General features: G+C 73.2%; 30 protein-coding genes and 3 pseudogenes. 26 read left to right on the top strand and 7 right to left on the bottom strand.

Features of this window, described 5'->3' with window-relative positions:
* From infB to HOY81_RS17925, 8 genes are all read left to right on the top strand, one after another.
* Positions 1-2,055 (top strand): translation initiation factor IF-2 (gene infB, locus HOY81_RS17960; protein WP_237321458.1); only part of this gene is annotated, 2,055 nt, incomplete at its 5' end.
* A gap of 123 nt (positions 2,056-2,178) precedes the next feature.
* Positions 2,179-2,475 (top strand): DUF503 domain-containing protein, encoded by a 297-nt coding sequence (locus tag HOY81_RS17955; RefSeq protein WP_237321457.1) that lies wholly within the window; start codon positions 2,179-2,181, stop codon positions 2,473-2,475.
* A 15-nt stretch (positions 2,476-2,490) separates the two neighbouring features.
* Positions 2,491-2,997, top strand: coding sequence for a 30S ribosome-binding factor RbfA (rbfA, locus tag HOY81_RS17950; RefSeq protein ID WP_237321456.1), 507 nt, complete (start codon positions 2,491-2,493; stop codon positions 2,995-2,997).
* Entirely contained in the window at positions 2,994-3,914 is a 921-nt protein-coding gene (truB, locus tag HOY81_RS17945; RefSeq protein WP_237321455.1) for a tRNA pseudouridine(55) synthase TruB, read from the top strand. The genes rbfA and truB overlap by 4 nt, the downstream gene beginning before the upstream one ends.
* A 610-nt stretch (positions 3,915-4,524) precedes the next feature.
* Positions 4,525-8,343: a hypothetical protein gene (locus tag HOY81_RS17940; protein WP_237321454.1), complete on the top strand. Its 3,819-nt coding sequence runs from the start codon at positions 4,525-4,527 to the stop codon at positions 8,341-8,343.
* Positions 8,344-8,429: 86 nt separating this feature from the next.
* Positions 8,430-9,395 (top strand): bifunctional riboflavin kinase/FAD synthetase, encoded by a 966-nt coding sequence (locus HOY81_RS17935; RefSeq protein ID WP_237321453.1) that lies wholly within the window; start codon positions 8,430-8,432, stop codon positions 9,393-9,395.
* 389 nt (positions 9,396-9,784) lie between these two features.
* Positions 9,785-11,869, top strand: a complete 2,085-nt coding sequence (locus HOY81_RS17930) for an ATP-binding protein (protein ID WP_237321452.1) — start codon at positions 9,785-9,787, stop codon at positions 11,867-11,869.
* The gene (locus HOY81_RS17925) at positions 11,866-13,398 is read left to right on the top strand and encodes an ABC transporter substrate-binding protein (RefSeq protein WP_237321451.1); all 1,533 of its coding nucleotides are present in this window, start codon (positions 11,866-11,868) and stop codon (positions 13,396-13,398) included. Before HOY81_RS17930 ends, HOY81_RS17925 begins: the two co-directional genes overlap by 4 nt.
* 45 nt (positions 13,399-13,443) lie before the next feature.
* Here the strand turns inward: HOY81_RS17925 and HOY81_RS17920 are convergent, their stop codons facing one another.
* From HOY81_RS17920 to eccE, 3 genes are all read right to left on the bottom strand, one after another.
* Positions 13,444-16,254 carry an SCO5717 family growth-regulating ATPase gene (locus tag HOY81_RS17920; RefSeq protein WP_237321450.1) on the bottom strand — a complete coding sequence of 937 codons (2,811 nt, stop codon included), beginning with the start codon at positions 16,252-16,254 and terminating at the stop codon, positions 13,444-13,446.
* A 423-nt stretch (positions 16,255-16,677) separates the two neighbouring features.
* Positions 16,678-17,385, bottom strand: a complete 708-nt coding sequence (locus tag HOY81_RS17915; protein WP_237321449.1) for a hypothetical protein — start codon at positions 17,383-17,385, stop codon at positions 16,678-16,680.
* Positions 17,385-18,710: a type VII secretion protein EccE gene (eccE, locus tag HOY81_RS17910; protein WP_237321448.1), complete on the bottom strand. Its 1,326-nt coding sequence runs from the start codon at positions 18,708-18,710 to the stop codon at positions 17,385-17,387. The genes HOY81_RS17915 and eccE overlap by 1 nt, the downstream gene beginning before the upstream one ends.
* Positions 18,711-18,897: 187 nt before the next feature.
* On the opposite strand from eccE, the gene eccB reads away from it, so the two are divergent.
* The 7 genes from eccB to HOY81_RS17875 all read left to right on the top strand — a co-directional run bounded on the left by eccB (position 18,898) and on the right by HOY81_RS17875 (position 26,404).
* Positions 18,898-20,403, top strand: coding sequence for a type VII secretion protein EccB (eccB, locus tag HOY81_RS17905; RefSeq protein ID WP_237321447.1), 1,506 nt, complete (start codon positions 18,898-18,900; stop codon positions 20,401-20,403).
* A 19-nt stretch (positions 20,404-20,422) separates the two neighbouring features.
* On the top strand, positions 20,423-21,712 hold the full coding sequence (gene mycP, locus HOY81_RS17900) for a type VII secretion-associated serine protease mycosin (RefSeq protein WP_237321446.1): 1,290 nt from the start codon (positions 20,423-20,425) through the stop codon (positions 21,710-21,712).
* A 305-nt stretch (positions 21,713-22,017) separates the two neighbouring features.
* A complete protein-coding gene (locus HOY81_RS17895; protein ID WP_237321445.1) occupies positions 22,018-22,491 on the top strand; it encodes a hypothetical protein in 474 nt (157 codons plus the stop codon).
* A 37-nt stretch (positions 22,492-22,528) separates the two neighbouring features.
* Entirely contained in the window at positions 22,529-24,118 is a 1,590-nt protein-coding gene (locus tag HOY81_RS17890) for a WXG100 family type VII secretion target (RefSeq protein ID WP_237321444.1), read from the top strand.
* Between the two features lie 18 nt (positions 24,119-24,136).
* The gene (locus HOY81_RS17885) at positions 24,137-25,423 is read left to right on the top strand and encodes a S8 family serine peptidase (RefSeq protein WP_306423502.1); all 1,287 of its coding nucleotides are present in this window, start codon (positions 24,137-24,139) and stop codon (positions 25,421-25,423) included.
* Between the two features lie 141 nt (positions 25,424-25,564).
* On the top strand, positions 25,565-25,984 hold the full coding sequence (locus tag HOY81_RS17880) for a WXG100 family type VII secretion target (RefSeq protein ID WP_237321443.1): 420 nt from the start codon (positions 25,565-25,567) through the stop codon (positions 25,982-25,984).
* 111 nt (positions 25,985-26,095) lie between these two features.
* Entirely contained in the window at positions 26,096-26,404 is a 309-nt protein-coding gene (locus tag HOY81_RS17875) for a WXG100 family type VII secretion target (protein ID WP_237321442.1), read from the top strand.
* 99 nt (positions 26,405-26,503) lie between these two features.
* Here the strand turns inward: HOY81_RS17875 and HOY81_RS17870 are convergent, their stop codons facing one another.
* Positions 26,504-26,734 carry a DUF397 domain-containing protein gene (locus tag HOY81_RS17870; protein WP_237321441.1) on the bottom strand — a complete coding sequence of 77 codons (231 nt, stop codon included), beginning with the start codon at positions 26,732-26,734 and terminating at the stop codon, positions 26,504-26,506.
* 190 nt (positions 26,735-26,924) lie between these two features.
* Positions 26,925-30,899, bottom strand: coding sequence for a type VII secretion protein EccCa (gene eccCa / locus HOY81_RS17865; RefSeq protein WP_237321440.1), 3,975 nt, complete (start codon positions 30,897-30,899; stop codon positions 26,925-26,927).
* Positions 30,900-31,208: 309 nt separating this feature from the next.
* Here eccCa and eccD point away from each other — a divergent pair, with 309 nt between their 5' ends.
* The 6 genes from eccD (at position 31,209) to HOY81_RS17835 (ending at position 38,365) form a co-directional block, all read left to right on the top strand.
* Positions 31,209-32,684, top strand: a complete 1,476-nt coding sequence (eccD, locus tag HOY81_RS17860; protein ID WP_237321439.1) for a type VII secretion integral membrane protein EccD — start codon at positions 31,209-31,211, stop codon at positions 32,682-32,684.
* Between the two features lie 160 nt (positions 32,685-32,844).
* Positions 32,845-33,135: a 30S ribosomal protein S15 gene (gene rpsO, locus HOY81_RS17855; protein ID WP_237321438.1), complete on the top strand. Its 291-nt coding sequence runs from the start codon at positions 32,845-32,847 to the stop codon at positions 33,133-33,135.
* 315 nt (positions 33,136-33,450) lie between these two features.
* On the top strand, positions 33,451-35,679 hold the full coding sequence (locus HOY81_RS17850) for a polyribonucleotide nucleotidyltransferase (RefSeq protein WP_237321437.1): 2,229 nt from the start codon (positions 33,451-33,453) through the stop codon (positions 35,677-35,679).
* Positions 35,676-37,055 (top strand): pitrilysin family protein, encoded by a 1,380-nt coding sequence (locus HOY81_RS17845; protein ID WP_237321436.1) that lies wholly within the window; start codon positions 35,676-35,678, stop codon positions 37,053-37,055. Before HOY81_RS17850 ends, HOY81_RS17845 begins: the two co-directional genes overlap by 4 nt.
* A 93-nt stretch (positions 37,056-37,148) precedes the next feature.
* Positions 37,149-37,904, top strand: a complete 756-nt coding sequence (gene dapB / locus HOY81_RS17840) for a 4-hydroxy-tetrahydrodipicolinate reductase (protein WP_237321435.1) — start codon at positions 37,149-37,151, stop codon at positions 37,902-37,904.
* A gap of 2 nt (positions 37,905-37,906) precedes the next feature.
* Positions 37,907-38,365, top strand: a complete 459-nt coding sequence (locus HOY81_RS17835) for a hypothetical protein (protein WP_237321434.1) — start codon at positions 37,907-37,909, stop codon at positions 38,363-38,365.
* A 76-nt stretch (positions 38,366-38,441) separates the two neighbouring features.
* Here the strand turns inward: HOY81_RS17835 and HOY81_RS17830 are convergent, their stop codons facing one another.
* Both HOY81_RS17830 and HOY81_RS17825 read right to left on the bottom strand, forming a co-directional pair.
* Positions 38,442-39,011: a hypothetical protein gene (locus HOY81_RS17830; RefSeq protein WP_237321433.1), complete on the bottom strand. Its 570-nt coding sequence runs from the start codon at positions 39,009-39,011 to the stop codon at positions 38,442-38,444.
* A 92-nt stretch (positions 39,012-39,103) separates the two neighbouring features.
* Positions 39,104-39,340, bottom strand: a complete 237-nt coding sequence (locus tag HOY81_RS17825) for a hypothetical protein (RefSeq protein ID WP_237321432.1) — start codon at positions 39,338-39,340, stop codon at positions 39,104-39,106.
* Between the two features lie 248 nt (positions 39,341-39,588).
* On the opposite strand from HOY81_RS17825, the pseudogene HOY81_RS17820 reads away from it, so the two are divergent.
* From HOY81_RS17820 to HOY81_RS17805, 5 genes and pseudogenes are all read left to right on the top strand, one after another.
* Positions 39,589-39,831: pseudogene (locus tag HOY81_RS17820) on the top strand (FAD-dependent thymidylate synthase); the annotation flags it as partial.
* A gap of 159 nt (positions 39,832-39,990) precedes the next feature.
* Positions 39,991-40,737: pseudogene (locus HOY81_RS17815) on the top strand (HNH endonuclease); the annotation flags it as partial.
* Positions 40,738-40,740: 3 nt separating this feature from the next.
* Positions 40,741-41,190, top strand: a pseudogene (gene thyX, locus HOY81_RS27605) (FAD-dependent thymidylate synthase); the annotation flags it as partial.
* A 176-nt stretch (positions 41,191-41,366) separates the two neighbouring features.
* A complete protein-coding gene (dapA, locus tag HOY81_RS17810) occupies positions 41,367-42,266 on the top strand; it encodes a 4-hydroxy-tetrahydrodipicolinate synthase (protein ID WP_237321431.1) in 900 nt (299 codons plus the stop codon).
* 105 nt (positions 42,267-42,371) lie between these two features.
* A complete protein-coding gene (locus HOY81_RS17805; protein ID WP_237321430.1) occupies positions 42,372-44,057 on the top strand; it encodes a ribonuclease J in 1,686 nt (561 codons plus the stop codon).
* Positions 44,058-44,273 lie beyond the last annotated feature (216 nt).

Here is a 44,273-nt window from a genome sequence, read left to right as displayed (position 1 = left end):
GGCGGCGGTGGCGGCGGCTTCGGCGGTCGTCCCGGCGGCGGTGGCCGTCCCGGCTTCGGCGGTCGTCCGGGCGGCGGCGGTCGTCCCGGCTTCGGCGGCCGCCCCGGCGGTCCCGGTGGCCGCGGCGGCACCCAGGGCGCCTTCGGCCGTCCCGGCGGCCCGGCGCGTCGTGGCCGCAAGTCGAAGCGGCAGCGCCGTCAGGAGTACGAGCAGATGCAGGCGCCGTCCGTGGGCGGCGTGATGCTTCCGCGCGGCAAGGGCGAGACCGTCCGGCTGTCGCGTGGCGCCTCGCTCACGGACTTCGCGGAGAAGATCAACGCCAACCCGGCGTCGCTGGTCCAGGTGATGTTCAACCTGGGCGAGATGGTCACCGCGACCCAGTCCGTCTCCGACGAGACGCTGGCGCTCCTCGGCGAGGAGATGAACTACGTCGTCCAGATCGTCAGCCCCGAGGAGGAGGACCGCGAGCTTCTCGAGTCCTTCGACATCGAGTTCGGCGAGGACGAGGGCGGCGAGGAGGCCATGGTGGCCCGCCCGCCGGTGGTGACCGTCATGGGTCACGTCGACCACGGCAAGACCCGCCTGCTGGACGCGATCCGCAAGACCAACGTCATCGAGGGTGAGGCCGGTGGCATCACCCAGCACATCGGTGCCTACCAGGCACGGACCGAGGTCAACGACGAAGAGCGGAAGATCACCTTCATCGACACCCCGGGTCACGAGGCGTTCACCGCCATGCGTGCCCGTGGTGCGAAGTCGACCGACATCGCGATCCTCGTGGTGGCGGCGAACGACGGTGTGATGCCGCAGACGATCGAGGCGCTGAACCACGCCAAGGCGGCCGAGGTGCCGATCGTGGTCGCGGTCAACAAGATCGACGTCGAGGGCGCCGACCCGACCAAGGTGCGCGGCCAGCTCACCGAGTACGGCCTGATCGCCGAGGAGTACGGCGGCGACACGATGTTCGTCGACATCTCCGCCAAGCAGGGCGAGAACATCGACTCCCTGCTGGAGGCCGTGGTCCTCACCGCGGACGCGGCGCTGGACCTGCGGGCCAACCCCGAGCAGCAGGCCCAGGGCATCGCGATCGAGGCGCACCTCGACCGCGGCCGCGGTGCCGTGGCGACCGTGCTGGTCCAGCGCGGCACGCTGCGCGTCGGCGACACCATGGTCGTCGGCGACGCCCACGGCCGGGTGCGCGCGATGCTCGACGACAAGGGCGAGCACATCAAGGAGGCGGGTCCCGCGACCCCCGTCCTGGTGCTCGGCCTCACCAACGTCCCGGGCGCCGGCGACAACTTCCTGGTGGTCGAGGAGGACCGCACGGCCCGCCAGATCGCCGAGAAGCGCGCCGCCCGCGAGCGCAACGCCGCCTTCGCCAAGCGCACCCGCCGGGTCTCCCTGGAGGACCTGGACAAGGTGCTCAAGGCGGGTCAGGTGCAGAACCTCAACCTCATCATCAAGGGCGACGCCTCCGGTTCGGTCGAGGCGCTGGAGTCCTCGCTGCTCCAGCTCGACGTCGGCGAGGAGGTCGACCTGCGCATCCTGCACCGCGGCGTGGGTGCGGTCACCGAGACCGACATCGACCTGGCCACCGGCTCGGACGCCATCGTCATCGGCTTCAACGTGCGTGCCGAGGGCCGCGCCACGCAGCTCGCCGAGCGCGAGGGTGTGGACGTCCGCTACTACTCGGTGATCTACCAGGTCATCGAGGAGATCGAGGCGGCGCTCAAGGGCATGCTCAAGCCGGAGTACGAGGAGGTCGAGCTCGGCACCGCGGAGATCCGGGAGATCTTCCGCTCGTCCAAGCTGGGCAACATCGCGGGTGTCCTCATCCGCTCCGGCGAGGTCCGGCGGAACGCCAAGGCCCGGGTGGTCCGGGACGGCAAGGTCGTCGCGGAGAACCTCAACATCGACGGGCTGCGTCGCTTCAAGGACGACGTCACCGAGATCCGTGAGGGTTTCGAGGGTGGTATCAACCTCGGGAACTACAACGACATCAAGGTCGACGACGTCATCGCGACGTACGAGATGCGCGAGAAGCCGCGTGGCTGACGTGCCGGCACGGCGCGTCTGACGCGGACCGGCCCTCCGGGGCCGTGGACGGGACCGGGGCCGGTCGGCGGAGCGAGGAAACTCCGTCGATCGGCCCCGGCCTTTCCGCGTACGATCAAGGGCGTGTATGTGGGGACGCTCTCTTTCGACCTGCTGCTGGGCGACGTGCATTCGCTGAAGCAGAAGCGGTCCGTCGTCCGTCCGATCCTCGCCGAGCTGCAGCGCAAGCACGCGGTGAGTGTGGCGGAGGTCGGCGAGCAGGACCTCTACCGGCGGGCCAGGATCGGGCTGGCGGCGGTGTCGGGGGACATGAAGCACGTGACCGACGTGCTGGACCGGTGCGAGCGCATGGTCGCCGGCCGGCCCGAGGTGGAGCTGCTGTCCGTACGACGGCGCTACCACGGTGACGAAGACGAATAGCAAGGAGACGGACCAGTGGCCGACAATGCGCGGGCGAAGAGGCTTGCGGACCTCATCCGCGAGGTGGTCGCCCAGAAGCTGCAGCGCGGGGTCAAGGACCCCCGCCTCGGCTCGCACGTGACGATCACGGACACCCGGGTCACCGGCGACCTGCGGGAGGCGACCGTCTTCTACACGGTGTACGGGGACGAGGAGGAGCGGCAGCAGGCCGCCAAGGGGCTGGAGAGCGCCAAGGGCGTGCTCCGCTCCGCGGTGGGCGCGGCCGCCGGGGTGAAGTTCACCCCCACCCTGACCTTCGTCGCGGACGCCCTCCCGGAGAACGCCCGGACCATCGACGACCTGCTGGCCCGGGCCAAGGCCTCCGACGAGGAGGTGCGCCAGGCCTCCTCGGGGGCGCGCTATGCCGGCGAGCCCGACCCGTACCGCAAGCCGGCGGAGCGCGGCGAGCCCGGTGAGCACGCCGGACCCGGCGAGCAGGGCGAGCACGCCACCGACCGGGACGACAGGGGCACCGCCGAGTGACACGTGCCAAGACCACCGGGGCCGGCGGTCTCGTCGTCGTCGACAAGCCCGCGGGCTTCACCTCGCACGATGTCGTCGCCAAGATGCGCGGCATCGCCCGCACCCGTCGTGTCGGGCACGCGGGCACCCTCGACCCGATGGCCACCGGCGTGCTGGTGCTCGGGGTCGAGCGCGCCACCCGGCTGCTGGGGCATCTCGCGCTGACGGAGAAGGAGTACGTCGGCACCGTACGCCTCGGCCAGACGACGCTCACCGACGACGCCGAGGGCGAGGTCACCGCCTCCGCCGGGGCGCCCGGCGTCCGCCGGGAGGCCGTCGAGACGGCGGTGGCCGCGCTCACCGGGGACATCCAGCAGGTGCCGTCCAAGGTCAGCGCCGTCAAGATCGACGGGAAGCGCTCGTACAAGCGGGTCCGGGAGGGCGAGGACTTCGCCCTGCCGGCCCGGCCGGTGACGGTGTCCGCCTTCGCGGTCCACGACATGCGGCCCGAGAGGGCGGAGGACGGCACGGAGGTCGTCGACCTGCTGGTGTCGGTCGTCTGCTCCTCCGGCACCTACATCCGGGCACTCGCCCGGGACCTGGGGGACGCGTTGGGCGTCGGCGGCCATCTCACCGCCCTCCGGCGCACCCGGGTCGGGCCCTACCGGCTGGACGGCGCCCGCACCCTGGAACAGCTCCAGGCCGAGCGCGACGAGCAGGGCGAGATCGCCGTGCTGCCGCTCGGTGAGGCCGCGGCGGCGGCCTTCCCCCGCTGGGACGTCGACGACCGGCAGGCGAAGCTGCTGGCGAACGGCGCGCGGATCCGCACGCCGGAGCTGCCCCCGGGGCCGGTGGCGGTCTTCGGCCCCGAGGACCGCTTTCTGGCCCTGATCGAGCCGCACGAGGGCAAGGCGAGGAGCCTCGCGGTCTTCGCCTGACGTCTCCCTCGCTCGCCGCCGGGCCACCGGTGCGCGCTGCCGCACACATCGCCATGCGTGGTCCTGGGCCTCCGCCCTCGCGCCGCGCACGCCGTACGGCGCGGCCCGGCGGAGGGTGCGACAGGTCGGCCCGGGCGGGGTAGCCGTCGGCGGCTCCCGCGGTCGTTCGCGCCCGCGGCCGCCCCGCTGGGGTGCCGGGTGTGCCGCGGCCCGGTTCCCGCCCCGTCATGGGCGTGGCCGGGGCCCCACTCCCGCCGGGCGGGGCCGCGGAGCCGGCGTCCCCGGACGAGCGGGCATGGGCGTCGCGGGGCACTCTCCCCGCCGCCGCGGCGGGCCGGCAGGGTCCGGCGGAGTGGAGGGCCACGCCCCGGTCCCGGGCGGGGCCCGACGGCGGCCGTGAGCCCATCGTGGGGCGGGCCCGGCCCGCCCCACGATCCCCCTCCTCGGACATGTCTCTCTCTGTCCAGCCGGCACCCTTTCTTCACCCCATCAGGCAGGCGCGCGGGGTGACCGGAGGGCGCAGAAGGGGGCGCGTTCCCGCTGCGGGCTGTTGCCGCCGATCATGACCGTCCTACCGTCGAGGCAGCTCACGGACCGGTGGGAGGGACGGATGACAGCGGCAGACGCGGAGGAACCCCCGCTCGCACGGGTTCACGACCTGGCCGGCCGGCCGCGCGGCGTCGCGTTCGCCGCCGACGCGGACGGCACCCTGGTCACCACCCATGAGGCCGTCGACGGCCTGCGCCGGGTCGTCGTCGCCACGCCGGGAGGGTGCTCCCGGGTGGTCGAGGCCCCCGACATCACCGCCCTGCCGGGACGCGACCTCGCCCTGCTGCGCACCGGGGAACCCGGCCTGGCTCCGCTGCTCGTCGGGGCCGAGGGCGCGCACCCGGCGGGGACGCCCGTCCGCGTGTGGGCGGACGGCTGGCTGCACGGCCGTGTCGCCGGCGGCGGCGCCGCGACGTACACCTCCACCGAGCGCCGCCATCCCGTCGACGACGCGCTCGCCCTCACCCTGCCCGGCGCCGGGCGGTTCCGGCTCAGCGGGCGGCTCTCCGGCACACCCGTGCTGCACGCGGACACCGGCGCCGTGCTGGGCGTGATCGGCACTGCGCTGGACGCGCCGCCCGGTTCGGCGGACCCCGGCCCGCCGAGGACGCCCACACCCGGCCGCTTCGCCGGCCACGACGACTCCGGTCGCGCCGCCGGCCGCGGGGACTCCGGCACGGTGCTCGCCGTCCCGCTGCGCCCGGCCGTACCGCAGGACCCCGGCTGCCCCGTGGCCGCGCTGCTCCGGCGCAACGACGTGACCGTCCCCGGCTTCGGCCCCGACCTCAACCTGGCGGGGGTCCTGCGTCTGACCGCCCCCTTCGCCGCCGGGCCGCAGGGCCCGTACGTGCCCCGCCCGGACCTCGTCCAGGAGCTGTGCGCCTTCGATGCGGGCGACGCGCAGATCGCCGCCCTGGTCGGCCCACCCGGCACCGGGCGCTCCACCGAGCTCGCCGCGCACGCGGCCCGACGCGCCACGGGGCCCGCCCCGGCGCCCACCGTGCGCCTGCGCGGTGCCGATCTGCGGGAGGGCGACGGCGGCGTACGGGACGCGGTCGGCCGGGCCCTGGCCGGAGCGGCCGACCCCGACGTGATGGCCCGGCTGGCCCGCGCGGCGGGCCGTCCGCTGCTCGTCGTCCTCGACGGTCCCGAGGAGATGCCCACGGGCCTCGCCCGGGAACTGCGCCGCTGGACCGGGGGCACGGTGAGCTGGCTGCGCGCCGTCAGCGGCAGGCTGACGCTGGCCTGCCGCCCCGAGTTCTGGGAGCAGGCCGGGTCCTACGTTCCGCGTCACCTGCTCCACGCGCCCCGAGCCGTCCCGCACGGCCCCCGCTTGGCGGCCCAGGGACCGGCCGGGGCACTGCCGCCCTGCCTCCCGGCCGGACCGCTGCCGCCCGCGGCGGCCGCGCGGCTGCGAGAGACGCACGGCGTGCCCGAGGATGCTCTGGCGCCTGCCGACGCCGGTCATCCGCTCGCGGTACGCATGCTGGGTGAGGTACGGGCCGCGCTCGGCCGGGACGGCGACGGCACCCCGGCCGGCCTGCCTGCCGCACCGGCGGCAGCCGCGGGCCCCCTGGCCCGGGCGGACGTCTTCGCGGCCCACCTCGACCTGGTGAGTCTCCGTATCGCCGGGCGGCTGGCCCGCGAGCGTGAGCCGGCGCCGGGCCCTGCCGCCGTGCGGCGGCTCGCCGCCCGGGCCGCGGGACAGTTGCACGAGGCAGCCCGCCGCTGCCTCGGCACGGGTCACGGAACCCTGGACGGCGCCGCGTTCGACGAGCTGCTGCCGGAAGCCGGGGGCTGGGCCGCCGCCGTCCTCGCCGAGGGCGTGCTGGTCCCGGCGGGCCCGGGCCACCGCTTCGCCGACGAGGAGTTCGCGGACTGGTTGCAGGGCTGCCACCTGGGCCTGGACGCCGCACTCGATGCCCTGGTGCACCGGCCGGAGCCCGGCCTGCCCGGCGGGTCCGTACCCCGGCACCGGATCGGGCCGGTGGTCGAGGCGCTGCTGTGGTGCGCACGCCGGGAGGGCCACGGGGCCCTGGCACGCCGTCTGCACCCGCTGGTCGGCCCGGCCCTGGAGGCGTCACCGGGCGCCTCCGCCCGCCGCACGGACGACCGGCGCGGCCCCGGACGGCCACCGGAGCGGCAGCCGGTGGGCCCGGCACCGGCCGGCCCCGGGCCCGCAGACCCCCGGCAGGCAGACCCGCGACCCGCGGAGCCCGCCGCCGGCGCCGACGCCGGCTGGTGGGCGGCGCACCTGCTCGGCGAGACCCTTCTCCGGCTCCCGGCCCCCGGCCTGCAACGGGACCGCCCCTGCCACCGGGTGCTGGAGGACCTGGCCGACCGGATCGGTGAACGGGGGGACGCGGGCGACTTCGGTCCCTGGTTCTGGCGCCGTCTGCCCCTGGACACCGCCGACCGCTGCGCCCTGCTGCGACGGCTCCTCCCCGCCGACCGGCCGCCCGAGGACGTCCCCGGTCCTCCCGGCGCCCCCGGCACGCACGGGGCCCCTGGCACCCCCGGCACGGGCAGCCACCCGTCCTCCGCGCACGGCCGCCCGCCCACGGGCGGCCCCGGAGCCCTCGCGCACCACGGTCCGGCCGCGTGGCCCGGTCCCGCGGTCGCGCCGGCCGGCACGGCCGCACACCCGGGTCCCGGTGCCGCCGGCCGCCACGGCCACGCGGACGGCCAGGGGGCCGTGCCGGGCCCCGGCCCGGCCGGTCCGTGGCCCCGTGGCCGCGCCCGCCCGGCCGGCTCCACGGGCGGGCCCGACCCGGCGGACGGGCCGGCGCCCGGCTCCGGCGAAAGCCCCGCGGACGCCCCCGCCCCGGCCCGGTTCCTCGACGAGGCCGCGGCGTTCCTCACCGCCGAGCCGCGGACCGTACAGCCGTTGCTCTGCGCCTGGTTCGACGACGAGCGGCCGCTGGCCGGGAGCCCGGACACGGTCACCGTCGCCGGTGCCGCGCAGGCGCTGCTGCACACCCACCGCCGCCGGGACCCGGCCGGGCTCGCCGAGGCCCTCGCCGACGCGCTGCCGCACCCCCGTGCCCGGGAACTGCTCGCGGAGCTGGCCCGCGACGAGCCGGCCGCGCTCTGCCGGGCCGTCGACCGGTGGGCGCACGACCCCCGGCCGCGCCGGCACGCCGTCGCCCGCACCTTCGGCGTACGGGTCGCCCGGCACGTACGGACCGACGCGGAGCGCGCGCTGCTGCGGTGCGCCGCGCTCCGGCTGCTGGCCCTGGCCCCGGCGGGTGCGCCTGGCGACCCGGCCGCTCTCGCCCTGCTCGCCCGCGACCCGGCGACCCGCCACCGCCACCTCGACGCGGCCGTCGCCTGCTTCGTCGACACCGGTGACCCGGCGCTCGCCGGTGCCCTCGGCACGGCACTCGCCACCCGCCCCGGGAAGGTGCTGTCCGCGCTCCGCGCCCGTCTGGACACGCCGGGCGCCCGCCCGTCCGAGGCGTTGCGGATGCTCGCCGAGGCGCCCGGCGAGGAGACCGCGGCGGGCGTCGCGGCGCTGCTGTGCGCGGACACCGGCCGGCACCCGGAGCGTGCGGCGGCCGCCGGCGCCGCCGTGGCCGCGTTCGTCGGCCGCCGGCTCGGCCGCGCCCCGTCCGCCGCCGTCCTGCGGCCGCTGGTCACCGCGTTGCTGTGCGCCCCGGCGGGGCCGGTGCGCCTCCCGCTGGCCCGGGCGCTCGCCGCCGGAGTGGGCCCCCTGCGGGACCGGCTGCTGGCGGAACTGCGTGCCGCCGAGACCGACCCCGCGGTGCTCGCCGTGCTGCCGCCTGCCGGCACGTACGGCCCGCCGGGGACCCGCGCGGCCCCGCCGGCCGGGGGCGGGGTCCGCCGCACCGGCGGCGCCCCGGTGCCCGCACCCGTCTGAGCGACGGGTCACATGCGAGCACTGCACGTCGTCATGGCACCCTTGGACCCGGCACCGTCCATCGGTAACGGCGAGGAGCAGGCACTGTGCAGCGCTGGCGTGGCTTGGAGGACATCCCGGAGGGGTGGGGACGCAGCGTCGTCACCATCGGCTCGTACGACGGGGTGCACCGCGGGCACCAGCTCATCATCGGCAGGACGGTGGAGCGCGCCCGGGAGCTCGGCGTACCCGCCGTGGTGGTGACCTTCGACCCGCACCCGAGCGAGGTGGTGCGTCCCGGCAGCCACCCGCCGCTGCTGGCGCCGCACGACCGGCGCGCCGACCTGATGGCGGAGCTCGGTGTGGACGCCGTCCTGGTGCTGCCCTTCACCCGCGAGTTCTCCAAGCTCTCGCCCGCCGACTTCGTGGTGAAGGTGCTCGTCGACAAGTTGCACGCACGCTCGGTGGTGGAGGGCCCGAACTTCCGGTTCGGGCACCGTGCCGCCGGCACCGTCGAGTCGCTGGCCGAGCTCGGCGAGACGTACGACTACGACGTGCTCGTCGTCGACCTCTTCGAACGGGGTGAGGCGGGCGGCGGCCTGCCCTTCTCCTCGACCCTGGCCCGGCGGCTCGTCGGCGAGGGCGACGTGGCCGGTGCCGCCGAGGTGCTGGGCCGCCCGCACCGGGTCGAGGGCGTGGTCGTACGCGGTGCCCAGCGCGGCCGGGAGCTCGGCTTCCCGACCGCCAACGTGGAGACGGTGCCGCACACCGCCGTGCCCGCCGACGGCGTCTACGCCGGCTGGCTCACCGCGTCCGGCGAGGCGATGCCCGCGGCCGTCTCGGTGGGCATGAACCCCCAGTTCGACGGGGTCGACCGGACCGTCGAGGCGTACGCCATCGACCGCGTGGGCCTGGAGCTCTACGGCGAGCACGTCGCCGTGGACTTCCTGGCCTACATCCGGGGCCAGGAGAAGTTCGCCACCCTGGACGCCCTGCTCCGGCGGATGCGCGAGGACGTGGAGCGTTGCCGTGAGCTCGTCGCCGCGGCGGCCCCGGAGCACACCCCCCGCTGAACCCCGCGCCGCTCCGGTCGCGTCGCCCGCGCCGGACCGTGCGGTGCCCGGCCGGCCGGCCGGCCGCCCGCGCCCGTCCGCGCGAACCTCTCCCCGTGCGCCCGGAGTTCACGCCCCGCGCGCTTTCGGATACGCTGCGGCTTCCGCACGTGTCAGGCATCCGGGGGGAGGCGGGATGACCGGGGGACCGACACCGATACCGGCACCGACATCCGCACGGCACGGCCGGGTGCCGCCCCGTGCCGCCGTGCGCCCCCGCGGGCCCGGGCGGCCCCACCCGGCGGGGGGCCGGGGCTGAGGCGACGCGCCGAAGACGCGCACCCACCCGACACGACACACGGTGAAGCACCGTCCGTCGACGACGGCGAGCGAACGCTGCGGGGGACACTGTGGCCGGATATCCGGAGCTGGCAGGCACATCCGAACGCGACCAGGCGGTACGCGAGTTCGTGCGCGACCTGCTCGTGCGCACCCCCGGCACACGCGCCGCGCTGCCGACGGTGCTGCTCCTCGGGCCGCGGGGCAGCGGCAAGTCCACGCTGCTGGCCCACTTACGCCAGTGGGCGCGGCGCACCCCCACCGCCCACCTCGACCTGGCCGAACTCGGCCGGCTCGGCGCCAAGCCGATCGACGTGCTCGCCCGGCTGGTCTTCGACCTGAACGAGAAGAAACCCGACTACCCGCGTCTGACCTTCCCGACGTTCGGACTGCTGCTCATCGCCGTCTCCAGCCGCGTCGACCTCAGCAGCCGGGAGCTCGCCGTCCAGCAGATGCAGGCCGCACTCGCGGACAGCCGCCCCCGTGAGTCCCGCGGCGACCAGCTCCGCAGCGTGCTGGAGGGCCTCGCCGAGACGGCGGCCGCCGCCCTCGGCGCCCCCAACTGGGCCGTGGCCCCCGCCCTGCGTCTGCTGCCCGGCTGGGAGGGTGACTGGGCCCCGCTGCGCACCCGCAGACGCCTCGCCCGGCTCCGCCGCGAGGGCGAGCCCGGTCCCGCCGACGACTTCTTCGTCACCCTCAACCGCCTCTACAACGACCGCGAACGCGCCGAACGCCGGCGCGCGGAAGAGGTGCTCTTCGACGCCTTCCTCACCGACCTCGAACAGGCATACGGCACCCGGCGCGGCGACCACCACCGCACCACCCAGTGCCTCGTCCTGCTCGACAACACCGAGAGCCCGCTCGGCAACGACTTCCTCGAGGCGCTGCTGCGCGCCCGCGAGAAGTCCGGGCTGCGCGACCCGCTGCTCGTGCTGGCGACCGCCGCCGGGCGTCCCGAGGCCCTCGTACGCCGGGAGCCGGGCGGCGTGCCGCACCCCGGCACGTATCTCCGGTGCTGGGAGAAGGCCCGGCAGTTCCGGCCGGTGCCCGTCGACGACGTGCTGCACGCCGGGCAGCTCCGCGACCTCTACGCCCGCGAGGTGAACCGCATCGCCGACGCCGTGCTGCGCCGGACCCCGCCCGACGGCGCCATGCCGGTGGCGGAGGACGGCGTGGAATGGCTCGGCTGGGTCGTCCACCAGCTCACCCACGGCCAGCCCGCCGCGACCGCCATGGTCTTCGACGCCCTGCACGACCGGCCCCCGGACGAGCCCTGGGACGTACGCCTGCGCAGCCTGTTCGCCCCGGATCTCGTCGCCGCCATGCTCGACCGGCTGCTCCCCTTCGGCACCAGCACCGACCTGCGGGCGATGCTGCGCCGCGCGGCCGCCGCGGTCAACCTCGGCCAGGCCGGAGCGGCCCGCTGGCTCTGGCAGGACGCCGGCCACGCCCTCGGCGGCGACTTCGCCCGCTTCTCCGGGGACCCGCTGCGCACCATGCACGTCACCACCGGCGACGAGGCGGCGGACGGCGTGCACGAGACGCTGCACCCGCTGCTCCGCTTCCTGCTGCTGCGGGAACTGGCGACCGAACCGGACGGGCCCGGGGACGGCGACGCCTGGGGCGCGGCGCACACCGCACTCAGCGTCCGCGCCGCCTCCCGTATCCAGGAGGGCCACCCCGAGGAGGAGTGGATCATCGCCTATCACGACCTCGCCTCCGGGCACCTGGAGGCCGCCGCCTCCTACCTCGACTCCCGCTTCGGCCGCATCCCCGCCGGACACTGGTGCGCCGAACTCTGCCGCCTGCGCCGGGCACCGGTGCGCACCCCCGGCGGTGGGCTCCCGGGGTCGCCGCGCCCGGTCTTCGACGAGCTGGTCGCCTTCCTCGCCGACCCGGAGCGGCCGCGCAGCCGCCGGATGAAGGCCGTCACCCGGTTGCTCGCCGCGAGCTGGATCAGCCCCGAGCCGCGGGACGACCCGGCCACCGACCACGTCGGGGACCCGTACCGCAACCCGCTCGGCGACCCGTACGCCGAGCTCTACCCGGACATCCGGGAGGAGCTCCTGGCCCTGCGCGGCATGGTCGACGACGGCGCCGACCGGCACGTGTTCCTGCGTAAATCGGAGCAGTACATGAGGAGGCCCTGGTGGTGAACGGACCGAGCGGAGTGCCCGACCTGGTGCCCCCGCGGCCGCCGCGACGCTGGCGGCTGCGGATCGCCGTCTCCCTGGTGACCGTCGCCGCCCTCGTCTGGGGGTCGCTGGAGTTCTACGACTACGCCTTCGTGCGCTGCGCCGACGGCGTCCGGGAACGGGGGCCGCGGGAGGAGTGCGTCGGCGTCTCCGACGGCTCGTACCCCTTCGACGACAAGCGTCTGGGCTCCCTGATGGACCGCATCCGCCGGGAGAACGAACGGGTCGGGAAGAGCGGCGATCCCTGGGTCGCGCTCGCCTACTTCGAGCCCATGACGCTGGGCACCGGAGACAAGGGCTGGAAGAGCATCGAGGAGGAGCTCCAGGGCGCCCACCTGGCGCAACTGGAACTGAACGACCCGGCGTTCGGGCACGGCGACGCCCCGCAGATCAAGCTGCTGCCCGCCAACCCCGGGCACGGATCCCGGCAGTGGCGGCCGCTCGTGGAGCAGATCGCCGGCATGACCGACGGTGACCATCCCGTGGTCGCGGTGGCGGGTTTCGGGCAGAGCCTGGGCACCACCCGCGCCGCGGTGGAGTGGCTGCGGGCCCGCGACATCCCGATGGTCGGCTCCACGGTCACCGCCGACGAGCTCAGCGACCCGCGGGAGCGGGGCTTCTTCCGCGCCGTCCCGCCCAACGCCGACGAGACCTCGGCCGTGGTGAAACACCTGCGCGCACGGCAGCGCAAGGAGAAGGACTTCACGGTCCAGGTCGTCAAGGACCGCAACCAGGAGGACATCTACAGCGCCTCGCTGCTCGACGGCTTCACCCGGGCCGCACGACGGGCCGGACTGCGCCTGGACTCCGCCGACTTCGAGTTCATGTCCCGGATGGGCGGGGTGAGCAACGCGCTGGCCACCCTCGCCGACCGGATGTGCCGGCAGGCGGAGCTCCCGGACGCCGTCTACTTCGCCGGCCGCGGACGCGACCTGCGGGGCTTCATCGAATCCGCGGCGGCGGGCTGGCGGCGCTGCCCCGTCGACATCTACACCGGGGACGACGCCGTCGGCATGTTCTTCGACTTCCCCTGGGAGAACGAGCCGGAGGAGCTCCGGCGCTTCCGGGAGAACTGGCGCGCCAGCGAGATCACCGTCCGCTACACCGCGCTCGCCCACCCCGAGGCGGCCCCGGAGATGTACCCGGGGGAGAAGAACAACGCGTACGAGAACTTCCGCCAGCACTACGCCCGCGTCTTCGGCGGCGCCGGACGCCTGCTGAACGGGCAGGCCATGCTGGGACACGACGCGGTGCTCGTGGCCGGCACCGCGATCCGCAGGGCGGCCCGGCCCGCCGGCAAGGGCCTGGTCACCGCGGAGACCGTGCAGCAGATGCTCGGGCAGGTCAGCGAGACGGACGCGGTCCGAGGCGCTGCCGGGCCCGTCGACTTCGACGAGGCCGGGAACCCCGAGGGCAAGCCGCTGCCCCTGGTGGAGCTGCGCCCCGACGACCAGGACGGCTACCGCTACCTGCGGGTGCTGAAGCCCTGACGCCGGGGCCGGCACCCGCGGGCGCCGGCCCCGTTCGCCCGTCGGTCAGTACGGGGGCTGCGGGGGCTGCTGCGGGTGCCAGCCGCCGCCCTGCTGCGGATGGCCCTGCGGAGGCTGCTGCGGGTACGGGCCCTGGGGCGGCTGCTGCCCGTAGGGCTGCTGCGGGGCGCCGGGCCGGCCCGGGGCGGGCGGCTGCCCGTAACCCGGCTGCCCGTAACCTCCGTGTCCCGGCATGGGCGGCGCCACCTGCGGCGGCGGGGTGGTGCCGTCCCCCGTCCACAGTCCCTGCTCCTGCTGGGCGCGGGCGAAGTCCTCGGCCACCAGCGCGGAGAGATGGAAGTACGCCTCCCGGGTGCGCGGCCGCATCATGTCCAGGTCCAGCTCGGCGCCCGCCGACAGGTGCTCGTCGAAGGGGATCGTCACCACGCCGCGGCAGCGGGTCTCGAAGTGGGACACGATGTCCTCGACCTTGATCATCTTGCCGGTCTCGCGGACCCCCGAGATGACCGTCAGGCTGCGCTGCACCAGATCGCCGTAGCCGTGCGCGGAGAGCCAGTCCAGCGTGGTGCTGGCGCTGCTCGCCCCGTCGACGGACGGTGTGGAGATGATGATGAGCTGGTCGGCCAGGTCCAGCACCCCGCGCATCGCCGAGTACAGCAGGCCCGTGCCGGAGTCGGTCAGGATGATCGGGTACTGCTTGCCCAGGACGTCGATGACCCGCCGGTAGTCGTCGTCGTTGAAGGTCGTCGACACCGCCGGGTCCACGTCGTTCGCCAGGATCTCCAGACCCGCCGGCGACTGCGAGGTGAACCGGCGGATGTCCATGTAGCTGTTGAGGTACGGGATCGCCGTCACGAGGTCACGGATGGTCGCGCCGGTCTCCCGGCGCACCCGGCGGCCCAGGGTGCCGGCGTCCGGGTTGGCGTCGATCGCGATGACCTTGTCCTGGCGCTCCAGCGCCAGGGTGGAGCCGAGCGCCGTCGTGGTCGTCGTCTTCCCCACGCCGCCCTTGAGGCTGATCACCGCGATGCGGTAGCAGGACAGCACCGGTGTCCGGATCAGCTCCAGCTTGCGCAGCCGCTCCTGCTCCTCCTTGCGGCCGCCCAGCTTGAAACGCGACCCGCCGCGGGCCGGGTTCTGCGAACGCGACTTCCGCTTGCCGCTGACCAGCCGCTCGGAGGAGAGCTCCACCGCGGCGGTGTAGCCGAGCGGCGAACCGCCGTGCGCCTGACGGCGCGGGTCCGGCGCGGGCTGACCGGGCGGGCCCTGCTGGGGCGCCTCCTGCGGGGGCGGGGCCGGGGACGGCTGCGGCTGCGCGCCCGGCTGCCCCTGGGGAGCCGCGGGCTGACCGGGAGGGGCCGCCCGGCCCGGCTGCGCGGGCGGCTGGGCACCGGGGTGCCCGGGCTGCTGGGGGTAGCCGTAGCCGCCCGGGGAGGGTTGCGGCGGCTGCGCACCGGGCTGCCCCGGCTGCGGGTAGCCGTAGCCGCCCTGCTGAGGATCCGGGGGCGTACCGGGTGGCTGGGCGCCGGGCCGGCCGGGCTGCGGGTAGCCGTAGGCGCCGGGGTGCGGCGCGGGTGGCTGGGCGCCGGGCCGGCCGGGTTGTTGTGGTGGTGCGGGTGGCTGGGGGTAGCCGTAGGCGCCGGGCTGTGGCGCGGGTGGCTGGGCGCCGGACTGCCCCGGCTGGGGGAAGCCGTAGCCCCCTTGCTGCGGCGGGACCTGCGGCGCGGCGGGCGGCTGGGGTGCTCCCGGCTGGGGGCCGGGCGGACCGTCCGGAGGGGCCGGAGGCACCGCGCCGCCGGGCACGGGCGGCCAGGGGGTGCCGGCGGGAGGAGTACCGGGGTGCCCACCCGGGCCCGGCTGCTCCGCGGGCTGGAACTGCGGCGGCAGCGGCGGCAGTCCACCCGGCGGTGTGCCGTTCCCGCCGGGCAGCCACGGCTCGGCCTGCGGGGGGACCCCGGGATCGCCCAACTGGCTGGACTCCGGCTCCACGTCGTCCGTGCCGTCCTCGTCCGGGGAGCCCGGGCCGGGGACCGCGTCCCGCGGGCCGGTGCCGGCCCCCTCGCCGTCCGTGCCGCCCGGGGCGTCCGTGCCGGTCGCCTCGTCCGGGGCGTTCATGTCCTCCGGTGACGCGGCACCGGTACCGTCGCCCTCCGGCGCGGCCGTCCCGTCCGGGGAGCCCGGTCCCCCGGGTTCCCCCGCGCGCTGCTGTGCGCCGGAGTCCGCGGGGGCGTGGTCGCCCCCGTCGCCGTCGGCGGCGGCGCGCCGGGCGTCCCGCTCCCCGGCGGCCTGCTTGTACGCGGCGATCTCCTGGCGCAGCGCGGCCGCGGAGAAGCGCATGGTCGCGCCGCTGTCCTCGTCAGCGCTCCCGAGGCCACCCGTCGCCGCGTCGCCGGACCGGCCTGCGCCGCCGCCCGCCGGCTCCTGCGAACCGTCCGGGCCGGGGCCGTGCCCGTCGCCCGCTGCGGGGCCGGCGTCCTGCGGCGGCGCGGCCGACTCCGGCTCCGCACCCGGGGGTTGCGGCACCCCGGCGGCGTCCGTCCCGGTCTCCGGCGCCGTACGTGCCGGCGGAACGGCCGGCCCGGCCGGTCCCGCGGCCGGGACACCACCGGGCGCCGGAGCACCCTCCGGGACCGCCGCCTGACCCGGCGACTGCGGTGCCGTGAACCCGCCGCCCGCAGGCGGCGCGGGCGGCGCCGGCGGCGCGCCCGCGTTCTGCGCATACCAGGCAGGCGCGGAGTAGTCGATGGTGAACTGGCCCGTCGACTCGGTGTCGAGCTCGGGCTCCTCCTCCGCATCGAGCCGATCGGTGCCGGGGTCGGTGCCGCCGACGCGGATCTCGTCCCGATCGCTGCTCACAATGCCTCCTGCTGCTGTGGTCATACACCCCGGTTTGCCGCTACGCGCGCCGGTTCAGCCTAGTCATCGCACCGGGGCACGTCGCAGCGCGGCCCGCACCCGCACCCGGGGGCGAGCCCGTCCCTGCTCCGACTCAACCAGCGAAAAGTCTCGATCCCGTCTCGGCAAGCCGTGCCGTCCCCGGCATCGCCGGAGGAACGCACCGGCAAGGTCCGTACCGCGCCCGCGCGGCGTACCGTGCCGCCCCGCGCGCGCCCCTCCCCGGCATCGTAAGGTCACCGCCCCGGCCGCAGCCATGGCCGAGGGAACCGCGACGCGGTCAGCCGCCCCCGCCTCCGGGCCGACGGACCGTCATCCGTCCCCCGCTCCCCGTGGCCCACGGCCGTATCCGGGCGGCTCCGGAGCGCGCCTCGGCCGGGTCCCTCAGTCGAGCCGGCGCGCGGTGCCGAGCAGTCCGGCCTCCGCGTCGGTCGGCTGCGTCAGCGCATAGTGCCGGTCGGTACGGGTGCACCACAGGGTGACGCCGTCGCCCAGCGTGGACAGCGCCTCCACGTCCGTGTCGGGAAGCTGCATCAGACGCCCCACCTGCCGGGCCTCGTCGGGCGAGACCCGCTGCACACCCACCAGCGCCGCCGCCCGCACCAGCCGAGGCGCCACCGGGCTCAGATAGGGCAGCAGCGTGAGCACCGACTGCCACGGCGCCGAGGCGACCCGGCCCCGGGGCGGACGCATCCCGCAGTCCCGGATCACCAGCACCGGACTGCCCACCGTGGCGCCCATCGGCGGCACCCGGCCCACGTCGTGCAGCGTGATGCACTCCAGACCACCGCCCGCCGCCTGTACGAGATTCGTCCAGACCTGCGGCCGGCCGGTCTCCACGGCGACCCGGGCGCCTGTCCCGGCCGTACGCAGGGCCAGCACCTGTGCCGTCCACAGACCGCCGATCAGCACCACGTCGTACGGCACCGGGTGATGGAAACCCAGCACCTGCGCACGGCCCTCAGCGTCGTTGCCCACCACCACGCCGTCGTCGCCGACGGGCAGCGAGAGGGCGCCCAGGTGGTCCGCGGGCAGCGCGTGCTGTGCCCGCTGCGGCCCGCGCAGGCCCTGCCGGAACCGGCTCCCCGCCATCAGCGCGTACCTCCCAGCGGCAGCGTGGCCAGCGCGCCCGGAAGCTGTTCGCGGTCCAGCCGCACCAGCCCCACCTTGGCACCGCGGGCGACGCGCTCCAGATGGCGCCGGGCCCCGGTCAGTTCGGTGTCCGTGCGGCCGGTCACCCGGACGAAGCCGCTCACCGACGCCGTGCTCCGCCGCGTCCCGCGCGCCACGGTCACGCTGAACGTCGTGGTCAGTGCGGGCACCGCGGTCAGCAGCGACACCAGCCGCGGCAGCGGGGTCGCCGCCCGGCCCAGCTCCGGCCAGCGGCCCACGCCGTACGTCGTGTGCCAGCGGTCGTCGCACCGCCAGGTGCGCGCCGTCTCCGCGGTACGCCGCGCCGGCGACGTACCGGGCTGCCCGGCCCGCGCGGTCGCCATCGGGTTCACACAGGCAGACGTCGCGACCGCCGAGACCAGCTCCTCCTCACTCAGCACCGTCGCACGGAAACCCGCACCGGTGATCCGGCTCGCCAACTGGTCCGCCGTACGCAGCACACAGCGCTGGGCGCCCTCCAGGCCGCCCCCGCGTGCCTGCACCGCCTCGCGGCACAGTTCGGGATCGAGCTTCAGCGCCACCCACGTCAGCCGCAGCGCCGGCGACCCCGTCTGCTCCTGGAGCGGGGCGTAACTGCGGCGCGCCACTGCCTGTTCCGGCAGATGCGGCGCCGGGGCGGGCTGCACATGCTGCACGAGCTGCACCGACTCCAGCCGTATCCCGTCCACCTCCAGCGCGTCGTGCAGCAGCGCCAGCGGGAAGGCCCGCGCCCCGAACGCCGGGCGCAGCGCGGTGTCCCCGGCCTCCACCCGTATCACGGCGGTCAGGAAGGAACCGTCGCCGACCATGCCCACGGTGCGCCGCTCCCGGTCGAGGAAGGCGTACGTGCGCAGTCCCGGGGCGCACTCCGCGGCGGGCGCCAGGCCGGGGCCCACCCGCTCGGCCGGCGGTGCCGTCGCGGCACGCCTGCGGGCCCGCAGGGCCAGCACGGTGGCCAGCCAGTCCCGGACGGACCGCTGGTGCCGGCGCAGCAGCGCGAAGAGCACCAGCACCGCGGCCAGCACGCCGGCCGGCACCAGCATCAGCTCGTCGACCGCGGCGGCGACCACCAGCGCCGCCAGCGCCAGTTCGATGAGGACGAGTTGCTGAAGCTGCACCGGGCCGACGCCGCTCGTGCGCGGCTGCGCCCGCAGCACCGTGGAGGCGGGGACACGGGGAGCCGGAGCCGCACCCGGATCGCGGCCGTCCGCGCGCCGCCCGGCGGACCGGGACCCGGAGCCCCGGGTGGGTGTCGCCGTTCCCATCGCCGCAAAGCCCCCTCATGTCCGTGTTCGCCCCGGACCTGCCGGGGGCGCCAGCCGGGCGATCACCCTACCGGAGCAGCGGCAGGGGATCGTCAACGGGCATAGTAGGGGGCCGGTCCGACAAACGGCATCAGCGGCAGTGTCCCGGGGGACGCTGGAGCCGGCCAGTGGGGAGAAGCAGCGAGACATGGCATCACGGCGGGACGAGCTCAACGCCTACACCTTCGCGAAGAAGCGGCTGGTTGCGGCATTCCTCCAGCCCACGCCCAGCGGCACCGAGGAGGGCGCGCCGCGCCCGCTCCGTGCCGTGCTCCCCGGAGTGATCATCGGCGTCGTCATCATGGCGGGTTTCGGCGCCTGGGGGATGTTCAAGCCCAAGGCGCCCGAGGGCTGGGACGCACCGGGGGAGAAGGTCATCATCGGCAGCGAGTCCACCACGCGCTACGTGGTCCTCAAGACCGACGGCAAGAAGCAGCTCCATCCGGTGCTCAACCTCGCCTCCGCCAAACTCCTCCTCGACCCCGACCGGTTCGAGATCGTCGAGGTCGACGAGAAGGTGCTGGACGACGGCGACATACCGCACGGCGCCACCCTCGGCATCCCCTACGCCCCGGACCGGTTGCCGGACGACGGGGAGGCCACCACGCCCAAGCGCTGGGCGGTGTGCACCCGCCCCGGCGCCGGCGGCACCGTCGAGAAGGCCGCCTTCGTCCTCTCCGACCGCGACAAGGGCCGGGTGGACGGGAAGAACCGGCTGCGCGGCGGCGAGGTGATGTACGTCGAAGGCCCGGACAGTCAGCGCTACATCGTGGACCGCGCAGGGAAGGCCTTCCCCGTCGCCGACGACCCGAAGCTGCTGCGGACCGTCGTCGGGCAGACCAAGCCCCAGCGCGTCGGCGCCGACTGGCTCAAGACCGTACGCACCGGCGACACCGTCGGCTTCCCCGAGATGCCGCCGAACCTCGGTGCGGACGCCGGTGTCGGCGGCGGGCTGCCCCCCGCGGCCGCCCGGGTGGGCACCGTGCTGCGCGCCACCTCCGGCGGGAGCGCGCAGCACTACGTGGTCCTCGAGGGAGAGGTGCGACCGGTCAGCGACTTCATGGCCCAGCTCCTGCTGAACGCCCCCGAGGCCACCGAGCTCGGCCAGCACGGCAAGGCCACCGAGGTCAGCGCCGGCGCCTTCGAGGCGTCCGGCGAGGAGTACCGCGCGTCCCGGGACTGGCCCGAGGAGATCGCCCGGACCGTCAACGGCGACGGCGACCGCGAAACGCTCTGCAACGTGCTGCGCGATGTGGACGAGGAGGGCGACCTCACCCTGAGCACCTGGGCCGCCGACGCCTACCCCGCCACGCTGCCGAACGGCGCCACCAGCGCGTACGTCTCCCCCGGCTCGGGTCTGCTCTTCCGGCAGGTGAAGGGAGACGACCTCAGCTCCGGCGGCGTGTTCCTGGTGACCGACACCGGCCTGCGCTACGCGGTCCAGGCGAACACCGACAGCGGGGAGGACGCCTCCGGGATCGGCTCGGACGGCGAGAAGGACGAGCAGTCGGCGACCTCCGACGGCAACCGCGCGGCGATCCGGCTCGGCTACCAGGACGCCCAGCCGGTGCCCGTGCCCGCGTCCTGGTCGCAGTTCCTGCCGACGGGACCGCGGCTGAGCACCAGCGCCGCGAAGCAGCCGCAGGGATCCTGACGCACGGGGGAGGACCACCATGAAGCGCACCCGCATCCCGCAGGGCACGGCACAGCGCGCCCGCCGCACGCGGACCGGGCCGTCGCTGGCCGCAGCGGTCGCCCTCACCGCCGCCGCGGCCTTCGTCCCGTCCCTGGCCTGGGCGCCGCCCGCGGCCGCGAGTGGCGCCTGCACCTTCCCCGCCGAGCCGTACGAAGGCCGCCCCTGGTTCCTGAAGCGGGTGCCGCTGGAGCAGCTCTGGGAGGGCACCAAGGGCAAGGGCGTGAGCGTCGCCGTCATCGACACCGGTGTGGACGACGACCATCCGCAGCTCAAGGACGCCGTGGACGGCAAGCGGGGCAAGAACCTGCTGCCGAAGAAGCGGAAGAAGGACAAGTACGGCAACGTCCCCGACCGCGGCAAGGAGAACGGCACCACCGACACCGTCGGGCACGGCACCAAGGTCGCCGGCCTCATCGCGGCCCGCCCCGCCGAGGGCACCGGGTTCGTCGGACTCGCCCCCGAGGCCACCATCATCCCCGTCCAGCAGAACGACGCCCAGGGCAGCGGCACCGCGGAGACCCTGGCGGCCTCCATCGACCACGCCGTCGACGAGGGTGCCGATGTGATCAACATCTCGCAGGACACGCAGAGTGCCGAGGAGCCCGGCCCGGCGCTCAGGACGGCGGTGCAGAACGCCCTGGACGCCGGAGTGGTCGTGGTCGCCTCCGCAGGCAACGACGGAGCCGGGGGCAACGTCAAGAAGACCTACCCTGCCTCCTACGAGGGCGTCATCGCCGTCGCCTCCTCCGACCGGAACAACGAGCGGGCGCCCTTCTCGCAGTCCGGCGACTTCGTCGACATCGCGGCGCCCGGCGTCGACATGGTCACCACGGTTCCCGGCGGCGGTCACTGCGCCGACAACGGCACCAGCTTCTCCGCCCCGTTCGTCAGCGGTGTCGCCGCCCTGCTCGTCGCCGAGCACCCGGACTGGGAACCGCACCAGATCGCCGCCCAGCTCGAACAGACCGCCGAGCGTTCCATCCCCGGCCACGACCGGCACGTCGGCTGGGGCGTGATCGACCCGGTGCGCGCGCTCACCGAGGACGACAAGGCGATCGACGAACCCGTCGCCGGCGAGGGCGTGGAGCAGGCCGAGCCGCCCGCCCCCGCCGAGCTCCACCTCGGCGAGACCACCCAGGAGCGCAACGAGCGGCTCGGCACCTACGTCCTGATCGGCTCCGGCGTGCTCGTGGGGGTCATCTCCGGCGGCTCGCTGGTCTACCGTGACTGGCGGCGCCGTACCGGCGCGACGGCACGCACCCGGTGAGCGCCGTAGGGGAAGCGAGAAGAGACCGTGACAGGATTCTCACAACCGGACCGCGGAAAACGGGCATACACCTCAGGCGGAGGGGATGCGCGGTGCCCTGCAACGGCCCCGTCGCAAGGATGATGGACTCCTGTTGCACACGGCGGGTTGACAGGTACCACGCAGATTCGGGGCCGGGCCGGCCGGGGGATGCAGCAAGTGCCGCAGGCAGATTCGTAGTTGGACCGCCGGTTTGCGGTGGATAGAGTGTCCGCAGAGGCTGGCAGTCGTGCGGACCGCGAAGCGATACGGGGGAGGGGAGCCTGATGGCCAGGGCGCCTATGGGCGGCGGAGGCCCGGCGAAGAACATCAAGGTCGACGAGACGCTTCTGGGTTTCAAGAAGCGCGTCGACGGCATTCTGCAGAATCTCGAGAGCTCGGCCGCGTCCAAGACGCACATGGCCGACCAGACGGTCTCGCGTGCCGCCTTCGGCGGCGCCTTCAACGAGGCGGACGACCTCTACGGTCAGTACAACCAGGTGCACCAGCTCCTCACGGACCTCTCCCGCACCCTGAACGACCAGATCGAGGCCACGGGCATCGCCGCCCTCGCCGCCGACAACGACTTCGAAGGCATCGACCAGGACGTGCTGCACCGCTTCTGGCAGATCCAGACCGGCGCTCAGAACCGCTACCAGGAACAGCAGTGGGAGCAGCAGCAGCGTCGGCAGGAGGAGACCGAGCGGCTCGGCGGGAAGCCCGGCGGACCTGGCAACGACGGGGAGACCGAGGGCTTCTGATGACGGACAGACGGATCGACGGAGGGGAGGCAGGCGCATGAGCGACGGTGACGAGCAGGCAACACCGGGTGACGCGGCTGCCGCGGCGCAGGTCGTCATCACCGACGTCCGGCGCATGATGAGCCCGGTGTTCGGGAACGGCTTCGGCGACAACAGGCGTTCCGGGTTCAACAAGAGCAACTTCGAGAGCCGCGAGCTGAACGACCTGGTCGACATGGTCGAGGGGGCGAAGCCGGACGAGCTGGAAGCGGTCGGCGACGCGCTGGAGAAGGCCGCCGAGGAGATCGAGAAGGTCGGCGCCGACTTCGGCAAGTACGTCAAGGGCGTGGACTGGGAAGGCGAGGCCGGCGAGTCCTTCCGCACGTGGGGCGACGACCTCGCCAAGAACACCGCGAAGCTCGCGGACTTCACCTCCACGGTCAGCACCCAGATGAAGGCCGCCGCACTCGGTCTCTCCATGGTCAAGGGCTCCATGCCGCCCCGCGACGACGGCGGCCCCGGCGCCGAGGTCTCGAAGATCCCCGCACCGGCGCGGGTGGAGAGCAACAAGGAGTACACCGAGGCGAAGGCCGCCGACGCGGCGGCCAAGGAGAAGCTGCGCCAAGAGGCCATCGGCCAGATGAACAAGCTCAGCTCGTACTACCAGGTGTCGCACGACACGATGTACGGGCAGGAGGCACCGGTCTTCAAGCCGATGCCGAACGTGGGGATGCCGCCTCCGCCCAGTGTGGCACCACGTGACCCTGGAGTAACCACCGCGGGGGACGCGGTAAGTAGCTCCGGTGTCACCTCGGTTTCTCGGAGTGGCGCGCTTCCTGGCACTGTGTCAGAGAGTGTCGGGAGTGAGAGGGGCGACCTTCCCGATCAGGTGCCTCCTACACCTGAAACCCAGGTCCGCACGGAGATCGACAGCGTCACGGCACCGCAGAAGCCGACCGGCCCTCCGCTGAACACACCGCCGCCGACGAACACGCAGCCAGGACCGCAGCCCTCGCCGATCGTGGGGCCCGCCCCGCAGCCGCCCCCTCCGCGGCCGAACTTGAACCGCCAGTCAGGGCCGCCTTCGCAGAAGGTGGGCCGGTCGCCGGTGAGCAACGGAGGGAAGAACCTTCCCACCAGCAGGGGCCCGCAGACGCCGACGGGGCGTGGTCCGATCACCGGACAGGGCAACGGCCAGCCCTTGGGGCGTCCGACCAGCACGGGACCGGGGCCCATGGGCCGGCCACCCTCTTCCACGATGCCGCCTCGCTCGATGGGCCGTAACGCGCCCATTGTCGGTGGTACCCAGCGGACCTCGGGACCGAGCAACACGCCCCGCATCCCGCGCGGGATGGTCGTCGGGGGCGAGCAGGGAGCGATGGGACGTCCGCCCGGTTCCGGCTTGGTCGGCGGGCGGGGACTCGCCGCCTCCGGCGGCGCAGGTTCCGGCTCCGGACGCGGCGCGCGTCCGTTCACGCCGGGCGGTACGGGGCTCGCGCGCGGCGGCATGGGCACGGCGCCTCGTGGGCAGAGGTCCTTTCCCCGCGAGCGTGAGCGTGACGACTCCCGCAGACCCGACTACCTGGTCGAGGACGAGTCGACATGGACGAGGGGTCGGGGCGACAGCGCCCCGCCGGTCATCGAGTAGTCGGGACGAGAGAGCGCAATGGCTGTACGGAAGAGTCGAGCAGGGAAGAGGACGCGGCCGGGGTCGATGCGGCGGTCCCTTCTCTGCCTTCTCGCGCTGACGGGCGCATGGTCCTTGAGTGTCGCCGCCGCGATGCCCGCTGCGGTTGCTGCGGACGTGCGCTCGCAGCAGTGGTACTTGGAGGCCATGCAGGCCGAAAAGATGTGGCAGGTAAGTACTGGGGAAGGCATTAAAGTCGCCGTCATCGACACCGGAGTTGACCCTTCGACTCCGTCTCTTCAGGGACAGGTGCTCCCGGGGAAGGATGTTTCGGACAAGGCTGGCGACGAGAACGATGACTACGACAGCCATGGCACGACAGTGGCTGAGCTGATCGTCGGTACGGGCAAGGGCGGGGGTGTCCAAGGACTGGCACCCGGGGCCAAAGTCATTCCGTTTCGTACAAGCCTGACCCGCGAGAAGAAACTTACGGAGCAGAGTGACCTCTACAAGGCCATTCGTGCTGCTGCGGACAGTGACGCGAAAGTGATCAACATGTCACTTGGCGGCGATATCACTGGTGCTCACGCTAAGGAGGCCGTGGAGTACGCAGCAAGCAAAGGCAAGCTGATGTTCGCTGCTACAGGTAATGACGGTGACGGGAAGAATCCGATTGAGTATCCTGCGGCCTACCCCGAGGTCGTTGGCGTGGGTGCCCTCACTAAGTCTGCAAGCGCTGCAAACTTCTCAGGCCATGGTTGGCATGTATCCCTGTCGGCTCCGGGAGTGAGCATGCCTGCTTGGTGCGACAAGAGTCTCACTGAGTACTGTCCCGACAAGTACGGCACGAGCCTCGCCACCGCCCTCGCCTCCGCCTCCGCCGCCCTCATCTGGTCGGAGCACCCCGACTGGACCGCCAACCAGGTCCTCCGGGTGATGCTGGAGACCGCGGCCAAGCCCAAGGACGGCAAGGTGCCCAGCACCAAGGTCGGCTACGGCGGGGTGCGGCCACGGCTGAACCTGCTGGAGGGGAAGGGCGACCCGGGCGACCCGGACAAGAGCCCGCTCCCGATGGTGGGTGCCGGGGAGGAGCAGGGCAAGCCGTCGGCGTCCCCGGGTGGCGGCGACGGAGACGCGGCGGACGACGGCGCGGCGGGGAAGGACGACGCCGCCGCGGACACGGGGGCGGAGGACAAGGAGAACGTCGCCGACTCCTCCTCCGCGGAGGGCGACGGCAACACGCTCTGGATCGTCATCGGGGCAGGCGTCGCGGTGGCAGCCGCGGCCGGCGGGGCGGTGGCGGTGGCCCGCTCGCGCTCCCGCTGACCCGGCAACAGCACCGAAGGCCTGGTCGGCCTGGACGGGGGTGTGGAACCAGACTGGGAAAGCCATACGTCCCCAGCGGGCGGAACAGCAGTCATCTCGGTTGACCGACAACAGTCCGACACGGAGAAGGAGGGTCCAGGCATGGCGGGAAGCCAGAAGCTGAGGGACTCGGATATCGTCAAGTTCGAGAACGACATGAACACCGTCGGCGAGCAGCTGGAGGCCAACCTCCGCCACCTCTCGCAGACGATCGCCACCGCGGCCGCCGGCTGGAGCGGCGCCGGTGCCATGGCGTTCCGGAACGCCCAGCAGCAGATCAACGACGACCACCAGGCGCTGCGCCGGCTGCTGGCGGGCATCCACGAGGCCGTCATCATGACGAAGCAGCTCGGCCGGGGGAACGACGACGCGATCGTCGACAGCTTCCGCAGCATCGACATCAACGGTGCGGAGGCCGGTGGTCACCTTCAGGCCGGCAGCAACCTCAGCGGCATCAACGCGGGTCTGGACGGTCAGGTGCAGTCGCACATGCCGCAGTCCAGCAGGCTCAGCGGGCTCTGAGCAGAGGCCTGATCCGACCGGGCAGGTGCCGCGGCGGCCGGAAACGGTCGTGCCGGCGCACCCGGTCGACGTAGACACGTCACACGACCACCGAGGCGAACGGGAGACATCATGGGAAACCCTGCCGGCGACGAGCTCAGGGTCCATTACGGCACCGTCGGTCAGCTGGCCGACGACATCAACAAGGGTCAGCGCACGGTCCAGGCCCAGCTCGACGCGCTGTGGGACGCGGTGAAGCGGGTCGACGACGCCTGGGAGGGCGAGGCGCGGCAGATGTTCAACGCCGCCAAGGCGCAGTGGGACGCCCGCGCCAACAGCATCCGCACCACGCTGCAGACGATCGAGACCAAGGTCCGCCAGGGCAGCGACGACTACCAGGCGACGGACCGCAAGGCGGCCTCCTACTTCGAGAACTTCTAGGAGGGCGCGGGCGGCCCGCACCCCGACGCGCCCACGGCTCCCGAGCCGTGGGCGCGTCGTCGTCCGTGCGGATCCCTGCCGTCGCGGGCCCGGTAGGCCCTACTCCAGGTCGAACTCGCCGTCCCGCGCGCCGAGCACGAAGGCGTGCCACTCGGCGGCGGTGTAGCGCAGCACCGTGTCGGGGTCCTTGGAGTTCCGCATGGCCACGGCTCCGCCCGGCAGCCGGGCGATCTCGACCTTTTCGTCCTCCGGGCCTCCCGGCGCGCTCTCCCAGACCGCGTCGGAGATGTCCATCGCGTACAGCTCGTCCTTCTCCTGCTGCGTTCCCACTCCCGGACTTCCTTTCCTGGTGATCGAGAGCTTCCGGATCAGGCCGCGCCCGAGCACGAGGAGCCTGTGATCGCAGTGTAACGATACGTCAACGTGCCTGGTGCGCACAGCGGGGAGGCGCAGGCTCGCGCACCCGGCGCGCCGCGGCGCCGGCTGCGCAGACCCCTCCGCCCGCACCCTGCCGGGCGCCCTACTCCTCGGGCAGCCAGCCGAGCTGCACCAGCGGCGTGCCCCGCTTGCGGGAGACGAAGAAACCCCGCCCCGGAGGCATCGGCCGGGCGCGGACGTTGCCCAGGATGTCACCCTCGCTCGGGTCGCCCGAAAGGACGACGCCCTGGGCCCCGAGCTCCTTGATGCGCTGCATGAACGGCTCGAACAGGGCGCGCGAGGCGCCGGCCGCGCTGCGCGCGATGACGAAGTGCACGCCGATGTCGCGGGCGAACGGCAGGTTCTCCGTCAGGACGCCGAGCGGGTTGCCGCTGCTGGTCGCCACCAGTTCGTAGTCGTCGACCATCACGAAGATCTTCGGCCCGGACCACCAGCTCCGCTCGCGGAGCTGCTGCGGGGTGACGTCCGGCGGCGGGTTGCGGCGCTGCATCAGGTCGCGCAGCGCGTTCATGTGGGCCTCCATGTGGTTCGACATGGCGGCGTACTCCACGAGGTGCGAGTCGGGCACCACCCCCAGCAGGGAGCGGCGGTAGTCGCCGACGACGATCTTCGCCTCCTCCCCGGTGTAGCGCTCGCAGAGTCGGCGGGCCAGCAGCCGCAGCAGGTTGGTCTTGCCGGTCTCGCTGTCGCCGAAGACCAGGAAGAACGGGTCGCTCTCGAAGTCGACGAAGACCGGCTCGAGGTTGTTCTCGTCGATGGCGAAGGCCACCCCGCGCTCCGGGTGGTCGCCGCCGCGCGGCAGTTCGTGCGCGGGCAGCTCCCGGGGCAGCAGCCGGACGGCCGGGGCCGAGGGGCCCTCCCAGGCCTGGGCGACGGCCTTGTTGAGCGCGTCCGAGGCGTCGGACAGCTCGTGGTCGGAGCCGACCCCGTCGATGCGCGGCACCGCCGACATGAAGTGCAGCTTCTCCGGGGTCTGGCCGCGGCCCGGCATGCCCGCCGGGACGTTGGCGGCGACCTTGCGGTCGAACTCGGAGTCCATGGTGTCGCCCAGCCGGAGCTCCAGGCGGTTCATGAGCTGGTCCTTGAGGGAGGCGCGCACCTCCATGCTGCGAGACGCGGTGATGACGACGTGGATGCCGTAACCGAGGCCGCGCGCGGCGATGTCGGTGACGTAGCCGTCGAGCCCCTCGTACTCCCCGCGGAAGTTCGCCCAGCCGTCGATCACCAGGAACACGTCGCCCCAGGGCTGGTCGGTGATCTCGCCGCGGGCGCGGCGCCGCCGGAAGGTGGCGATGGAGTCGATCTCGTGCGCCCGGAAGTACTCCTCCCGGCGGGCGAGGATGCCGTACACCTCGGCGATGGTGCGCCGCACCTTCTCCGGGTCCAGGCGGGAGGCGATCCCGCCGACGTGCGGCAGTCCGGAGACCGCCGACATGCCGCCGCCGCCGAAGTCCAGCCCGTAGAACTGCACCTGCTGCGGCGTGTGGGTCAGGGCGAACGACGAGACCAGGGTGCGCAGCAGCGTCGACTTCCCGGACTGCGGGCCGCCGATGACCAGCATGTGGCCGGCCGCGCCGGAGAAGTCCCGCCACAGCGGATCGCGACGCTGCTCGAAGGGCTTGTCGACGACGCCCAGCGGCACCACGAGCTGGCCCGCCCCGGCGTAGTCGGGCTGGGTGAGGCCGCGGCCCTCGACGGGCGTCAGGCCGGGCAGCAGCTCGTCCAGCGACGGCGCCTTGTCCAGCGGGGGCAGCCAGACCTGGTGGGCGGGGGTCCCCTGTCCCTCCAGCCGCCGCACGATCACGTCCAGCACCGTGTCGGCGAGGGCGTCGTCGTCCGGTGCCGGCGCGGGGGCCGGCACCGAGGGCTCCCGGGGCTCCGGTTCGTGCTGCTGTACGGGTACCGGCGCGGCGGTGAACAGCACCGGGCGGCGGGCGGCCGGCAGCGGGCCGCGGCGCCCCTCGTCGCCGGAGGAGCCGCTGCGGTAGACGCCGGAGACGTACGCCGCCTTGAAGCGGGTCATCTCGTCGGTGCCGAACTTCAGGTAGCCGGAACCGGGCACGGACGGCAGGTGGTAGGCGTCCGGCACGCCCAGCGCGGCCCGCGACTCGGCGGCGGAGAAGGTCCGCAGGCCGATGCGGTAGGAGAGGTAGGTCTCCAGGCCGCGCAGCCGTCCCTCCTCCAGCCGCTGCGAGGCGAGCAGCAGGTGCACGCCGAGGGACCGGCCGATCCGGCCGATCTGGATGAACATGTCGATGAAGTCCGGCTTCGCGGTCAGCAGTTCGCTGAACTCGTCGATGACCAGTACCAGTGAGGCGATGGGCGCCAGCGGCGCGCCGGCGGCCCGCGCCTTCTCGTAGTCGTGGATGTTGGCGTAGTTGCCCGCGTCGCGCAGCATCTCCTGACGGCGGTTCAGCTCGCCGCGGATGGAGTCGCCCATCCGGTCCACCAGCGTCAGGTCGTCCGCCAGGTTGGTGATGACCGCGGCGACGTGCGGCATCTGCGACATGCCGGCGAAGGTCGCGCCGCCCTTGAAGTCGGCGAGGACGAAGTTGAGGGTCTCCGAGGAGTGGGTCACCGCCAGGCCCAGCACCAGGGTGCGCAGCAGCTCCGACTTGCCGGATCCGGTGGCGCCGACGCACAGGCCGTGCGGGCCCATGCCGTCCTGCGCGGCCTCCTTCAGGTCCAGCATCACCGGCTGGCCGTCCTCGCCGACGCCGATCGGCACCCGCAGCCGCTCCGCCTGCGACCGCGGCCGCCAGGTGCGGGTGGTGTCCACGGAGGCGGCGTCGCCCAGGCCGAGCAGGTCGGTGAACTCCAGGTTGGCGAGAAGTGGTTCGTCGTCGGTGCCGCCGGAGCCCATGCGCAGCGGGGCGAGTTGGCGGGCCAGCGCCTCGGCGCCCTCCTGCGAGAGGACGTCGGGCGTGCCCTCGTAGACCAGTCCGTGCCCGGACTCGAGCTGCAGGGTGCCGGGCTGGACGACCACCGAGAGGCCGCCGCGCGGGTTGTCGATCTCGCCGGGCACGACCTCCACCACGGTGACCCCCTGGAGTCCCTCGGGCGAGGCCAGCAGCGAGCCGGGCGGCACCATGGCGCCGCCGTCCAGCACCACCAGCACGTGCGGCTGGTCCAGCAGCGGCTGGCCCTCGGCGTTGAACCGCGGGCGGCCGTCCAGCCGGGCCGCGAGCAGGCCCTCCAGCTCCAGCGCGTCCTCCGAGACCAGCCGCCGGGCGCCGGCGCCGTCCGTGCTGCCCTGCGCCTGCACGTGCGGCAGCCACTTGGCCCACTCCCACCGGTCCGCCGCCCCCCGGCCGGCGAGCACGGCGATCACCAGGTCCTCCGGGGAGTGCAGCGCGGCCAGCGAGGCGACCATCGCACGGGCGGAGCCGTGCACCGACTCCGGGCGGCCGCTGAGCGTCATGTGGTAGAAGGCGCGCAGCGAGACGGCCATCGGCAGGCCGTCGAGGGTGCCGTGGGTCTGCAGGAAGCGGTGCATGGCCCCGGCCGTCAGCGGCTCCAGCTCGTCCACGGGGGCGGTCTCCGGAGCCACCAGGGGGGTGGCGAGCTGCTGGGCGCCGAGCCCGATGCGTACCTGGGCGAAGTCGGCGTCCCCGGCGCGGCGTTCCCACACCCGGCTGCCCTCGGCGACGAGCGCCCAGAGCTGGTCGGGGGAGGGGTGGAGATAGAACTGCGCGTCCCGCTGCTTCCGCGCGGTGCGGCGGACCTTGCGCCGGGTCTGGGCCAGGTACTTGAGGTAGTCCCGGCGCAGCTGCGCCATCTGTCCCTGTGTGCCCCGGCGAAACCGAACGATGGTGGCGATGAGCATGGCGATCGTGGACGCCACCATCACCACGCCCATGATCCGCATGAAGGGGTGGGCGTTCGGCATGAAGAAGAAGACCACGGAGCCCCCCATGCCGAGCATGGGGAGGATCTGCATCAGCACGCCCTCCTGCTGCCCGCGGGGGAGTTCGGGCGGGGGCTCCAGCGTCAGGTCCTCGCTGGGCACGCTCGGCGGCAGAGCCCGCGGCGGACGCTTGACGACGATCTGACTCACGGCGAAGCACCAATCCCTTGGGCGGACGGGACAGTTCCTGCCGACGCCCCCGTGGCGACGGACTCCGTCCGCGCGGGGCGATCCTACTGGCACGCCCCTCGCACGGGGAGCGATAGGGTGTCGCGCGACATGTGCACAGCAGCGAAGGGGCGCCCGCCGGAGCGGCACCGGCCGCCGTCGTGGAGGACGTGCGGGGACCTCGTGAAGAGCGCCGCGGGAACCGGCGGAACCACCGGGAACGCGCGGAGCGAGGCGCCCGCACTGTGCGCGGGATGGAGCCAGTGAGCAGCCCATGAGGGGGATCGCAAGGTGAGTACGACGGCATCGGCGGCCGCCACCGGCTTCTGCCGGGTCACCATCGTCGCGCCGGACAGCCGGATCGACGTGGCCCTGCCGGAGGACATCCCGGTGGCGGACGTCTACCCGGAGATCCTGCGCCTCAGCGGCCAGACACCGGCCGAGGGCGCCCCCGTGGGCTACCACCTGGTGCGCCGGGACGGCACGGTCCTGGACGGCGCCCGGTCCTTCGCCGCGCAGCGCATCCTGGACGGCGAGGTCCTCAGCCTCCGCCCGTTCGCCGAGTCCCTGCCGCCCGCCGTCTACGACGACGTGTCCGACGCCGTCGCCTCCGCGGTGACCCGGGACCGGACCCTGTGGAACGACGGGCTGATGCGCGGCGCGGGTCTCGTCGGCGGCCTGGTGCTGCTGGTGCTGATGGCCTTCGTGCTCTGGTTCGCCGACCCGGTGCGGCACGACATGCACAGTCTGCCGGGCATCCTCGCCGCCGTGGCCGGGGTGCTGCTGGTGGCCTTCGCGGCCGTACGCGCCCGGGTCTACGACGACCGCCCCGCGGCGATCGCCCTGGGGCTGGGCGCGCTGCCGCACGTCATGATCGCCGGTTCCGGCCTGCTGCCGCTGGAGGACGGCGGCGGCATCGGCCGGCTGCAGTTCCTGCTCGGCTGTGTGGCCGTGCTCGTCGCCTCGGTCGTCCTCATCGTGGCCACGCCGAGCGGCGACGGGCCGTTCGTCGCCGCCGCCTTCGCCGCCGCCGTCGGCACCCTGATCACCTTCGTCGCGATCCTCAACGACATCCGCCCGGTGGAGACCGCCGCACTCTGCGTCCCGGTCGCCGTGGGCCTCCTCGCCTTCCTGCCCGGCCTCTCCTCCCGCTTCGCGCGGCTGCCGATCGGCTACACCACTCCGCAGCCCGGCGCCCTGCGGTACGACGACGACCCGGACGCCGCCCCGGACACCGACGGCCCGGTGGACGCGGACCGCATCGCCGCCCAGGCCCGCCGCGGCCACGAGATGCTGGTCGGCCTCGTCGGCGGCTGCGCCGCCGTGGTCGTCGGCGCCGCCGCCGTTCTGGGCTTCTCCGACGCCGGCTGGGGTCAGTTGCTGGCGCTCGCCGCCGGCCTGTCCATGCTGCTCCGGGCCCGGCTCTTCCGCTACACCGCGCAGGTCGGCTGCGCCCTGGTGGCCGGGCTGGCCGCGATCGCCCTGCTGGGCCTCGGGCTCGCCCTCAACCCGTCGGCGGACATGGTCGCCGCGTTCGTGACCGGGGACGACTCAGCGCTCAGCCTCCGTACGATCTGGCTCACCGCGGCCCTCGCGTTCTCCGCCGCCCTGGTCACGGCCATCGGGCTCATCGTGCCCAGCAAGGGTGTGACCCCCTTCTGGGCCCGGTTCCTGGAGATCTTCGAGACCTTCGTGCTGCTCACCCTCGTGCCGCTCTGCCTGGCCGTGCTGGAGGTCTACTCCGCCGCCCGCAGCATGACGAGCTGACCCGGGGCGCGGCCGGCGCACCGGTGCCCGTGCCGGGGCCCGGCCCCCGGCACGGGCACCGGTCGCACGCTGGTAAGCTGACCAGGCCTCCCGAGTGACCGAAGGTTCCCCTGTGACGCAGACCAGGGGCGCTCGGCGGCCAGACCCCTGAGGAGTTCGCGTGTCGTCTCTCGACGCAGCAAGGAAGAAGTCCATCATCTCCGAGTTCGCCACCAAGGAGGGTGACACCGGCTCCCCCGAGGTCCAGGTCGCCCTGCTCTCGGCGCGCATCTCGGACCTGACCGAGCACCTGAAGATGCACAAGCACGACCACCACTCCCGCCGTGGTCTGCTGCTGCTGGTCGGCCAGCGCCGCCGCCTGCTGCAGTACCTGGCGAAGAAGGACATCCAGCGGTTCCGTGCCCTCGTCGAGCGGCTCGGCATCCGCCGGGGCGCGGCAGGCGCCCGCTAGCACACGTGGAGGGGAGCGGTTCCCGTACGCCGGGGGCCGCTCCTCTCGCCGTATCACCGGGCCCGGCCCGTGACCTCTCGTGGGAGCCGGAAACTTTGTAATCTGGTCCCACGACGCAAAACATCTGCATACGCCACAAGTGAACACAGACTGACGAGGCAGAGCGCGTCCCCCGACGCCGGTCCTCGGTAGTGGCCCCCGGACGTGACACGGATGCCGGGTGCTTCGATCGAAGACCGGCACCGCACCGGGAGCGCTCCGCCACCCACGGTCCGCCGCCGCACGGCGGCGGACACGGACGAGGAGAATCCCCTGGTGGAGAACGAAACCCACTACGCCGAAGCCGTGATCGACAACGGCGCGTTCGGCAGCCGCACCATCCGCTTCGAGACCGGCCGCCTCGCCAAGCAGGCCGCCGGCTCCGCCGTGGCCTACCTGGACGACGAGACCATGGTCCTGTCGGCCACCACCGCCTCCAAGCAGCCGAAGGAGCAGCTCGACTTCTTCCCCCTCACGGTCGACGTCGAGGAGCGGATGTACTCCGCGGGCAAGATCCCCGGCTCCTTCTTCCGCCGGGAGGGGCGGCCCAGCGAGGACGCCATCCTCACCTGCCGGCTCATCGACCGTCCGCTGCGCCCCTCCTTCCGCAAGGGCCTGCGGAACGAGATCCAGATCGTCGAGACGATCATGGCGCTCAACCCCGACCACCTCTACGACGTGGTCGCGATCAACGCCGCCTCCTGCTCCACGCAGCTCGCCGGGCTCCCCTTCTCCGGGCCCATCGGCGGCACCCGGGTCGCCCTGATCCGCGGCCAGTGGGTGGCCTTCCCCACCCACAGCGAGCTGGAGGAGGCCGTCTTCGACATGGTCGTCGCCGGCCGTGTGCTGCCGGACGGCGACGTGGCCGTGATGATGGTCGAGGCCGAGGCCACCGAGCACACCGTCGAGCTCGTCCGGGGCGGCGCCGAGGCGCCCACCGAGGAGCTCGTCGCCGCCGGCCTGGAGGCCGCCAAGCCCTTCATCAAGGTGCTGTGCAAGGCCCAGTCCGATCTGGCGGCCAAGGCCGCCAAGCCGACCGGCGAGTTCCCGATCTTCCTGGACTACCAGGACGACGTGCTGGACGCCCTCACCGAGGCCGTGCGGGACGAGCTGGCACAGGCCCTCACCATCGCCGGCAAGCAGGAGCGCGAGTCCGAGCTGGACCGGGTGAAGGCCCTGGCCGGGGAGAAGCTGCTGCCGCAGTTCGAGGGCCGCGAGAAGGAGATCTCCGCCGCCTACCGCTCGCTGACCAAGACCCTGGTGCGCGAGCGCGTCATCAAGGAGAAGAAGCGCATCGACGGCCGCGGCGTCACGGACATCCGTACGCTCGCCGCCGAGGTCGAGGCGATCCCGCGGGTGCACGGCTCGGCGCTCTTCGAGCGCGGCGAGACGCAGATCCTCGGTGTCACCACGCTGAACATGCTCCGTATGGAGCAGCAGCTCGACACCCTCTCCCCGGTGACCCGCAAGCGGTACATGCACAACTACAACTTCCCGCCCTACTCCACCGGCGAGACCGGCCGCGTCGGCTCCCCGAAGCGGCGGGAGATCGGCCACGGCGCGCTGGCCGAGCGGGCCCTGGTGCCGGTGCTGCCCAGCCGGGAGGAGTTCCCGTACGCCATCCGCCAGGTCTCCGAGGCGCTCGGCTCCAACGGCTCGACCTCCATGGGCTCGGTCTGCGCCTCCACCATGTCCCTGCTGAACGCCGGAGTGCCGCTGAAGGCTCCGGTCGCCGGCATCGCCATGGGCCTGATCTCCCAGGAGATCGAGGGTGAGACCCACTACGTGACGCTGACCGACATCCTCGGCGCCGAGGACGCCTTCGGCGACATGGACTTCAAGGTCGCCGGCACCCGGCAGTTCGTCACCGCGCTCCAGCTCGACACCAAGCTGGACGGCATCCCGGCCTCCGTGCTCGCCGCGGCCCTCAAGCAGGCCCGGGACGCGCGGCTGCACATCCTCGACGTGATGAGCGAGGCCATCGACGTCCCGGACGAGATGTCCCCCAACGCCCCGCGGATCATCACGGTGAAGATCCCGGTGGACAAGATCGGTGAGGTCATCGGCCCGAAGGGCAAGATGATCAACCAGATCCAGGAGGACACCGGCGCCGACATCACCATCGAGGACGACGGCACCATCTACATCGGTGCCGCCGACGGGCCGGCCGCCGAGGCCGCCCGCACCACGATCAACAGCATCGCCAACCCGACGATGCCCGAGGTCGGCGAGCGGTACCTGGGCACGGTCGTGAAGACCACCACGTTCGGCGCCTTCGTCTCCCTGCTCCCGGGCAAGGACGGCCTGCTCCACATCTCGCAGATCCGCAAGCTCGCCGGCGGCAAGCGGGTGGAGAACGTCGAGGACGTCCTCGGCGTCGGCCAGAAGGTGCAGGTCGAGATCGCGGAGATCGACCAGCGCGGCAAGCTCTCGCTGATCCCGGTTCTCGACGAGGAGAACGGCGAGTCCGAGAACGGCGACGGGAAGGACGACGCCGCCAAGTGACGCGTACGCCTCGCACGACGGCCCGCCCCTCCACCGGGGGGCGGGCCGTCGCCCGTACATCGACGCTGCTGAAGGGGGAGAACGGCACGGGTACCGTCCGCAAGTCGATCCTCCCCGGCGGGCTCCGGGTCCTCACCGAGACCCTGCCGGCGGTCCGCTCCGCCACGTTCGGCATCTGGGCGCACGTGGGCTCCCGGGACGAGACCCCCGCCCTGAACGGCGCCACGCACTACCTGGAGCACCTGCTCTTCAAGGGCACCGAACGGCGCTCGGCACTGGACATCTCCGCGGCCCTGGACGCCGTCGGCGGCGAGATGAACGCCTTCACCGCGAAGGAGTTCACCTGCTACTACGCCCGGGTGCTCGACACCGACCTGCCGCTGGCCATCGACGTGGTCTGCGACATGCTCACCGGCTCCGTGATCGACCCCGCGGAGGTGGAGGCCGAGCGCGGCGTCATCCTCGAAGAGATCGCGATGACCGAGGACGACCCCGGCGACTGCGTACACGACCTCTTCGCACACACCATGCTCGGCGACTCCCCGCTGGGCCGTCCCGTCCTCGGCACCGTCGACACGGTCAACGCGCTCACCCGGGACCGCCTCGCCCGCTTCTACCGCAAGCACTACGACCCCGCCCACCTGGTCGTGGCCGCCGCCGGCAACCTCGACCACGCCGGCGTCGTGCACCAGGTACAGGCCGCCTTCGATCGCGCCGGCGCCCTGGCCCGTACGGCGGACGCGGCGCCCGTCGGACCCCGCGGCGGCAGCCGGGCGATACGAGGCGGGGGACGCGTCGACCTGCTGGAGCGCGGCACCGAGCAGGCCCACCTGATCCTCGGGCTGCCCGGGGTCTCCCGCAACGACGAGCGGCGCTGGGCTCTCGGCGTGCTGAGCGCCGCCCTCGGCGGCGGCATGAGCTCCCGGCTCTTCCAGGAGATCCGCGAGAAGCGCGGCCTCGCCTACAGCACCTACTCCTACACCTCCGGCTTCGCCGACTGCGGCCTCTTCGGCGTCTACGCCGGCTGCCGTCCCAGCCAGGTACCGGACGTGCTCAAGATCTGCCGAGAGGAACTCGACCGGGTGGCCCGGCACGGACTCACGGACGACGAGGTGCACCGGGCCGTCGGCCAGCTCTCCGGCTCCACCGTGCTCGGCCTCGAGGACACCGGGGCCCTGATGCACCGGCTCGGCAAGGGCGAGCTGTGCTGGGGCGAGCAGATGTCCGTGGACGACATGCTGGCCCGGATCTCCGCGGTCACGCCCGACACGATCCGCGAGGTGGCCCGCGACGTGCTGGGCGCCCGGCCCTCGCTCTCCGCGATCGGCCCTCTCACCGACCGGCAGGCCGCGCACCTGCACGAGGCCGTGGCCTGACCCGGGACGCGGACGGGGCAGACTGGACCCGCGGCACCACGCCCCGCGACCGCCGCGGGCCCGCACCGAGCACGACAGGAGAATGAGCACCCCATGAGCAACCGAACCCGGGTGGCGGTCATCGGCGCCAAGGGCCGGATGGGCTCCGAGGCCGTACGCGCCGTGGAGGCGGCCGACGACCTGGAGCTGGTCGCCGCCCTCGGCAGCGGGGACGCCCTGGAGACCCTCACGGAGGCGGGTGCCGAGGTCGCGATCGAGCTGACCCACCCGGACTCCGTCATGGACAACCTCGAGTTCTGCGTGCGGCACGGCATCCACGGCGTGGTCGGCACCACCGGCTGGACCCCGGAGCGCCTGGAGCGGCTCCGCGGCTGGCTCGGCGACGTGCCCGGCACCGGTGTGCTCATCGCGCCGAACTTCGGCATCGGCGCCGTCCTCACCATGCGGTTCGCCCGGCAGGCCGCTCGCTTCTTCGAATCCGTGGAAGTCGTCGAGTTGCACCACCCCGGCAAGGCCGACGCCCCCAGCGGCACCGCGGTCCGCACCGCCCAGCTCGTCGCCGAGGCCCGCCGGGAGGCCGGCTGCCCGCCGCAGCCCGACGCCACCACCAGCGCCCTGGAGGGCGCCCGCGGGGCCGACGTGGACGGCGTGCCGGTGCACGCCGTGCGGCTGCGCGGGCTGGTCGCGCACCAGGAGGTGATCTTCGGTGACGACGGGGAGACCTTCACCCTCCGCCACGACTCGATGAACCGCGGCTCCTTCATGCCCGGCGTGCTCCTGGGCGTCCGCCGCGTCGGCTCCGCCCCCGGCCTGACCTACGGGCTGGAACACTTCATGGATCTGGACTGACCGTGCGCGCCCGGCTCACCTACTGCGCGCTGGCCGCCGTCCTGGTCGTCTACTTCGTCCTGGTCGGCAGCCGCGGCGTGCTGCTCATCCGGCAGGGCACGCCCCTGACCGTCGCCTTCGGCGCGGCCGTGCTGGTACTGCCCGCGATCGGCGCCTGGTTCCTCTGGCACAACACCCGCTTCGCACGGAACGCCAACCGTCTCGCCCGCGAGCTGGACGCCGAGGGCGGACTGCCCGTCGACGAGCTGAAGCGGACGCCGGGTGGTCGCATCGACCGCGTCTCGGCCGACGCGGTCTTCGCGCGACGCCGCGCGGAGGCCGAGGCCGGACCGGACGACTGGCGGAACTGGTTCCGGCTGGCCGTCGCCTACCATGACGCCCGCGACACCCCACGAGCCCGCAGGGCGATGCAGCGCGCGATCGCCCTGCACGACGGCGAGCGGACCCACGCCGCGGACTGAACCGGGTCGCCGCCCGCGGCCGGGGCACCGAACCGGTCAGCGCCTGCCGGCGGGGCGTCCCGCCGGCCCGATCCGGTCAGCCCGACCGGCCGAGGGAGCGCGCCTCGTCGGCCCAGGACTCTATGACGTCGGCGGCCCGGTCGAAGGCCTCGCGCCGCCCCAGGAAGTCCGCGTTGCGGTCGGTCAGCAGCACGCGCGGCTCCCCGCCGCCACGGCCGCGGACCAGCACCAGCGCCTGGCCCTGCACCGTGCGGGGCAGCCCGAGCCACCGCACCGGCTGCTGGGCCGTGCGTACGCCGGCGACTCGTTCCCAGCGGAACGTCACCGTGCGGAGCAGGCCCGTGTGCCGCAGACCGCGACCGCTGACCCACACCCCCATCCGGAGCAGCCGCAGCGCCGTCGCCACCATCACGGCGGCCGCCGCCGCACAGCTCAGCGCGCCGGAGGAGGCCCCCGCCATCGCGATGATCACGGCGGAGATGAGCAGATAGGCCGTCAGAAGCAGCAGCAGGGCCGCACCGCCCACCCGCCAGGGCCCCGGCCGGTACGGGCGCCGCCAGTGGTCCCGCTGCTCGAACGGGAGAGGGGTCTCGGATGCCGGGAAGGTATCCGCTTCCCGGTCGGCCGTCAGGAAGGTCAGGGGCACGGCGGTCCTCGGTCACGATGTGCGGGGTCTGTGACGGGTGAGACTAGCGAGCCCCGCGGGGACCGGCCACCCCCGGCCCTGCCCGTGCCGGGTCAGCGCCCGTTGCGCGCGGCCGGCGGGTCGCCGTCGCGGTGGCGCTCCGCGTCGAGAGCCGGGACCCCGAGCAGCAGCGATCCGACCAGGCCCGATATCACGGTCAGCGCCAGCAGCACGCCACCGGCTATCTGCCGCGGGCTGCGCCGCGGCCGCGGCGGCGGCGTCACATCGCTGCGGAACCGCTCGGCCTCGGCGACGAAGGTGTACGGGACGGGCTCTCCCCGACGAACCATCTGGGCCACTCCTGATCATGTCGTTCCGGCCATATGCGGCCTGTACCGGACTGAACGTCCCGGCCTCCTCCTGAGTGCCCGATTTCCGGGGTTCGTCACCGATCCGCAACCCGGCGCCCCGGCGGTGCCGCTCGCGCGCCTGCGGCCGGGCCGTAGGCTGAGGCGACCTGGTGAACGACAGACCCGGAAGGACCCCGCCGGTGACCGACGCCGACACCCCGGCCCCCGCCCCCCGTTTCCGCAGTGACATGACGGTCGAGCTGGTCAAGCACAGCGCGGCCGACACGGACGTGCTGTGGGCGGCGCGGGTCTCCACCGCCGGCGAGCAGTCCCTGGACGAGCTCTCCAAGGACCCGGAGCGCTCCAAGGGGCTGATCAACTTCCTGATGCGGGACCGGCACGGCAGCCCGTTCGAGCACAACTCCATGACCTTCTTCGTCAGCGCGCCCCTCTTCGTCTTCCGCGAGTTCCACCGGCACCGGGTCGGATGGTGCCTGGCCGGGGACACGGAGATCACCCTGGTGAGCGAAGCGGGGAACCTCCGCCGAAAGCCGATCGCGGAGCTGTACCGGCAGTGGCACGAGGGCGTGGAGGATTCTCTCCCCTGGTCCGCGGGTGGGGTGACGTGGCACCGCAAGGCGCAGAAGTGGATGGCTCAGGTCCGTCTCCGCGGGACGTACCACTATCTGGGTCTGCACGAGACCCGGGAAGCCGCCCAGAGCGCCGTCCTGGAGTTCCGTGAGCAGAACCCGAGCACCCGGCTGCGCAGGCTTGCCTCGGTCCGCAGGAACCACGTGCGCTGTTATGACGAGGAGAGCCTCGCCGCTCAGCGTGCCCCGATCCTGGACGTCATCGAGTCCGGCGTGAAGCCGCTGCTCAAGATCAGGACTCGGCAGGGGCGGGAATTGCGCTGTTCGGTGGATCATGCGGTCTTCACGCCGGACGGCTGGTGCAAGGCCGGTGAGCTGGCTCCAGGAGATGCGGTCATGGTCGCCGGGACGGCGGCCCGCCCGACCGAGCGCCTCGTACCGCCCAGCCTCCGGCGTGGCATCGGCGTGTGGACATCGATGCAGCGTGACCGGCTGATCGCCGAGGAGGACGTCTGCCATGTGTGTGCGGGACGCTTCCCCCGTGCTCAGCTCGCACTCGATCACGTCGTCCCGGTCGTGGACGATCTGCAGCGCGCCTTGGACGCCGGTAACCTGGCGCCCGCCTGCCAGGCGTGTCACACCGAGAAGAGCGCGGCCGAGCAGGCCCGGGCCGTCCGGGGCGGCAAGGTGGCTGTGGCGCGACCCGACGAGGTCGCTTCGGTGATTCCCGACGGCGAGGAGATGACGTACGACCTCTCGGTCGAGGGACCCTGGCACAACTTCCTGGCCAACGGCATCGTCGTGCACAACTCGTACAACGAGGAGTCCGGGAGGTACCGGGAGCTCCAGCCGGTCTTCTACGTCCCGGACGAGGAGCGGAAGCTGGTGCAGCAGGGGCGCCCCGGCAAGTACGAGTTCACGGCCGGGACGCAGGAGCAGCACAAGCTGGTCAGAGAGGCCATGACCCACTCGTACGCACAGGCGTACGAGACCTACCGGGAGCTGCTGGAGGCCGGGGTCGCCCGCGAGGTGGCCCGCGCGGTCCTCCCGGTGGGCCTCTACTCGTCGATGTACGCCACCTGCAACGCCCGCTCGCTGATGCACTTCCTCGGCCTGCGCACCCGGCACGAGGAGGCCCGCGTCCCGTCCTTCCCGCAGCGCGAGATCGAGATGGTGGCGGAGCGGATGGAGGCGCGCTGGGCCGAGCTCATGCCGCTGACGTATGCGGCGTTCAACGCGAACGGCCGGGTCGCGCCATAGGCGCACGCAACCCGGCGCGCGCCGCGCGGTGTCCGTATTGCGACGTTTCGCGTAGTTCATCTAGGCTGAACACACGGACCCGGCACTGCCTGAACCCCCGAGCAGACAGTGCCGGGTTCCCTGACCGACGGCCCCGAGGGAGCGGGAGACCGCCTGCTGCGAGTAGCGTGGGACCCATGGCTCCGACCTCCACACCGCAGACGCCCTTCGGGCGGGTCCTGACCGCCATGGTCACGCCGTTCACCGCGGACGGCGCGCTCGATCTCGACGGCGCGCAGCAGCTCGCCGCCCATCTGGTGGACGCCGGCAACGACGGCCTGATCGTCAGCGGCACCACCGGCGAGTCCCCCACCACCAGCGATGTGGAGAAAGCTCAGCTCGTGCGCGCGGTCGTGGAGGCCGTCGGGGACCGGGCCCATGTCGTGGCCGGAGCCGGTACGAACCACACCGAGCACAGCCTCAAGCTGGCCCGCGAGGCCGCCGAGGCCGGAGCCCACGGCCTGCTGGCCGTCACCCCGTACTACAGCAAGCCGCCGCAGGAGGGGCTCTACCGGCACTTCACCGCCATCGCGGACGCCACCGACCTGCCGGTGATGCTCTACGACATCCCCGGCCGCAGCGGTGTCCCGATCAACACCGAGACCATCGTCCGGCTGGCCGAGCACCCCCGGATCGTGGCCAACAAGGACGCCAAGGGCGACCTCGGCCGTGCGAGCTGGGCCATCGCCACCAGCGGCCTGGCCTGGTACAGCGGCGACGACATGCTGAACCTCCCGCTGCTCTCGGTCGGCGCGATCGGCTATGTCTCGGTCGTCGGCCACCTCGTCACCCCCGAGCTGCGCGCCATGCTGGAGGCGCACGTCAGCGGGGACGTGGTCAAGGCCACGGAGATCCACCAGAAGCTGCTGCCCGTCTTCACCGGCATGTTCCGCACCCAGGGCGTCATCACCACCAAGGCCGCGCTGGCTCTGCAGGGGATGCCCGCGGGACCGCTCCGCATGCCGCTCGTCGAGCTCTCCCCCGAGGAGACCGAGCAGCTCAGGCGCGATCTGGCGGCCGGCGGGGTACATCTCTGACCACAGACTTCACAACTCCATACCGAAGAACACAGCAAGTGAAAAGAATCGCTCGCGCCACGTGCCCCCTGCCGGGCGCGTGGCGCGCGTGGTGAGGAGAGTCCTTTGAGTCATCCGCATCCCGAGCTCGGTACGCCGCCGAGGCTCCCGGAGGGTGGACTCCGCGTCACCCCGCTCGGCGGCCTGGGCGAGATCGGCCGCAACATGACGGTGTTCGAGTACGGCGGGCGCCTGCTCATCGTCGACTGCGGAGTGCTCTTCCCCGAGGAGGAGCAGCCCGGCATCGACCTGATCCTGCCGGACTTCACCTCCATCCGGGACCGCCTCGACGACATCGACGGCATCGTCCTCACGCACGGTCACGAGGACCACATCGGCGGCATCCCCTACCTGCTCCGCGAGAAGCCGGACATCCCGCTCATCGGCTCCAAGCTCACGCTGGCCCTCATCGAGGCCAAGCTGCAGGAGCACCGCATCCGGCCGTACACCCTCGAGGTCTCGGAGGGCCACCGGGAGCGGGTCGGCCCCTTCGACTGCGAGTTCGTCGCGGTCAACCACTCCATCCCGGACGCGCTGGCGCTCGCCCTGCGCACCCCCGCCGGGCTGGTGGTGCACACCGGCGACTTCAAGATGGACCAGCTTCCACTCGACGGCCGCCTCACGGACCTGCGGGCCTTCTCCCGGCTGGGGGAGGAGGGCATCGACCTGCTGCTCTGCGACTCCACCAACGCCGAGGTGCCGGGCTTTGTGCCGCCCGAGCGCGATATCTCGCAGGTGCTCCGCCAGGTCTTCGCGGGAGCGCAGCGGCGGATCATCGTCGCCAGCTTCGCCTCGCACGTCCACCGCATCCAGCAGATCCTCGACGCCGCACACGAGTACGGACGCCGGGTGGCCTTCGTCGGCCGCTCGATGGTCCGCAACATGGGCATCGCCCGTGACCTGGGGTACCTCCGGGTGCCCGCCGGGCTCGTCGTGGACGTGAAGGCGCTGGACGACCTGCCGGACGAGGAGGTCGTGCTCGTCTGCACCGGTTCCCAGGGCGAACCGATGGCCGCGCTCTCCCGGATGGCCAACCGCGACCACCAGATCCGGATCGTCCCGGGCGACACGGTGATCCTCGCGTCCTCGCTCATCCCGGGGAACGAGAACGCCGTGTACCGCGTGATCAACGGGCTCACCCGGTGGGGCGCCAACGTCGTGCACAAGGGCAACGCCAAGGTCCACGTCTCCGGGCACGCCTCGGCGGGCGAGCTGCTGTACTTCTACAACGTCTGCCGGCCGCGGAACGTCATGCCGGTACACGGCGAGTGGCGGCACCTGCGCGCCAACGCCGAGCTCGCCGCGCTCACCGGGGTCCCGCAGGACCGTATCGCCATCGCGGAGGACGGGGTGGCCGTCGACCTGGTGGAGGGCAAGGCGAAGATCGTCGGCAAGGTGCAGGCGGGCTACGTCTATGTGGACGGGCTGTCGGTGGGAGACGTCACCGAGTCCTCGCTGAAGGACCGCAGGATCCTGGGCGACGAGGGCATCATCTCGGTCTTCGTGGTGGTGGACAGCAGCACCGGGAAGATCGTCGGCGGTCCGCACATCCAGTCCCGGGGCTCCGGCATCGACGACGCGGACTTCGAGGCCGTCATCCCCCGGATCGACGAGGCCCTGGCCAAGTCGGCCCAGGACGGCATCTCCGAGCCCCATCAGCTTCAGCAGCTCGTGCGCCGCGCGGTCGGCAAGTGGGTCTCCGAGAGCTACCGCAGGCGCCCGATGATCCTCCCCGTGGTCGTCGAGGTCTGACGCGACGCGGAGCGGGGCGCCTCGATTTGCATCGCGGCGCCCCGCTCCAGTACGTTTACGGCTCCACCGCAACGGGAACCGGAGCAGTCTTGCTCGGGAGGCCCGAGCGAGGGGAGCATCGGACCGGAAATCGGAACGAAGATCCTCTGGTAAGGTGGAAAACACCGAAGGGAAGCGCCCGGAGGAATCCTGAGAGGGGTTCCGATGGCAGCGTCC

Origin of the sequence: Streptomyces sp. JJ36, assembly GCF_021696945.1 — a bacterium.
Lineage (GTDB): Bacteria > Actinomycetota > Actinomycetes > Streptomycetales > Streptomycetaceae > Streptomyces.
This window is presented reverse-complemented; position numbering and strand designations above follow the sequence as displayed.

Coding starts and splice junctions, on each gene's coding strand:
- HOY81_RS17940 (WP_237321454.1), top strand. CDS start 4,525: ATGACAGCGGCAGACGCGGAGGAACCCCCGCTCGCACGGGTTCACGAC.
- HOY81_RS17915 (WP_237321449.1), bottom strand. CDS start 17,385: ATGGCGGGGAGCCGGTTCCGGCAGGGCCTGCGCGGGCCGCAGCGGGCA.
- eccE (WP_237321448.1), bottom strand. CDS start 18,710: ATGGGAACGGCGACACCCACCCGGGGCTCCGGGTCCCGGTCCGCCGGG.
- eccB (WP_237321447.1), top strand. CDS start 18,898: ATGGCATCACGGCGGGACGAGCTCAACGCCTACACCTTCGCGAAGAAG.
- mycP (WP_237321446.1), top strand. CDS start 20,423: ATGAAGCGCACCCGCATCCCGCAGGGCACGGCACAGCGCGCCCGCCGC.
- HOY81_RS17895 (WP_237321445.1), top strand. CDS start 22,018: ATGGCCAGGGCGCCTATGGGCGGCGGAGGCCCGGCGAAGAACATCAAG.
- HOY81_RS17890 (WP_237321444.1), top strand. CDS start 22,529: ATGAGCGACGGTGACGAGCAGGCAACACCGGGTGACGCGGCTGCCGCG.
- HOY81_RS17885 (WP_306423502.1), top strand. CDS start 24,137: ATGGCTGTACGGAAGAGTCGAGCAGGGAAGAGGACGCGGCCGGGGTCG.
- HOY81_RS17880 (WP_237321443.1), top strand. CDS start 25,565: ATGGCGGGAAGCCAGAAGCTGAGGGACTCGGATATCGTCAAGTTCGAG.
- HOY81_RS17875 (WP_237321442.1), top strand. CDS start 26,096: ATGGGAAACCCTGCCGGCGACGAGCTCAGGGTCCATTACGGCACCGTC.
- dapB (WP_237321435.1), top strand. CDS start 37,149: ATGAGCAACCGAACCCGGGTGGCGGTCATCGGCGCCAAGGGCCGGATG.
- HOY81_RS17825 (WP_237321432.1), bottom strand. CDS start 39,340: ATGGTTCGTCGGGGAGAGCCCGTCCCGTACACCTTCGTCGCCGAGGCC.
- dapA (WP_237321431.1), top strand. CDS start 41,367: ATGGCTCCGACCTCCACACCGCAGACGCCCTTCGGGCGGGTCCTGACC.